The sequence below is a fragment of the Thauera sp. WH-1 genome, assembly GCF_047806685.1.
Lineage (GTDB): Bacteria > Pseudomonadota > Gammaproteobacteria > Burkholderiales > Rhodocyclaceae > Thauera.
On record NZ_JBLQGP010000002.1, the window covers coordinates 333,750 to 388,101 of the forward strand.

Consider the following 54,352-nt stretch of genomic DNA (forward strand, 5'->3'; position numbering starts at 1 on the left):
CCACAGCGCAGCCACCGCCAAGGCGAGGACCAGCCAGGTCATGATGCGAGCGCCTTGTAGATGTCGATCGTCCGCCTCTGCATTTCGTCGAGCAGGAAGCGCGTGTTCGGTTTCACCGCCGGCGCCTTGTCCTGCAGGATCTCGACGACGCGCGCGCCGGCCGCGGTGGCATCGCCCTTGTCCACCGCCCCGAACGGAAACAGCTCGGCGAGAATCTCCGCCACCCCCCCATGCGCATACCCCACCACCGGCCGCCCCATCGCCAGCGGCTCGAGCACCGTGCGCCCGAACGACTCCGGCGTGCTCGACAGACTCAGCACGCAGTCCGAAATTGCATAGATCTCGCGCACGTCGCTGCGATGCCCGGTGAACACGATGCGCTCGCCCAGGCCTTCCGCCTGCACCCGCTCGCGGATCTCCTTGGCGTAGCCGGGCCGCTTCGGGTCCTCGCCGCCGACGATCAGCCCGACCACGTCCAGCCCTTCGGCGATCAGTTTGGCGACGATGGTGATGAAGTCGTGGTGCCCCTTGAGCCTTGTGAGCCGTCCCGGCAGCGTCAGGATCTTGCGTCCGCCGAGCTGGGGGAATTCGGCGTGAAAGCGTGCCAGCCAGTCCTCCGACGGCCGGTAGTCGCGCGGGAACTCCGCCGGATCTATGCCGCGCGGGATCACGGTGATGCGCTCGTCCGTCAGGTGCGGCCAGCGCGCGGGCGGGTAGTGGCTGCGGATGTAGTCGCGCACCGTGTCGCTGACCGCGATCACGCGTTCGCCGGCACACATGATGGCGCTGTAGCGGCTTACCGAGTGCATCCCATGCACGGTGGTGACGAAGCGCGGGCGGGCGTTGGCCGGCATGCCGCGCCAGGCCAGCCAGGCGACCCACGCCGGCAGGCGCGAGCGGGCGTGCACGATGTCGAAGCGCTCGGCTGCGAACAGCCGGCGCAGCGTGCGGTACTGCAGGAAGGTGGCTGGCGACTTGCGCCCGAGGTCGAGCGCGATGTGGCGCGAGCCTTCGCGCTGCAGTTGCTCGACCAGCCGCCCGCCCTTGGACAGCACCACCGATTGATGCCCGGCCGCGACCAGCGCCCGCGCGATCTCGAGCGTGCCGCGCTCGACGCCGCCGCTGTCGAGCGCGGGGAGCAGCTGCAGGACCTTGAGGGGCTTCATCTCTGCTTCAGCCCTCGAAAAGGTCCGCATGGGTGCCGGCCCGGACGAAGATGATCTGCTTGTCGTCGGCGGTGTAGATGAGCAGGAAGTCGCCGCCTAGGTGACATTCGCGGTGATCGGCCCAGTCGCCCTTGAGCGGATGGTCGAGCCATACCGGGCCGAGCGCGGCGTCGTTGGCGATGAGCAGGAGCATGGCTTCCTTGAGCCGCTTCATGTCAAAGCGGCCGGCGCGGCCGAGCCGTTGCCAGTCCTTGTGGAACGCCTTGCTGAAGTCCGCCGCGCGTGGCAGCGGTGCCCGCTTGATCTTAGCGGGTCTTTTCGAGGTCATCGAACAGCGCGTCGGCCGATACGAAAGGTACCTGGCGCGCCTTCATCATGACGCGTGCTTCTTCCATGGCAGCGCGGGTTTCGGCATTGGGAACCTTGAGCTCGAGCGGAAAGGCCTGGTCGTTGACGACGCGCTTGAGGAAGATGCGCACCGCGTCTGACATGGACAGCCCCATCGCTGCCAGCGCCTCGGTGGCTTGGGTCTTGGTTTCGTCGTCGACGCGGATGTGCAGCATTGAACTCTGTGCCATGGCTTCCTCGTGTGCAGCGCGCGAATTATGTATCGCATATGAGATGCGATCAAGCCGCGGGGTTCCGTGGCGTCAGTATTCCGGCTTGGGCAGCCTGGCGACGAGCGCATCCCAGGCGATCGATACGCCGGGCAGCACGCCGATGGGGGTTTCGTCCTTCAGCTCGTAGATCTCCGGGCGACCGTACTGGCCGTTGTCGAGCAGATAGACGGTGAGCGTGCGGTCGCCCGGGTGCACCAGCCAGTATTCGCGCACGCCGGCGCGCTCGTAGGTGCGGCGCTTGGCGATCTGGTCGTGGGCGGCCGTGCTGGGGGACAGCACCTCGAGCAGCCAGTCGGGCGCACCACGCACGCCGCGGCGGTCGATCCTGGCCGGGTCGCACACGACCAGCACGTCGGGCTGGACGACGGTGTCGATGGCGGCGTCGGCCTCGTCCTTGCGCGGCAGGCGTACGTCGACCGGGGCGATATAGGGGCGGCAGGGCTGGCCGTCGAGCTGGTTGGCCAGTTGGCAAAACACGTCGCCGGCGACTTCCTGGTGTTCGATCAGCGGTGTCGGCGCCATCCGGAAGGCTTCGCCGTCGATCAGCTCGTAGCGGGCGTCGTCCGGCCAGGTCAGGTAGTCGGCGTAGGTGTAGTGCTTTTCCTTGCGCAATTCGACACCCATCATGGTGCTCCGGTGCGTTGATGTCCTGCCCTTATTCTAGGCGATCGCCCGGGCGGGGTGCTTGCCCGGGCCTTGCTGCGCAAGCCGCTGCTGCACCTACATCGGCCAGCGCGAAAGCACGGCCTCGGCCACCCGGTCGGCTTCGGCCAGGCGCGCTGGCGCCGCGCGCAGATGGCCTTCCCGCTGCCAGTCCGCAAACGCCGTGACGAAGCCCTCGCGCTGCAGCGCCGCCACGCCCGCGGTGATGCGCGTCTCCCCCTGTCGCGGCACCGCAAGCAGGCCGGTTGCAGCGCCGGCGGTGAGGCTCTCGTACACCATCGAGACGCTGTCCTCCGTGACCCAGGCCTGCGCGCTCCTCGCCACCTGGGCCATCGCCCAGCCCGGCGCGGTGTCGGCCACCGGGCGCACGTCGACCCCGCGCTCGCGCAGGGCGAGGAGGGCGGATTCGGCCTCGGCTGGCGTACGGCGCGAGGTGGTCAGCGTCCATCGCATGCCAGGGCTGGCGGCGAGGATGGCGTCGAGTTGCGCGAGCAGTCCGGCGGTGTCCCAGCCGTGGTGCTTCGACGGCCCGCCGATCAGGAACAGGCCTCGGTCCGCCTCGCGCGCGGCGCTGGGCCGCGCGGTGTTGAGCACGCCGCGGGTGGCGATGACGTTGGCGCGGGCGGGGGGGCGGTCGTGCTCGGGAATCACGCACAGGTCGAAGCAGGCCAGCGGCAGGCTGGGCCGCATCAGGGCGATCAGCCTGCCGCCCCGAGCGCGCCGCGCGGCGAGGCCGGCGAGGTGGGTGCGATGACCGGCGACGAGGATCAGGTCCGGGTCGGGCAGTCCGGCGCCAGGCGGAAAACGGCCGCTGATGAATTGCCACAACGCGCTGCGCCCGGTCGGCGCGTCGATCCAGTGCGCCTCGACCGCCGTACGCGCCGCCAGCGCCTGCGCCAGCCCCTGCAACTGGCTGCGGTGGCCGGGCTTGTTGTCGGTGATGAGCCAGAGGGTGAGCATGGTGGGCTTTTCCTACCTCAGCGATTGAACCACTTCAATACCACCCCCCAGCTTTCGACATCGATCCGCGTCACCTGCCCGCAGCCGAAGTCGAGCCCGATCCAGCGTTCGACCGGCATAGCCAGCAAGTGCCCCGCGATCGCGCGCAAGGGACCACCGTGGGCTACCACGACCACCGCCTCTGGAAATGGGGGACAGACCCCAATTTCCGCGGAAATCGGGGTCTGTCCCCCATTTCCCGTTGCCTCCTCAAGCCATGCCAGCACCCGTGCTGCCATCTCGCGCGGCGACTCGCCGCCCGGCGCGCGAAAGCCGAGCGGGTCGGCGGCCCAGTCGTCGATCGCGGAGCCGATGTCGGTGAAGCTGCGGCCTTCCCAGTCGCCGAAGTGGATCTCCTTCAGCCGGTCGTCCAGGCGCGGTGTGCCGAGCGCTTCGGCGAGCAGGCGCGCACGGGCGAGCGGGCTGGCGTGCAGGGCGAATGAGTCGGGCAGCAGCGGGCGCAGGCGATCGGCGGCCGCGGCAGGGCAGTCGGCGAGGCCGATATCGGTCTGGCCGTAGCAGATGCCGGGCTCAACGGCGGGGCGGGGGTGGCGGATGAGGTGCAGCTGCATGGCGGTGCGGGAGGCGGGGGAGTAGAAAGCGGGGAGTGAGGATGCCGGAGGCCTCGTCCTGCGTCAGGCCCAGTTCTCCAGCCGCAAGCCCGCGACGCGCTCGAACTCGGACGTGTTGTTGGTGACCAGGATGAGTCCTCGCGAGCGTGCGTGGGCGGCGATCATCATGTCGTAGGGGCCGATGGGGCGGCCTGCGCGGTAGAGCTCAGCGCGGATCTGGCCGAAGTGGTGGGCGGCGGCGGCATCGAAATCCAGCGACTCGACGCGGGCGACAAAGCCCTCGACGACGGCCAGGTTCGCCTCCGGCTGTGCAGAGCGTTCGGCGCCGAAGACGAGCTCGCCCAGGCTGACGCTGGAGATGGCCATCTGGCCGTCGTGCTGGCGAAAGCGTTCGCGCACCTGGGCCGGCTTGTTCTTGATGGTGTAGATGACGATGTTGGTGTCGAGCAGGTACTTGAGCATGCTCACCAGGCCTCGCGCACCTGGTCCGCAGGCTGGTCGCGGTTGCTCATGAAGTCGGCACTGACGTCGGGGCCGTCGAACCAGGCGTCCCAGCTTGCTTCGGCGGGTGTGATGATGCGGGTGTTGCCGATCGCCGTGATCGTGACCTTCTTGACCGATTCGGGCAGCTCGAGCGCCTTGGGCAGGCGCACGGCCTGGGTCTTGTTGCTGCGAAAGACGGTGGTTTGCGAGGAGCTCGTCATGGCCTCACCTTGTTCTGCGTGGATATGGGTGGAGTATATCCCTGATGCTCAGAGGCTGACAGCGACGATGCCGACGTAGCACGCCAGCTCCGTCACCTGCTGCACCGCACCCAGCAGGTCGCCGGTGTGGCCGCCCAGGCGGCGCAGGAACAGGCGGGCCAGCCACACGGTGAGCAGCGCTGCCAGGCTCAGCGCGGCGAGCGCCGGCAGCGGCGCGAGCAGCACGAACGCGGGCAGCAGGCCGCAGGCGGCGCCGATGAGGAGGTCCCCGCGGCCCAGCTGGCCGACGACGGCCGCTGCCTTGCTGCTGTCGTCGCTGCGCGCGTAGGGCAGGGCGTGCAGCACCGCGGTGGCGGCCAGGCGCGACAGCGCGTGGGCGACGAACAGGGCGGTCGCGGCGGTGGCGGGGCTGGCCGTGGCCAGATCGATCAGCGCCGCGGCCTTGGCGAGCAGCATCAGCACCAGGCCGATGGCGCCGTAGCTGCCGATGTGCGAGTCCTTCATGATCGCCAGGATCTGGGCCTTGTCCCAGCCGCCGCCGAGGCCGTCGCAGCTGTCGGCGAAGCCGTCCTCGTGGAAGGCGCCGGTGAGGCGGATCGTCACCGCCATCGACAGGATCACCGCCAGGCTCGCGGACAGGAACTGGGCGAACAGCAACAGGCTCGCCGCGCCGGCGCCGCCCACCACCCAGCCCACCAGCGGCAGCCAGCGCGCGGCGCGGGCGAGGCGCTCGGGCGCCCACGCCACCCAGCCGGGCATCGGGATGCGGGTGAAGTAGCCGAGGGCGATGAAGAAGAGTTCGAGCTGCGCGCGCATCGGGCCTCAGCCCTGGTCGCTGACGCCGGCCGATTCGAAGCTCGCCATCTCGTTGAGGAAGTTGACCGCCGCCTGCACCAGCGGGAACGCGAGCGCCGCGCCAGTGCCCTCGCCCAGGCGCAGATCCAGCTCCATCAGGGCCTGCACCTGCAGGAAGTCGAGCTGCACGCGGTGGCCGGGCTCCTGCGATCGATGTGCGAACACGCAGTAGGGGAGGATCCGCGGGTCGATGGCGTGGGCGACGAGCAGGGCCGCGGTGACGATGAAGCCGTCGACCAGCACCAGCATGCGCTTTTCTGCCGCGCCGAGCATGGCGCCGGCCATCATCGCGATCTCGAAGCCGCCGTATTCGGCCAGCACGGCCAGCGGGTCGCTGGGCCGGCCGCCGCGCGCCAGGGCCTGGGCGAGCAGACTGCGCTTGTGGAACAGGCCGGCGTCGTCCAGGCCGGTACCGCGGCCGGTGACGGTGTACAGCTCGGCATCGTGCTCGGCGCCGACCAGGCAATGCGTGATCAGCGAGGCCGAGGCGGTGTTGCCGATGCCCATCTCGCCGAAGCCGACGCAGTTGCAACCGTTGCCGGCGAGCGCTTGGGCGATGCCGCGGCCGCGCTCCAGCGCCAGGTCGCGCTGCGCCGGACTCATCGCCGGGCAATCGAGGTAGTTCTGCGTACCGGGGCCGATCTTGGCGTCGATCAGGCCCGGGCGTGCGCCAAAGTCGTGATTGACGCCCGCATCCACCACGCTCAGCCCCAGCCCCATCTGGCGGCTGAAGACGTTGATGGCCGCGCCGCCGGCGAGAAAGTTCTCCACCATCTGCCAGGTGACGTCCTGCAGGTAGGCCGATACGCCGGCACGCGCGGCGCCGTGGTCGCCGGCGAAGACCACGATGTGCGGCTGGCGGATCTCGGGTTCCAGGCGCTGCTGCACCAGGCCGATCTGGCGCGCCAGCGCCTCCAGCCGGCCGAGCGCGCCGAGCGGCTTGGTCTTGCGGTCGATCTTGTGTTGCAGTGCAGCGGCGAGCAGGCTGTCGGGCGCGGTGATGGCAAAGGGTGTCATGCGGGTGGTGGGGTCTCAGGGTGCGGCGGTCTGGGTTTGTTGCGCGGCATCCGGCAGGTCGCGATACAACTCGGCCAGCGCGAGTTCGAAGCCGAAAGCAGGCAGGGTGAGGCTGGCGCTGTCCCCGCTCGCTTCGCTGAGGATCCAGTACCCGTCCTCGCCGCGGGTGTAGCACTCGACATGAGGGCGGTCCTGCGACAGCAAGAGCACGGTCTTCAGGCCGGGAAAGCGGCGGTAGGCGGCAAACTTGTCGCCGCGGTCGTAGGCCTCGGTCGAGGGTGACAGCACCTCGGCGATCAGCGCAGGGTCTTCCTTGACCTGGCGGCGGGCACTGTCGGCCTCCGAGCAGGTGACGAAGACGTCGGGGTAGAACAGGTCGTCCGACTCGGCCAGACGCAGGCGGACGTCGGACATGAAGACCTTGCAGCGCGAACCCGCGAAGGCCGTACGGAGTGCAAACGTCGTGTTGAGGCTGATGGCGTTGTGCACATCAGACCCGCCAGCCATCATGGAGGCCTCGCCGTTGAAGAACTCCCAGCGCTCGGGCTGTTCGGCCTCCCAGGCGAGGAAGTCATTCAGCGTCATCTTGTGCCTTTCTGCAGGCAGGCCCATCGCAGTCCCCTGAAACGTCTTGTCGTTCCGCAGTTTAGCCCTGCTTCAGCACCAGCGGCAGGCCGGCGGCGACGAACACCACGCGCGAGCACAGCGCCGCCACCACTTGGTTGAGGCGGCCGGCCTCGTCGCGGAACAGGCGTCCGAGTGGCGTCTCCGGCACCAGTCCGAGGCCGACCTCGTTGGCGACCAGGATGATGTGGCCCCGAAGCGTGGGCAGGGTGGCGAGCAGCGCGTCGCGCTCGCGGCGGAACAGCGGCAGTTCCTCCGCTCCGGCTCCTGGCGGCAGATGGTCGGCGTCGACCAGCAGGTTGCTCACCCACAGGCTCAGGCAGTCGACCACCACGCAGCGCCCCGGGGCGGCCTCGCGGCGCAGCGTGTCGGCGAGCGCGACCGGCGCCTCGACGGTGCGCCAGGCCGCCGGGCGGTCGGCCTGGTGGCGGCGGATGCGGGCCGCCATCTCTTCGTCGAGCGCCTCGGCGGTGGCGATCACCGTCACCGCCAGGCCGGATTCTTCAGCCCGGCGCTCGGCCTCGCGGCTCTTGCCGGAGCGGGCGCCGCCGAGGATCAGTTCGCATGTCATTGTTCTGGCAGGTCCTTGCATCCGAGGAATCTGTATTTTATTGCAGTGCACGATACGCGGCCGTACGGTATCATCCGCCCCCACTGCCCTGGAAGGGGCAGCGCGTTATCGGTGCCCGCGGGCGTTTCTCGCCCAGGGTTAAACGGGAAACAGGTGCGCGGCCCCTCGCAAACGAGGCCGCAATGCCTGTGCTGCCCCCGCAACGGTAAGTGCGCGCAAGGTGTGTCATGCAGCCACTGGGAATGCTCTCCCGGGAAGGCGATCCACCCGTCCGGCCCCGCCGGCACAGCGCACGAGCCCGGAGACCGGCCGGAACGCGAATTGGCGGATGTGCCGCGGGGTGGCGGCGACGGGCGTGGTGGCTTCTTCCTACTCTCTTCGGTTCTACCTGGCTCGCGGTGCGTCCATGTGAAGTTGCCATGGTGTGCGGGGACGCACGGCATGGCGAAGGGAGTACGAACAATGAAGATCCGTCTTGTCGCTGCGGCGCTTTCCGTGCCCGCAGCGCTCTCGTTTTCCGCCCCGACGGCGTTCGCACAGGAGCGCACTGCCGCGCCCGTGGTCGTTTCCGCTACCCGCATCGACATGCAGGACCAAGATGCGCCCTATGCGTCCGAAGTGCATACCCGCGAGGCCATCGAGCGCTCGGGTGCGAACTCGCTCTACGACTATCTGGCGCTGCAAACCTCGCTCCAGGTAACGCCGAGTTATGGCAACCGTTATACGCCGCAAATCAGCATGCGTGGCTACGGCAGCGCGAACGGGCATCAGAACGTTGTCGTTTCGGTCGATGGCCGCAGGCTCAACAACATCGACATGGTGCCGCAACTAATTGGATCGATTGCTCTTGCAGACATCGATCGCATCGAGATCACGAAGGGTAGCGGCGCCGTGCTGTACGGCGATGGAGCTACGGCCGGGACCATTCAGATCTACACCAAGCCACGCGAAGGTGTGCGCCTGGACGCCTATGCAGGGAATTACGGTACGCGTGGTGGCGTGGCTACGGCGGGTATCGTGCGCGATCGGTTCGACTTTTCCGCGACCTTGGACCACGGCAAATTCGGTGGTTTCAGCGACAAGGATCCGTCCGGGCATCGTGACCAGTCGGAGGCCAATACCTGGCGAGTGGCTACAGGTGTGAAGCCGACTGACGGGCTGCGCCTCGACTTCGAGGCGGGCGCATCCAGAATTGACACGCGGTATCCGAGTTCGCTGTCGTTGGCTCAGTTTCGCGCTGATCCGGCAGTGAACAACGGTGGCAACTACACCCGCCAGAGGTTCGATGCTGAGCACTGGAGTCTCGGTGCAGACTATGTGCTGAGTCCCGAGTGGCGGGTCACCGCTCGCCATCAGGACGAGGAGAAGAGTTCCGCGTACGTGCCGTCTCCGGAATCCGAGTACAGGTACCTCGCTGACGAGCTTGCGCTGCAGTTTCAGCGGGGTGGCCTAGCAGTGAACACGGGTGTGCAGCGCTTCGATGGCGAGCGTGTCGATCCGGACGGGGTGACCACGAAGGAGAACTTGGGCTGGTTTCTGCATGGGCAATATGTTCTCGACCGACTCACCCTGTCGGCCGGTGTCCGTCGGGAACACGTTGAGTACGGCTACAAGCCTGTCTTGGGTGCGGCACTAGGGGAGGAGGAGCGTCTGACCTCATGGGAGGCCGGTGCGAACTATCGCGTCGACCCTGCTCTATCGGTATTTGCTAGCTATAGCGACGCCTTCCTGGCGCCGGATATCGACCGCTTTTTCAAGAGCATATACGGCCCGCCTCCCCTGTATCAGTTTGTCGGCAAGAGCTTTAACGGTTTCATCGAGCCTGCGAAGACCCGTACGCTGACCCTCGGGCTTAACCACTTCACTGAGCGCAACCGGTTGAAGGCCGCGCTCTTCTACGCCCGTCTGAAGAATGAGATCTATCTTGAGCCTACGTCCTACAACAACACCAATATCGACAAGTCGCACAAATATGGTTTCGAGGTGCAGAACAGCTTCCAGGTGACGCCGACCGCGGCCGTACTGCTGAACTACGCTTGGACGCTGGCGAGAATCGACCGTGAAGCCGATGGAGGTGGCGCCTACGATGGTAAGGATCTGCCGGGGGTGTCGCGGCACAGCCTGGTTGCGGGTCTCAACTTCCGCGTGGCCGAAAACGGCAGTCTGAACGTCTCGCATGTATGGCGGAGCAAAGCGTACGCCGATGGTGACTTCGACAACAGGAACGCGGAAAAGCAGCGCGCTTACCAATCCACCGATCTCGCGTATCGACACCAACTGACTAAGGGCGTGGAACTCTACGGCGCGGTGAGCAACCTCTTCGATCGCGAAAACGGGTTGTTCCTGGAAAGTTGGAGTGGTGATCGCGTCTACCCTATCGACTTCGAACGCACCTGGCGCGTAGGCGCGCGGCTCACTTTCTGATGGGCTGGCTGCGCGCAAGACAAAGAGGGTAGAGGCTTGCCTGATCGGCAACGACTAGTCCTGGTGCTGGCCGTCCTTCTCTCCGCGGCCGTTGGCGCCATCCTGCTCGCCGTGAGCGCAGGCAGTTTGGTGGTGCCTTTCTTGGATGTGCTGCGCGCGCTCGGCGGTAAGGGGGATGTGGACGCCGCTGCCATCATCCTCGAACTCCGCCTCCCCCGCGCCATCGCCACCTTCGCCTGCGGCGGCCTGCTCGCCACCGCCGGCGCGCTGATGCAGGTGCTGCTGCGCAACCCGCTCGCCGACCCCTACATCCTCGGCATCTCGGGTGGCGCGGCGGTCGGCGCGCTGGGGGCGATCACGCTCGGGGCGGCGGCGTTCTGGGTCGATGCCTTTGCCTTTGCCGGTGCGCTCACCGCGATGCTGGTGGTGTTCGGCCTCGCCCACGGCGACGGCAGCTGGACGCAGACGCGGCTGCTGCTCACCGGCATCATCGTCGCCGCCGGCTGTGGCGCGGCGGTGTCGATGATGCTGGCGCTGGCGCCGGACACGCGGGTGATGTCGATGCTGTTCTGGATGATGGGCGATGCCAGCGTGGCGGCGCGGCCGTGGCCGGCGGTGGGGGTGCTGGTGCTGGCGCTGCTGGCGGTGATGCCCGTCGCGCGCGACCTCAACGTGCTGGCGCGCGGCGAACTCAGCGCGCGCGCGCTGGGCGTGCGCGTGGAGCGGCTGCGCATGGGCCTATATGTGCTCGCCTCGCTGCTGACCGCGAGCGCGGTGACGCTGATCGGCTCGGTCGGCTTCGTCGGCCTGATCGTGCCCCACCTGGTGCGCCTGATCCTGGGCAACGACCAGCGCGTGCTGATCCCCGCCGCGGCGCTGGTTGGCGGCACGCTGCTGACCCTGGCCGATACCGCGGCGCGCACGGTGCTTGCACCGCAGCAGCTGCCGGTGGGCGTGCTCACCGCGCTGATCGGCGTGCCGGTCTTCCTGTTCCTGTTGTCGCGGAGGCCGCGCTGAAGGGCGCGCCGGAGTTGTGATGACCGCCGCCCGCCGCCTGCCCGTCGACGATGCCCCGCTGCTCGAGGCCGAGCGCCTCGCGCTCAAGGTGGGCGAGCGCTGGCTGTGCTGCGAGTTCAGCCTCAGCCTGGCGGCCGGCGAGTGCCTGGTCCTGCTCGGCCCCAATGGCGCCGGCAAGACCACGCTGCTGCACACGCTGGCCGGCCTGCGCGAACCCACGGTGGGCCAGGTGCGGCTCGGTGGCCTGCCCTACGCGGCCTGGCCGGCGCTGGAGACGGCGCGCTTTCGCGGCCTGCTCGCCCAGCAGCAGCCCGACCCCTTCGCCGCTGGCGTGCTCGAGACGGTGCTGGTCGGCCGCCATCCGCATCTCGGGCGCTGGGGCTGGGAAGGGGCGGCGGACGTGGCGATCGCGCGCCAGGCGCTGGAGGCCGTGGGGCTCGCCGGGTTCGAGCAGCGCGACGTGCAGACCCTGTCCGGCGGCGAGCGCCAGCGGGTGGCGATCGCGACCCTGCTGACGCAGGCGCCGCGGCTGTTCCTGCTCGACGAGCCGCTCAATCACCTCGACCTGCACCACCAGATCGCCGCCCTCGAGCTGTTCCAGCGCCTGGTGCGCGAGGACGGCGCCAGCCGCGGCAGCGTGCTGGTGCTGCACGACATCAACCTCGCCGCGCGCTACGCTGACCACATCATCCTGCTCGACGGCCGCGGCGGCGTGATTGCCGGCGACCGCGATACCGTGCTGCGCGCCGACCTGCTCGGCCAGGCCTTCGGCCACCCGCTGCGCCGCTTCGAGCATGACGGGCGGGTGGTGTTCGTGCCGGATTGATGCGGCGGCCGCGGGATCCGGGAGCCGAGATTATCGGCGATTCCGATTTCTTGCATTTATCGGGAAAATCGATATCCTGGGTATATCGGGATCAGCGATACAAGACCATGCCCAGACTTTACTCGCCGGAACAGGCCGCCGCTTTGTTCGTCGGGCGCCGCAAGGCGCTCGGCCTGTCGCAGGCCGAGGTCGCGGCGCGGCTTGGCATCAGCCAGAACCGGCTCTCCGAGCTGGAGACGCGCCCCGAGCGCCTCACCTTGGACCGCCTGCTCGCGCTCGCTGGCGTGCTCGGGCTGGAGCTGACGCTTGGCGACCGAAAAGCCGTCGAGGCGGAGCGCGAATGGTAACCGCGGGGCGCCGCGCGCAGGCACGCGCGCTCGATGTCTGGATCAATGGGCAGCGGGTCGGCCAGTGGCAGGTGACGGCGCAGGGCGAGGACCGATTCCGCTACGCGCCGAGCTGGATCGAGTCGCCCGAGGCGCGCCCTCTGTCGCTCTCCCTGCCGATGCCGCTCGATGCGGCCGCAGCGCCGCTGCGCGGTGCGCGGGTGCGCAATTACTTCGACAACCTGCTGCCCGACAGCGAGCAGATCCGCGCGCGGCTGCAGGCCCGTTTTCGCACGTCGGGAAAGGGCGCCTTCGAGCTGCTGGGGGCGATCGGGCGTGATTGCGTGGGCGCGGTCCAGTTGCTGCCCGAGGGCCAGGGGCCGGAAGACGTATTCAGGATCGACGTGGTGCCGCTTGATGAGGCCGATGTCGAGCGCCTGCTGCGCGCGGCCGTCGCGCCGGCACACGCCTTCGGCGAGACGACGACGTTGGACGATTTCCGCATCTCGATCGCTGGCGCGCAGGAGAAGACCGCGCTCACCCTTCACGAAGGGCGCTGGTGTCGACCGCTCGGGGCGACGCCGACCACGCACATCTTCAAGTTGCCGCTCGGCCTGGTGGGCAACCGGCAAGCGGACATGCGCACCTCGGTCGAGAACGAATGGCTGTGTGCCCGGCTGCTGGCCGCGTTCGGGCTGCCGGTGGCGAGCTGCCAGATCGAGCAGTTCTGTGCCCAGAAGGTGCTTGTGGTCGAGCGTTTCGACCGCCGCCTGGCCAGCACTGGCGACTATTGGCTGCGCCTGCCGCAGGAAGATTTCTGCCAGGCCACCGGAACGCCGCCCGCGCTCAAGTACGAGGCCGATGGCGGCCCGGGCTTGCTCGACCTTGCGCGCATCCTGCAGGGCTCCGAGCGCCGCGACGGCGATCTGCGCACGGTGCTGAAAGCACAGTTGCTGTTCTGGATGCTGGCCGCCACCGATGGGCATGCGAAGAATTTCTCGATCTTTCTGCTTGCAGGCGGGCGCTACCGGCTCGCGCCCTTGTATGACGTGCTGTCGGCGTGGCCGATTGCGGGGGTGGGGGGGAACCGGCTCGATCCGGCGCGTTTGCGTCTGGCCATGGCGCTGCGCGGACGCAATGCCCATTACCGCCTGCGTGACATCCAGCGCAGGCACTTCAATGCGATGGCGTACAAGTGCGGCCTCGGGAGCGACATGGAGGAGCTCATCGAGGAGGTGCTCGAGCAGACCGAAGGGGTGCTCGAAAGGCTTGGCGGCGAGCTGCCGCGGGGATTTCCCGAAGAGGTTTTCACCACGATTGCCGCGGGCATGCGTGCCAGCGCGACTCGGCTACACAACGAAACCAGAAGCACAGGATCGACATGACCCAGGACACCGACCGCGACACCCGCCACGCTGAGCGCATGGCGCGCAAGAAGGACCTCATCGACGACAGGATCGCCGCGGCGCAGGCCGAGCGCGGCGTGCTGCTGGTCAACACCGGCAATGGCAAGGGCAAGTCCAGCGCCGGCTTCGGCCTGGTGGCGCGCGCGCTGGGCCACGGCATGAAGGTGGGCGTGGTGCAGTTCATCAAGGGCCGCTCCGACACCGGCGAGGAGGCCTTCTTCCGCGCCCAGCCCGGCGTCATCTGGCATGTGATGGGCGAGGGCTTCACCTGGGAGACGCAGGATCGCGCGCGCGACGTCGCCACCGCGCAAGCCGCCTGGGCGCTGGCACGCAGCCTGCTTCAGGATCCGGGCATCGGCCTGGTGGTGCTCGACGAGCTCAACATCGCGCTCAAGTACCGCTATCTTGAAGTCGACACCGTCGTCGCCGACCTGCTGGCGCGACCGACGATGCAGCACGTGGTGGTCACCGGCCGTGGCGCGCCGTCCGCGCTGGTCGAGGCCGCCGACACCGTCACCGACATGACGCCGGTCAAGCATGCCTTCGCCGCGGGGGTGAAGGCGATGGCCGGCATGGAGTGGTAAGCATGAGCATCCCCGACCTCGCGGTGCATCGCCCTGGTCCGCTGCCGGGCAGTGTCTATCTGGTGGGCGCCGGCCCCGGCGACCCCGAGCTGTTCACCCTGCGCGGCGCGCGCCTGGTGGCGGGGGCGGATGTCGTCGTGTACGACAACCTGGTCGCGCCGGCCATCCTCGATCTCGCGCCGCCACAGGCCGAGCGCATCTACGTCGGCAAGAAGGCCGCCGACCATTCGCGGCCGCAGGACGAGATCAACCAGTTGCTGCTAGAGCTGGCGCGGCAGAACAAGCGTGTGGTGCGTCTGAAGGGCGGCGATCCCTTCATCTTCGGCCGCGGCGGCGAGGAGATGGAGGTGCTGGTCGACGCCGGCATCCACGTCGAGGTGATTCCCGGCGTGACGGCGGCAGCGGGCGTGTCCGCCTACGCCGGGATCCCGCTCACCCACCGCGAGCATGCGCAGTCGGTGGTGTTCGCTACCGGCTTCCTGAAGGCGGGCAAGGTCGACCTCGATTGGCCGATGCTGGCGCGCCCGCAGCAGACGGTGGTGATCTACATGGGCATCTCGCGCCTGGCCGACATCTGCGCCCAGTTCATCGCCCACGGCCTGGCGCCGACCACCCCCGCCGGCGTCATCGAGCGCGGCACCACCCACGCCCAGCGCGTGGTGGTGGCCGACCTGGCCACCCTGCCGCAGCGCGTGCTGGAAGAGGGCGTGCGTCCGCCTTCGCTGACCGTCATCGGCAGCGTGGTCGGGCTGTACCCGAAGCTGGCCTGGTTCGAGCCGCAGGACCAGCCGCAGGCCTCGCCGCTGCCGCATGCCGGCTGTGCCGTGGTGCATGGCGCGGGCGACCGGCGCTAGGCGTCAGGCTCACTGGCGCAGCACCTGCGCGGCGGTGTGCGCGATCGCCTGCGCCAGCCGCGCCATCACCGGCGACTGCACCAGCCAGTGGTGCCAGTACAGCACCACGTCCTCGCGCTCGGGCGCGAGATCGACGAGCTCGCCGCGGGCCAGGTGTTCGCGCGCCTGGATCTCCGGGATGAAGCCGTAACCCAGGCCGGCGACGGCGAAGGCCATGAAGCCCTCGGACGAGGGTACGACGTGGCGCGGATACTGGCCGGCATCCAGCCCGAAGTGGCGCCGCAGAAAGACGTCGTGCATGTCGTCGTGGCGACCGAAGACGATGGCCGGCGCGCGGGCGAGCGCGCTGCGCGTGAGCCCGTGCGGGAACCAGCGCGCGCGAAAGGCGGGCGCGCCCGCGCACAGGTAGGGCATCACGCCGAGGCGCTCGACCGCGCAGCCACGGATCGGATCGGGTCGGGTGGAGACGCAACCCAGCACCTCGCCGTCGGCCAGCAGGGCGTGGGTGTGGTCCTGGTCGTCGACCACGCAGTCGAGCACCAGGCCCTCCTCGCGCACGACTTCGGCCACTGCAGCCAGGAGCCAGGTGGCGAGGGTGTCGGCATTGACGCCGATCGCCAGGCGCAGCGGGCCGTCCTGCCTGCCCGGCGACAGCGCGCGCCGCGCCTCGGCCTCCATCAGGCGCAGCTGGCTCAGGTAGGGCAGCAGGCGGCGGCCGGCGGGGGTCGGGCGCACAGGTTTGCTGCGCACCAGCAGCACCTGGCCGAGTTCGGCCTCGAGCAGCTTCACGCGCTGCGACACGGCCGACTGGGTCAGCGCCAGACGGCGCGCGGCGCGCTCGAAGCTGCCCTCCTGCAGCACGGCCTCGAAGGCGAGCAGGCGGTGATCGATCATTAGTAATTTTGAAGAGAATTGAATTAAATCGATTCTACTTAATGAAAGGCGCCCAGGCGCCTACAGTCCGCGCCTCACGGTCAAATCAAACAACAACGGGGCGGGACATGGGCAACGGTATGGGCAACGTCTTCTTCAACGGTTTCGCGCTGACGCTCGGCCTGATCATGGCCATCGGCGCGCAGAACGCGCACGTGCTGCGCCAGGGCCTGCGGGGCGAGCATGTGCTGCTCACGGTGAGCGTGTCGGCGCTGTGCGACATGGCGCTGATCCTGGTCGGCATCGCCGGGCTGGGCGCCTTGTTCGCCGCCAACCCCGACCTGATGGCGGTGGCGCGCTATGGCGGCGCGGCCTTCCTGCTGTGGTACGGCGCCCGCTCGCTGCGCGCGGCCCTGCGCGGCGGTATCCGCGCGGAGCTTGGCGCGCGCACGCAGCTGTCGCGCGGCCAGGCCCTGCTCGCCGCCGCCGGCTTCAGCCTGCTCAATCCGCACGCCTACCTCGACACCGTCGTGCTGCTCGGCTCGATCGGCAGCCAGCAGGCCGAGGACCTGCGCCCGCTGTTCGCCGCCGGCGCGATCACCGCCTCGGTCGTGTGGTTCGTGCTGCTCGGCTACGGCGCCCGCCTGCTCGTGCCGCTGTTCTCGCGGCCGGCGGCCTGGCGCGTGCTCGATGCGCTGGTGGCGCTGATGCTGTGGGGGATCGCCGCCTCGCTGCTGCTGGCGTGAACGGCTTCGCGGCGCAGTGAGCGGGCGGGTCGGGCGGCGCTTTTAAGGCGCGTGTTTCACGCCCGGCCAGCGCGGGAGCGCTCGGTATAATGCCGCCATTCGCGCAGCGCGCGCCCATCTCGCCCAGGATCCCCGCCGTGTCCGACCGTCTCGCCGTCGCCCTGCAGTACGCCCTGCCCAAGCGCCTCCTCACCCAGCTTGCCGGCAAGCTGGCCGGTCTCGAAGGGGGCAGGGCTACGACAGCGGTGATTCGCTGGTTCGTGAAGCGTTACGGGGTCAACATGGCCGAGGCCGCCAACCCCGATCCGGCAGGCTACGCAAGCTTCAACGAATTCTTCACCCGCCCGCTGCGCGCCGGCGCGCGGCCGCTGGCCGAGGCCGACTTCCTGTGTCCGGTGGATGGCGCGATCAGCCAGTTCGGGCCGATCGAGGCCGACCAGATCTTCCAGGCCAAGGGCCACTTCTATTCGACGGCGGCGCTCGTGGGGGGCGACCTTACGCTTGCGGCGCGTTTCGAGGACGGCGATTTCGCCACGCTCTACCTCAGCCCGCGCGACTACCACCGCATCCACATGCCTTGCGCCGGCCGCCTGACACAGATGATCTACGTGCCGGGCGCGCTGTTCTCGGTGAACCCGGTGACCGCGCGCGGCGTGCCGGGCCTGTTCGCGCGCAACGAGCGCGTCGTGTGCGTGTTCGAAGGCGACTTCGGCCCCTTCGTGATGGTGCTGGTGGGGGCCACCATCGTCGGCAGCATGGCGACGGTGTGGCACGGCGTGGTCAATCCGCCGCGCCGGCCCGACATCGAAAAGCGCAGCTATGGCGAGGGCGAGGTCTTCCTCGACAAGGGCGAGGAGATGGGGCGTTTCCTGCTCGGCTCCACGGTGGTGATGCTGTTCCCGAAGGGCGCGCTGCGCTTCGACGGCGACTGGGCGGCGGCGCGACCGGTGCGCATGGGCGAGGCCATGGCCGCGCGCAGGACGGCGGACGCCTGAGGCACGCGCGGTGCCGTCAATGCACCGCGGCTGTGCGCACGGATCGGCAGATGCACGCTGGCGATGCATGCCTTGTCGGGAATGTTGCGACGCAATATCCTCACAAGGTCATTTTTCTGTCAAAAAGATGTGCTAGAACAACTATTTGCGGCTCGTGTGCGGACTCATTCGCCGGGCTGCAAAGCTGGCACGGTTGAAGCTTGGTAAACCGTGCCTTTCCACAAGAGCATCAGGAGACAGATCATGCCCAGCCGCCCGATCCATCAGATCCTTTCCGATCGTCCTTTCGTCTGCGCCTCCGTATACACCCCGGTGCGCGAAGTCACCCGCATGATGCAGGACCTGCACTGCAGCGCCGCCCTTATCACCGAGCATGGCGTGCTCACCGGCATCTTCACCGAGCGCGATGCCACCTTCCGTGTCCTTGCGGCCGGCCTCGACCCCGAAACCACGCCGGTCGGCGAGGTCATGACCCACAACCCGCAGACCTTGTCCGAGGACAAGCCCTTTGGCCACGCGCTGCACCTGATGTTCGAGAACGGGGTGCGCCACGTGCCGATCATCGACGGCGACCGGCGTCCGCTCGGGGTGGTGACGGCGCGCGATGCGCTGGCGCTCGATGCCCTCGATTTCGGTGCCGAACTGCTGCGTCGCGAGGAAATCACCGTGATCCTGTAACTGGCTCGGACCGGCACTGCGCTGGCACCGCCGGGCTCAGCGCCGGCTGCGCTCACAGCAGGTTCATCTTCCTCGCGGCCGCGCGCAGCTCGGCGCGGAAGTCGGGGTGGGCGATGCCGATCAGCGCCTCGGCGCGCTGCTTGGCGGTCCTGCCGCGCAGTTCGGCCACGCCGTGTTCGGTGACCACGTAGCTGATGTCGTTCTTGCTGGTGGTCACGTGCGTGCCCGGCGACAGCACCGGCGCGATGCGCGACACGCTGTCGTTCTTCGCCGTCGACGGCAGCACGATGAAGGCCTTGCCGCCTTTCGAGCGGTTGGCCGCACGCACGAAGTCGACCTGGCCGCCGGTGCCCGAGTAGGGCAGGTGGCCCAGGCTTTCCGAGCCGCATTGGCCGAGCAGGTCGATCTGCAGCGTGGCGTTGATCGCGCACAGCCTGTCGTTGCGCGCCGCAATATAGGGGTCGTTGGTGAAATCGACCGGGTGCATCTCCACTGCAGGGTTGCGGTGCAGGTGACGGTACAGGCGCTGCGAGCCGAGGGCGAAGGTGGCGACCGTCTTGCCGGGCATGAAGGTCTTCTTGCGGTTGGTGACCGCGCCCGACTCGATCCGCGACAGGATGCCGTCGCCGATCATCTCGGTGTGGATGCCGAGATCGCGCTTGTGCTGCAGCTGCATCACGACGGCGTCGGGAATGCCGCCGTAGCCGATCTGCAGGGTGGCGCCGTCGTCGATGAGGTCGGCGACGTACTTGCCGATCGCCTCCTGCACCGGGCCGATCTGCGGCAGGCCGACCTCGAACAAGGGCTCGTCGCTTTCCACCAGGCCGCTGACCTGCGAGATGTGCACGTGGCAGTCGCCATTGGCGAAGGGCACGTTCGGGTTCACCTCGAGCAGCACCACGCGCGCGCGGCGGATCGCCGCCATGGTGTAGTCGGGCGCCAGTGACAGGCTGAAGTAGCCGTGCTCGTCCATCGGCGAGGCCATCGACACCACGACGTCGGCCGGCGACAGACCGCGCTCGATCAGCATCGGCAGTTCGGAGAAGTAGGCCGGGATGAAATCCACCCAGCCGGCCTGGCCGCCGGCGCGGGTGGCGCCACCGAAGAAATAGGCATCGTGGCGGATGTTGGCGCGCGTCTCGGGGTCGAGATAGGCGAACTTGCGCAACGGCAGGATCTGGCTCACCGAGACCTTGCGCAGGCTGTGGCGGCGCTCGGACAGCGCATGCAGCAGGACGGGCGGCTCGCCGACCCCGGTGGGAACGACGACGGCGTCGCCGTCACGGATCAGTTCGGCCGCGTCGCCGGGCGTCATGCGTTTCTGTTCGTAAAGCGCCTGCGCACTCATGCTTCCTCCTGGATCGGATCGTGATGCTCGTGAGGGCCGATTATACGCGTTTCCATACTGCGACGTATGGAAACGGCGGCGCGAAAAAAAACCGCCGCTCCGATGGGCCGGGCGGCGGTGTCTGGCTTGCCGGGGCGCTGAGCGTTCAGCGGTTGCCGTTGCCGGGCTTGGCGGCAAACAGGGCGGCGCGCTGCGCAGGGCGGGCGCCTGGCCGGCGGTCCTGGCCCTGGGGGGCGCGATTGCCATCGACCTCGGGCCGCCGGCCGCCGGTGCCGCGGTTGACGTCGATGCGGTTGCCGTCGACATCGGCACGTCGGGGCGCGGCACGATTGCCGTCGACGACGCGAGCGTCGCCATTGCGCGGTGCGCGGTTGCCATCGACCTCGCCGCGCGCACGCGGCGCTTGCGGCCGCCCGACAGGCTTGGCCGGGGCCGCAGCGCGGCCGGCCGGGGCGCGGTTGCCGCTGCGCGGCGCATCGGCTGCGCCTGCACTGCGCGCCTGACCCTGGCCCGGGCGGCCACCGCCACGGCGCGGTAGCGGATCGCGCCGGTGGTCGGCGTCGTGCGCGGCGGCGGCGCCCACGCTGGGCACGAAGTCCTCGGCCGTGGCGCGCTCGATGCGGCGCTTGATCAGGCGCTCGATCGCGGTCAGCAGCTTGATCTCCTCACGGTCGACCAGCGAGATGGCATTGCCGGCGGCGCCGGCGCGGCCAGTGCGGCCGATGCGGTGGACGTAGTCTTCCGGTACGTTGGGCAGCTCGAAGTTGACCACCTGCGGCAACTGGTCGATGTCCAGACCGCGCGCGGCGATGTCGGTTGCTACCAGCACCGGCAGCGAGCCGTCCTTGAACTCGGCCAGCGCGCGCGTGCGCGCCGCCTGGCTCTTGTTGCCGTGGATGGCGGCGGCCGGGATCTCATGTTTGCTGAGGTACTCGGCGAGCTTGTTGGCGCCGTGCTTGGTGCGGGTGAACACGAGCGCCTGGAACCACTGCTTTTCCTTCATCAGATGGGCGAGCAGTTCGCGCTTGTGCTTCTGGTCGACCTCGTAGACCGCCTGGTCGACACGCTCGGCGGTGGTGTTGCGCGCGGCGACCTCGACGGTGCCCGGATTGTGCAGCAGGCCGCTGGCAAGCTCGCGGATCTCGTCCGAGAAGGTGGCCGAGAAGAGCAGGTTCTGGCGCTTCTTCGGCAGCAGGGCGAGGATCTTGCGGATGTCGCGGATGAAGCCCATGTCGAGCATGCGGTCGGCTTCGTCCAGCACCAGGATCTCGACCCCCGACAGGTCGAGCGTGCGCTGGCCGACGTGATCCAGCAGGCGGCCAGGGGTGGCGACCAGGATATCGACGCGCTTCTTCAGCGCCGCGATCTGCGGGTTGATATTGACGCCACCGAACATCACCAGCGAGCTGAGCGGCAGATGCTTGCCGTAGGTCTTGACCGATTCCTCCACCTGGGCGGCGAGTTCGCGCGTCGGCGTGAGGATGAGGCAGCGCGGGCGGCCGGGCGGGTGCGGATGCGCATGGGTGGCCGCCAGCATGTGCAGCAGCGGCAGCGTGAAGCCGGCGGTCTTGCCGGTGCCGGTCTGGGCGGCGGCCAGCAGGTCGCCGCCGTTGAGCACCTGCGGAATGGCCTGGGCCTGGATCGGCGTGGGGGTGGTGTAGCCGGCTTCGCCAATGGCGCGCAGCAAGGGTTCGGCCAGCCCGAGGCTGGCGAAAGTCACTTCGGAATTCATTTGATGGTCCAGCGCACGTCCACCACACCCATTGGTGCGATACCTATCCAGACGGCGGGAAGGGATCCGGGCCGCAACACAGCACGCGCTGCGGTCGCGCGGATCGTTTCAGGAGACACTGCGACGGATCGGTACATTCGCAGCGCGTGCGCACTATAAGCGCTTGGCGCAGGAATGGCGAGGCATTTCGGGTCACGGCGGCATCCGCCACCGCGTGTGCTCCCGGCCTGAGCCCCCTTCATGCTGCAGTGCGCGCAAAACTTCGTTACACTGCTGCCGCGTTTCAATCAAGGGGCCAGGATACGCATGCACGACTTCGAACCCCGTCTCAGTGTCATCCGCCTGCGTGCGCGGCTCGCGCGCAGGCTTAGCGGGTGCGCGGCCGCCGGCCTGCTCGCCCTGCTGGCGCTGGCGCTGTTGCTGGTCTCTGCCGTCGCCGTCTGCGCATGGTCGGCCTGGGAGGCGATCGGTGGCGGGCGGCCGCTGGCCACGCTGATGTGGGTGGGCGCCGGGCTGGGCTGTGCCGCCATCGCCCTTGCCGCCTTGCATGCGCTGTTGCGTCCCGCTCCGCAGGCGCGGGGTATTCGCCTGCCGCGGCCCGCGGCGGAGGAATTCTTTCATCTCCTCGATGAGCTTGCCGAGCGCGCCGGCGTGCCGGCGATCGACCATGTGCACATCACCGACGAGGTCAATGCCGCGGTCGTGCAGCGGCCGCGCTTCGGCCTGTTCGGGCCGCTGCGCACCGAGCTACTGGTCGGCCTGCCGCTGGTGCACAGCCTGTCGGCGCTGCAGTTCGCCGCCGTGCTGGCTCATGAGTTCGGCCACATCGCCGCGCAACGGCGGGGCTGGGGCGGCTGGGGGGGCTATGCGCGGGCGTGGTGGGCGCGTGTGCTCGACACCCTGCTGGGCGATGCCGCGGAGGGGGATTCGCTGCTTGGTCGCCACGCGGCGCGCTTCTTTCACGACATGCTGCGCCTGGCCCGGGTCGAGGAGCTCGAGGCCGATGCACGTGCAGCCATGCTGGTCGGGCCGCTGCTGCTCGGCGAGACCCTGATCGAGCTCAGCCGCAAGGCACATTTTCTGCAGCACGACTACTGGCCGCGGGTGCAGGCGCTGCGCTCGGCCGACGACGCCTCGCGGGTGAGACCATTCCGCGAGATGGGGCATGGCGTGGCTGCCGGCTATGCGCAGGCGATGATCGCCCGTTCGCGCGAGCTTGCCGACGCCCGCGGCCGCGGCGACGCCTTCCACCCTTCGCTGCAGCGCCGCCTGTGCGCGCTGCGGGTGACGGTCGACCCGCAGCCGCAGGCCGGCGCGTCGGCCGCCGAGCATTTCTTCCGCGCCCTGCTGCCGAGCCTGGCGTGGATCTTCGACCGTGCCTGGTGGGAAGTGAGCCGCATCGAGCGCCACCCGATGCTGGTCCCCGACGAGGGCGAGGCCGCGGGCGTCTGAGCGGCGACGGGCGTCCGGGTGCCGCCTCGCAGCGCGGGGCGGCCCTCTCAAGAAAACGTTCTGCAATCTGTTGTTTTCTTTGCGAAGGTCTTCCGCCGCTCGCGGGGGCTTGGGATGCTCAGAAGGCTTCCTTCTCCGCTTCGAGATAGGCCAGGCTGACGTACTTGCCGATGTTGGTCTCGAAGCCGGCGGTGTCGGTCGCCTTGCCGGCTACGCGCGGATCGGCCAGCACCCGGGTCCGCGCGCTGGCCATGTCCGCACCGTCCTCCACCGCGCGCACGCAGTTCTCGTAGATGCCTTCGAACAGTTCGCGGTTCCAGGCCAGCACCTCGCCGCTCGGGCGGCCGTGACCGGGCACCCAGATGCGCGAGGGCGCGTTCTTTTCGAGTTCGTCGTAGAAGTGGAAGGTGCCGACGTAGGAGCCGTCGTCCATGTTGGCGATGCGGCGGTCCATGGCGACGTCGCCGACGTGGGTGAGCGCGTCCTCCACGACCTCGATGCAGATGTCGCCCGGGGTGTGGGCGAGGCCGTAGTGATGGATGCGCAGGCTCACGTCGCCGAAGTCGAACTCGTCGCCGTGGGCGACCTCGTGGTTGGGCGCCACGATGCGCGTGCCCGCCGTGGCCTGGTTGGTCCAGCGCTCCATCAGGCTGTGCCACAAGTTGCCCTGCACGCCGAGGATCTCGCGCCGGGTCACCGCATGGGCGTAGATCGGCAGGTCCTTGCCGTAAGCGTCCTCGAAGGCATGGTTGGCCAGCCAGTGGTCGCCGTGGTAGTGGGTGTTGAAGATCGCCACCACCGGCTTGTCGATGACGCTGCGGATCATGCGCAGCGCCATCTCGCCAATCTGCACCGAGCCGCCCGGATCCAGCATCACCACGCCCCGCTGGGTTATCACGAAGGTAATGTTGCTCATCATGCCCTTGTTCTCGGGGGTCGGAAAACCGTCTTTGGAGTAGATCATCCACACGTGCGGCGACAACTGCTGCGGCGCGATGTCGGGGACCGCAGGGCCGCGGATGAAGTCGTCCATGTCGGCGGCGAAGGCGGACAGCTGCGGCCAGTGGCTGGCCAGCCCGGCGGCCGTTGCGAGGCCGAGGCCGGCCCTCAGGAATTGACGGCGAGACGGGCGGTGGGCGGGCAGGGTCATGGCGGTCTCCGGCGGTGGTCGCGGTGAATGACCAGAATATTATAGAAAGCTGATTGATTGCGCGCCGGCACGTGCTGCGGCGCCGCTCAGCGCGTGCCGGCGGGCGCCGGGTGCGCTGCGCCGGACGCCGTGCGGCGGCTGCGCGCCGTCTCCAGATGCGCACACAACGCCTCGGCGCCGTCGAGCAGGCGCGGCGTGTGGCGCTGGATCAGATCGGGCGGGACGAAGAACAGGTTGTCCGCCGCCGTCGCCGCCAGCGCCGGCCAGCGTTTCCACTGATCCAGCCACTCCGGCCGCGCCTCGTCCATGCCGCTGGCGACGATGGCCTCCGGATTGGCCGCGAGCACGCTCTCGACGGCGATCGTCGGTGCCAGTTGCGCCAGACTGCCGAATACGTTCTGCCCTCCGCACAGGCGGATCACGTCGGCGATCACATGCTCGTCATTGACCGTCATCAGCGGCCGGTCCCAGATCTGGTAGAAGGTGCGCACCGTGGGCCGTTCGCTGTAGTCGGCCTTGAGGCCGGCATGGCGCCGACGGAAGGCGTCGGCGTTCGCCTGGGCCACGGCCGTGCTGCCGGCGAGCGTGCCGAGGGCTTCGATGCTGCGGGCGACATCGTCCAGGCTGCGCGGCTCATTGATCCACACGGCGATGCCGAGCGCGCGCAGGCGCTCGAGGTGCTGTTCGCGGTTGCCGCTCTTCCATCCCACGATGAGATCGGGGCGCAGGGCGAGCACGGCCTCGAGGTCCACCTGGTTGTAGCTGCCCACCTGGGGCAGTTGCCTCGCCTCGGGCGGGAAGTCGCTGTAGGCGACGACACCGACCACGCGCTCCCCGGCGCCGGCCGCGAACAGCAGCTCGGTGACGTGGGGGGCGAGGCTGACGATGCGGGTGGCGGCCTTGTCGAGCCGCAGCGTCTGGCCAGTGTCATCGGTGAGCGTGATCTGCGCCTGCACAGGCAGGCTGGTGCCGGCGAGCAGCGCCAGGCTGAGCATGAGGGGCGACAGTCGGGTCCGAGGCGGGAGAAGCGAGAAGGTCATCAGGACTGTTCCGCGGTGAGGGCTGGGAATAGGGGGTGGGGGTTGGGGGGGAAAGGGGCTGGAGCGGTGTCGCGGTGCCGGTCAGCGGCGCACAGGCAGGGCGGGCGACGGGCCGATCTCGGCCAGCGCCGCGTGCAAGGCGTGCTGGAAGCGTTGCCAGTCGGCCTCTTCGCGCGGCAGGCCGAAGCGCAGCGCCGCCGGTGCGTCGAACAGACGGGTGAGGATGCCGCGGCGGGCGAGGGCGGCATGCAGGGCAGCGGCCTGGGTGCTCGGCCACCACTTGAACAGGGCTGGGCCGTGTACCGGCGCCAGGCCGGCCGCGCCGAGCACACGGGCGAGGCGCGCGCCGCCGGCTTGCAGCTTTCGGCAGGCGTGCGCCTGCCAGGCGCGGTCGAGCAAGGCGGCGCGGCTGACATGGCGCGCCGGGCCGCTCACCGTCCACGGGCCGAGCTTCGCCGCCAGGCGCTCGCGTACCGCGGCCGGCGCCAGCACGAAGCCGACGCGCGCGCCGGCCAGGCCGAAGAACTTGCCGAGCGAGCGCAGCACCACCAGGCCGTCGGCGCCGGCCAAGGGCGCCAGGCTGGCCGCGGGCGTGGGGTCGATGAAGGCCTCGTCGATCACCAGCCAGCCGCCGCGCGCGGCCAGTTGCTGGTGCCATGCGAGCAGGCGGGCGCGCTCGAACTGCACGCCGGTGGGGTTGTTGGGCTGCACCAGGACGACGATGTCGCTGCGTGCCACCGCGCGGTCGGCGTCCTCGGCGGCAAACAAGGCGGGCCCATGGGCGCGCCAGGCCTGGGCATGCTCGGCGTAGCTGGGCGCCAGCAGGCTTACCCGCGGGGCGGGCCGGTGTGTGCTGACAAGCTCGGCGAGCACACCGGGCAGGGCCTGGATGGCGGCCTGGGAGCCGGCCACCGGCAGCAGTGAGGCGCTGCCGTAATAGCTGGCGGCGGCCGCTTCGAGGCCGTCGTCGTCCTCGGGCAGGCGTTGCCAGGCGGCGAGGGGGATCGGTGGCACGGGATAGGCCTCGGGGTTGATGCCGGTCGACAGGTCCAGCCAGTCCCCGAGCGCAATGCCGTAGTGGGCGGCGGCGCGGCGCAGACGACCGCCGTGCTCAAGCATGGCCGGTGGCGCCGGTGAGGAGCGGCAGCGCGACGGCGACGAGGGCGACGAGGGCGGCGAGCGCCAGCCACAGCAGCACGCCATGGCGGACGAGGCCGAGCGCGGCGCGAATCGACGCCGCGTCCGCCGCCCGGCCCTCGCCCAGCGGCGGGCGTTGTTCGAGGCGGCCGTGATAGATCGCCGGCCCGCCCAGCGCCACGCCCAGTGCGCCGGCGCCGGCGGCCATCACCGGGCCGGCATTGGGGCTGTCCCAGGCCGCGGCCTGGCTGCGCCAGCAGGCGAGCGCGCGCCGGGTGCGGCCGAGCAGCGCGTAGGTGAGCGCGGTGAGCCGGGCCGGCAGCAGGTTGAGCAGGTCGTCGATGCGCGCCGCCGCCCAGCCGAAGCGCAGGTAGCGCGGCGTGCGATAGCCCCAGCTCGCGTCGAGGGTATTGGCGAGGCGAAACAGCAGCGCGCCGGCGCCACCGCCGACGATGAACCAGAACAGCGCGCCGAACACCGCGTCGTTGCCATTCTCGAGCACCGACTCGGTGCCGGCCGCCGCCACGCCGGTGGCATCGAGGGCGGCGGTGTCGCGGCTCACGATCCAGCCCACGCGGCTGCGGGCCTGCGCCAGGTCGCCGGCTTCCAGCGGGGCCGCGATCGCCTCGGCGTGCTCGGCGAGGCTGCGCCCGCCCAGCGCGAAGTAAAGCAGCGCGATGTCGACCGGCCAGTGCGCCCAGGGGTGCACGGTGCGCAGCCACAGCGCAAGGCCCACCCAGGGCAGCACGGCGAGCGCCCAGGCGAGCGCGCCGGCGGCGCGCTGCGCACCGACGTGGCGCCGCACCACCGCCTCGATGGCCGCCGCCCAGTGCCCGAAGCCGACCAGAGGATGGAAACGGCGCGCCTCGCCGAGCAGGCGGTCGGCGAGCACGCTGGCGGCGAGTTTGGTGACGAGGATGGCGGCAGCGCTGATCGGCATAGAGGCGAATGGATCTCGAAGAGGGCGTCGTCGACGGGAGGCCAGGGTGGGGGCGGCGCAGGTCTTCGATGCGCCATCGGCAGCAGTGTGCGGGGGAGCGGAGCCAGCCGGCGGCCGGAATCGGCGATAATCTCGCCCCTCGAAAAAGGAAGGCGATTTTACGCGATGTCTCCTCCGCTGACCCTGATGGTGCAGGGCACGACCTCGGATGCCGGCAAGAGCACGCTGGTGGCAGGCCTGGCGCGCGTGCTGCGCCGGCGCGGCCTGCGTGTGGCGCCGTTCAAGCCGCAGAACATGGCGCTCAATTCGGCGGTGACCGCCGACGGCGGCGAGATCGGTCGCGCCCAGGCCTTGCAGGCCCTTGCCGCGGGCGTCGCCCCGCATAGCGACTTCAACCCGGTGCTGCTCAAGCCCTCGAGCGACATCGGCGCCCAGGTCATCATCCACGGCCGCGTCGCGGCGAACCTGTCCGCGCGTGACTACCATGCCTACAAGCCGCGCGCGATGGCGGCGGTGATGCAGAGCTGGGACCGGCTGTGCGCCGGCTTCGATGCGGTGCTGGTCGAAGGCGCGGGCAGCCCGGCCGAGATCAACCTGCGCGACCGCGACATCGCCAACATGGGCTTTGCCGAGGCCGCCGACGTGCCGGTGGTGCTGGTCGCCGACATCGACCGCGGCGGCGTGTTCGCCCATCTGGTCGGCACGCTCGATCTGCTGTCGGCGAGCGAGCAGGCCCGTGTCCGCGGCTTCGTCATCAACCGTTTCCGCGGCGACATCGGTCTGCTGCAGTCCGGCCTCGACTGGCTGGAGGCGCGCACCGGCAAGAAGGTGTTCGGGGTGATGCCCTACCTGCACGGGCTCTTCCTCGATGCCGAGGACGCGCTCGCCGACGGCGCCGCCGACGTGCCGGCGGGCACCGGCGCGCTCAAGGTGATCGCGCCGGTGTATCCGCGCATCTCCAACCACACGGATCTCGATGCGCTGCGCCTGCACCCACAGGTCGATTTCCGCTGGGTGGGGCCGGGCCAGGCCATCCCGCCGGCCGATCTGATCGTGCTGCCCGGCTCGAAGAGCGTGCAGGCCGACCTCGACTGGCTGCGCGCGCAGGGCTGGGAGGCGGCCATTCGCCGCCACCTGCGCTACGGCGGCCGCGTCGTCGGCATCTGTGGCGGCTTTCAGATGCTGGGCCGGGTGGTGGACGATCCGCTCGGGCTGGAAGGGGCGCCGGGCAGCGTCGCCGGCCTGGGCCTGCTCGACATGGAGACGGTGCTCGAGCGCGACAAGCAACTCGGCACCGTGCGCGGCTGTCTGAGTGCCGAAGTCGATGCCGGGCAGGCCGGGCTCGTGGGCTACGAGATCCACATGGGCGTCTCGCGCGGGCCGGCGCTGCAGCGTCCGGCGCTGTACCTGCAGGATGCAGCGGCGCCGCGTGCCGACGGCGCGCTGTCGGCCGATGGCCAGATCCTGGGCAGCTACGTGCATGGGCTGTTCGATGCGCCCGCGGCGCTCGCCGCGCTGCTGGCCTGGGCCGGGCTGGAGCGGGCGCAGACGGTCGATCTGGCGGCGCGGCGCGAGGCCGACCTCGACCGCCTGGCCGATGCGGTCGAGGCGCATGTCGATCTCGCCGCCCTGTTCGACGCCCCGATGAATGAAATGGCGCCGCCTGCGGCGCAAGTGTTGGAGCGATGATGACGAAGCAAACCCCGGCCAGTCACGGTGCCGAAGCCTCGCCGCTCGGCCGTCCGGTCGCGTACCGGGACACTTACGCGCCCGAGCTGCTGTTCCCCATCGAGCGCCAGCTCAAGCGCGACGAGCTGGGTCTGCGCGCCGACGTGCTGCCTTTCGTCGGCGAGGATCTGTGGAATGCCTACGAGCTGTCGTGGCTGGATGCGCGCGGCAAGCCGGTGGTGGCGCTGGGCGAGTTCCGCGTACCGGCCGACACGCCGCGCCTGATCGAGTCGAAATCGCTCAAGCTCTACCTCAATGCCTTCAACCAGCAGCGTTGCGCCAGCATCGACGAGGTGCGTGCGCTCATCGCCCGCGACCTGTCGGCGGCGGCGGGGGGGGCGGTGGCGGTGCGAATCGTGCCGCTGTCGGCGCGCCCGCAGCGCTGCTCGAGCACGCCGCAGGGCGTGTGCGTGGATCAGCTCGAGCTCGACATCACGCACTACCAGCCCGACGCCGCGTTGCTGTCGGCCGGCGGCGAGACCGTCAGCGAGACGCTGTATTCGCACCTGCTGAAGTCGAACTGCCTGGTGACCGGCCAGCCCGACTGGGGCACGCTGGTGGTGCGCTACCGCGGCCCGGCGATCGCGCGCGAGGGCTTGTTGCGCTACGTGGTGTCCTTTCGCGAGCACAACGAGTTCCATGAACAGTGCGTCGAGCGCGTGTTCTGCGACATCACGGCGCGTTGCCGCCCGCTCGAGCTCGCCGTGTGGGCGCGCTACACGCGGCGCGGCGGGCTCGACATCAATCCCTTCCGCGCCAGCCATGCCGGGCTGCGCCCCGACGAAGGCATGGAGGTGCGTCAGTGAGCAGTGGAAGTTGATGTCGGACATGGCAAAAAATGCGCAACAGGGTATTGCCTATGAGGTGTATCAATAGGCAAGCCCGGTGGGCTGGTTTAACATCGGCGTGCTGATCACCACCACCACAAGAGGTAAGGAAGATGAAGGTTCTCGTTGCTGCTGCCGTTGCTGCAGGTCTCCTCTCCGCCGCCCCGGCCTTCGCCACGGCCGAACTCGCCAAGGCCAAGAACTGCATGGCCTGTCACGCGGTGGACAAGAAGCTCGTCGGCCCCGCTTACAAGGAGGTCGCGGCCAAGTACGCTGGCCAGGGTGACGCGGCCGACGTGCTGGCGGCCAAGATCCAGAAGGGCGGCGTGGGTAACTGGGGCCAGATCCCCATGCCCCCCAACCCGCAGGTGAACGACGCCGACGCCAAGGCGCTGGCCGAGTGGGTGCTGTCGCAGAAGTGATGCCCCGGGTCGCGGATCGCCGTTGCGATCCGCCCCGCTGAAACGACAAGGCCGGCGATCGCCGGCCTTGTCGTTTCAGGACGTCCATCGTCTTTCTAGTGTGGGGCGAACAGCAGCTCCGGGCGGCGTAGCCAGGCTTCGGCGTCGATGGCCGGTGCCGGGCGGGCGAACAGATAGCCCTGCATGACGTCGCAGCCGAGCGTGCGCAGGGCCGAGGCCTGCTCCAGGTTTTCCACGCCCTCGGCGACCAGTTCGAGCTCGAAGCCGCGGGCGATGCCGGTGATCGCCGAGATGATCGGGTTGGTCATCGGCCCCTCGAGATCCCGCACGAAGCTGCGGTCGATCTTCAGCGTGCTGACCGGGAATTTCTGCAGATAGGCGAGCGCCGAGTAGCCGGTGCCGAAGTCGTCGATGGCGACGCTGAGCCCGGCGGCACGCAGGCCGCGCACCTTGCTCGCCACGCTCGCCGTGTCGTTCATCATGATGCTCTCGGTGATCTCGATCTCGAGGTGGTGGGGATCCACCCCGTGGCGACCGAGGCAGCCGGTGATGGCATCGACGATGTCGCTACGATGGAAGTCGTGCGCCGACAGGTTGATCGACAGGCGGGTCGCCGGCACGCCCTCGCGCTGCCAGGTGGCCAGCTGCAGGCAGGCCTGCTCCATCACCCAGGCGCTGATCTCGCCGATCAGGCCCACTTCCTCGGCGACCTGGATGAAGGTGGCCGGGGGCACCGCGCCGAGCGCCGGATGGTTCCAGCGCAGCAAGGCCTCGAGGCCGACGATGCTGCGGTGGACCATGCTCACCTGGGGCTGGTAGTGCAGTTCGAGCTCCTCGCGCGCGATGGCGCTGCGCAGGTCGTTCTCGAGTGCGATGCGGTCGCGGTGGCGCGAATTGAGGTCGGGGTCGAAGAAGCGGAATGCGTTCTTGCCCGAGCGCTTGACCTGGTACATGGCGATGTCGGCATTGCGCGTCAGGTCTTCGGCCGTGCCACCGTCGCGCGGGAAGAGCGAGATGCCGATGCTGACCGTGGCGCGGAAGTCGCCCTGGCTGAGCGCCACCGGCGTGCTCAGGGTGTCGAGGATCTTGCGCGCGATGACCTCGGCGTCTTCCGGCTGGTTGATGTCGGGCAGCAGCACCGTGAACTCGTCGCCGCCGAGGCGGGCCAGGGTGTCGCCGCGGCGCAGCGTGGCCGACAGCCGGCTGGCAATCGCACGCAGCAGCACGTCACCCTCGGCGTGGCCGAAGGTGTCGTTCACCAGCTTGAAACGGTCGACGTCGATGAACATCACCGCCAGTGCGCCGGTGCGGCGCTGCGCCTGGGCGATGGCCAGCTCCAGCCGGTCCTTGAACAGCACCCGGTTGGGCAGGTGGGTGAGCTGGTCGTGATAGGCCTGGAAGGAAATGATCTCCTCGGCGCGCTTGCGCTCGGAGATGTCGCGCGCGACGCCGTACAGGCCGACGACGCGGCGGTCGTTTTCCTGTGTCAGCATCGGGATGCCGGTCAGCGACACGGTGATGCTGTCGCCTTCGCTGGCCGGGTGGTACTTGCGCAGCCGCAGCTCGACATTGAAGCTCTCGCCCGGCAGCGAGCTGGGCTGACTGAGCAGGCCATGGATGCGATCGAGATCCTCGGGCATCACCAGGGTGGTGAAGGGGCGGCGCATCAGCGCGCCGCGTTCGTAGCCGAGCAAGGCCTTGGCGCGCGGGTTGAGATAGCTGAAGCGGCCCTCGCCGTCGAGGGTGAAGATCAGGTCGGGGGAGCTCTCGACGAGGTAGCGGTGCAGGCGCTCGGAAGCCTTCAGCCGCTGGCTCATCAGCTTGTTGGCCTTTTCCAGCGTGCTCTTGTGCAGGGCGCCGTCGACCGCGCGCTGCAGTTGTGCGACGTGGTAGGGCTTTCGCACGTAGTCGTCGGCGCCGCGGCGCAGGGCGCCGATCGCAGCATCGATGGCGTCTTCGCCGCTGATGATGATCACCGCCTCGTCACGCTGGTTGTCGGCCAGCCAGTCGAGCAGGGCGAGCCCGTTGGCGTCGGGGAGGCGATAGTCGAGCAGGATCAGCGCGTAGTGCTGTCCGCTCAGCCTGTCGATGGCTTCGCCGATGCTGCCGCACTCATCGAATACCCGCCCCGGGCGCGCGAGCACATGAGGAAAGGTGCGGCGCAGGGCCGGATCGTCATCGACGATCAGGATGCGGAAATCGGCGGTGTCAGCGTCAGCAGCACCTTCGACCTGAGGCCGTAACGGTTGCTCAGCCGGAGTGACCATGGCTCCCAGGATAGTGTAAGCAGATGTGTTCAGTGCCCGCATGATGCAACACTCAGGCCGTTTGTTCCAGCGGCACGAAGATCTGGAAGCTCGTCCCGGTGCCAGCCTGGCTGCGGCACAGCAGGGTGGCACCCCACTGGCCGAGGATCTCGCGCACCACCGTCAGGCCCACGCCCTGGTGGCTGCCGCCCTTGTCGCTCGGCTGTGGTGAGAGCGGGTCGTCCGCGCGCGCCGGCGGCAGGCCGGGGCCGTTGTCGACGAAGCGGATCTCGAGGCAGTTGCGCCCGTCCACATTCACCTGCGGGAAGACCGAGATCACCAGGCGCTGGCCGGGTTGCAGCGCCTCGGACGCGTTGCGCAGCAGATTCAGCAGCACCTGCTTGAGCGCCGAGGCCGGCATCGCCGCCGGCGGCACGTCGCGCGCGGCGCGCAACTCGAGCTGCAGGTCGCGACTGCCGAACAGGGGCTCGCCGTACAGCGTGCGCATGTCCAGCAGCAGCTCGGGTACGCGGCAGTAGCTGGGCTCGGTGCGCTCGGTGGGCAGCTCGGCGGCGTGGCGCAGCAGATTGTCGATGCGGTCGAGCTCGGCGTTGAGCAGGCTCATCTCGTCCTGCAGCGGCATGTCCTCCGGACGCTGCAGCACCAGCATGCCGAGGCGGCTCTTGAGCACGGTGAGCGGATTGGTGGCCTCGTGCGCGATCCTGCGCACGTGATCGCGGAAGCGTTGCTGCAGGACCGCCTCGCGTGCGGCGAGCTCACCGCGCTGGCGGGCGAAGCTGCGCAACGCGCGCGCGGCGGCGCCGAGCAGCGCCGCATAGCGCCAGCGCAGCTCGCCGTCCAGCGCCTGGGCCGAGTGGGCCGCCACCAGCGCCACCACGGCGTCCTGCCCGCTCGCCAGTGGCAGGCAGTAGAAGCCATGCTGGCCCAGCCAGCGCGCCACCTGCCAGTCGGCCAGGCTGCGCTCCGGTCCGCTGTCGCCGGCGAAGAAGGACGTCGGATGCTCGCTGCGTGCGCACAGTGCGATACAGCTCGCTTCGTCGTCGACGCGCAGGCGCAGTTCGGTGATCAGTGCGCCGATGCTGCCGGCGCCGTCCTCCAGCAGCGGACGCAGCAGGCCGGCGCTGTCGGCACCGAGCAGCACGGGCGGCGTGTGCAGCCCGAACAGGGGGCAGGCCAGGCGCAGGCGCTCCTTGACCGTCGGGCCGTCGAGGTCGACGAAGGCGGCGGTGAGCAGGCCCAGCATGCCGGCACTGCGGTAGGGGTCGTCGGCCAGGCGTGCGGACGCGGGCGCCAGGCCGGCGGCGAGGGCGGCGGGCGGCGGATAACTGGCGTGACCGGAGACGATGTAGCCGACGTCGGTACGCAGGCTCAGCAGGGTGTCGTATTGCAGGCCACAGAGCCGGGACACGCGCGTGAGCTCGACCTGCCAGCTGTCGCGTGCGAGCAGCTCGGCCGCTTCGATCAGGCGCAGCAGCGGGTGGGCGCCGGCGAGCTGTTCGTCGAGCAGGCCTTCGAGCTCGAGCGCGTCGGCCAGGCTGGCAGGCAGGCCGCAGTCGTGGATCAGGCTGGTGAACGCGGGCCGGCGGCCGTCCTTGCAGGCGGCTGCTCCGACGAGCCCGCGCCACAGTCCGCCCAGATAGGCTTCGTCGGGGCGGGGGTAGGCGGACTCGATGGCCAGGTGGAGGGCGCATTCGGCACGCAACAGGGCGACGTCGGCGGCGTGGGCGCCGTCCTGCGGGCCCCGATGGCCCAGACCGAGCAGCCAGGCGCGCAGCAGGTCGGTGCCGATGCGCTCCAGGCGGCGGCGCAGGGCGGCGTTCAGGCCTGCGTCGAGTTCGCCCTCGGCGAGCGGTTGCGCCACCAGCAGTGCCAGACTGAGCGCCGGATCGCGCGCGGCAACGAGCGCGACCTCCGGCCAGTTGGGCGACTGGGCCGCGAGCAGGCGCAGGATGGTGGAGGCCCCATCCGGCACGGGTTGGAGCTCGAAGGCGCTGAAGGTGGCAGGAAGCATACGGCGCTCAAGGCAGGGCAGCGGGCCCGGAATCCGGATTCTAGCCCCGCACGGGATTGCCGGACGTGACGCAGTCGGCGGGCCGCAGCAGCTTTCCGGGCGGGCGCCCGGCCTCCTCAGGCCTGCAGGCTGTCGGCGAAGCTCAGGCCGACGAGCTGCGCGCGGTTGATGCGTTCGTAAGGCAGATGCAGGGCCTGCGCCGCCTTGGCCAGCGCGCTGCCGTCGAAGCTCTCGCAGGCCTGGGCGAGCTGCAGGAAAGGGGCGAATTCGCCCTGGCCGTAGAGCAGCGCTTCGCTGACGTTGGCGGGCAGGTTCATCTCGTCGAGCAGGCTTTGCATCGAAGTGCCGAGCAGCACGTGCAGCAAGGAGAAGGCGCCGGTAATGAACAGGTTGTCGCGCTCGCCGGCATCGAAGTAGCCCGCCCCGACTTCTTCCATGAAGCGGCCGCGCGCGATCGCGGTCTGCATCATCGCCGGCGCGCTGGGGTCGCGGCTGGCGGTGACCAGCAGCAGCGACAGCCATTTGTTGAGCGCGTCATAACCCAGGATGCTGACCGCGTGGCGGAAGGACTGGATCTCGCACATCAGCCCGAAACCGGCCGAGTTGATGTAGCGCAGCAGCTTGTAGGACAGCGCCACGTCCTGCTTGAGCACCGCCTCGATGTCGCGGATCTCGCCGTTGTTGCGTACCAGATTGAGGAGTCGCACGATCTGCGCGTGGCCGGGGCTGAGCGCCTTCGCCGGCGCATTGCCGTGCAGGAAGAACCAGCCTGAGGCGCCGTCGAAGCCCGCACTCACCGCCTGGCGGAAGGCGTTGATGTCGCTCAGGCCCCAGGCCAGGCTGAGTCCGGGCGCGCCGCCCGGTGTCGGGTGGCGGCGTCCGTCCATCAGCACGAAACGCCAGTCGACGCCGGCGGGCAGGGCGGTGCCGGGGGCGTACCAGGTCAGGCACATGCCGACGCCGGCGTCCTGCAGGCGCGCCATCAGGGCCTGCGTCTGCGGGTGGGCGAGCGTCTGAGCCGGGATCTCGATGGCGGCATTGTCCGGCACGGCCCAGTTCATCAGCTCGGGCGTGGGGACAAGACGGCCGACGCTGACGAAGACCGGGTGGTGGCTGGGCCAGACCTCGGCCTGGGCCGACAGCGCCTCGACCACCGAGGCGATGTTGGGGCCGTGGGCGATGATGCGGTTGGCGGTGATCGCGCGGTTCTTGTTGACGACCGGCTCGCGGGTCAGCAGGGTGGTCTGGCTCATCGAGCGCTCCGGGGTGGCGGTCAGTTCGTCGGCTGGGCGAAGGTGAAGGCGTCGGCGAAGAAGGCGTCCGCGGCCAGGCCGCGGCGGCTGCAGAAGCTGCTGCGCGCGGCGTCGATCATCGCGGGCGCGCCGCAGGCGTAGATCTCGTGGCCGGAGAGGTCGTCAAAGTCGTCCAGCACCGCCTGGTGCACCAGGCCGCGGCGACCGCTCCACGCACTGTCGGGCTTCTCGTCGGACAGCACCGGGATGTAGCGGAAGCCGGGCAGGCTCGCCTCCCAGCTGCGGGCGAGCGCGTCGAGGTACAGCCCGGGGCGCTCGCGCGCGCCCCAGTACAGGGTGATCGAGCGCTGCAGGCCCGTGTGAAGGACGTGTTCGATGAGGCCCTTGATCGGCGCGAAGCCGGTGCCGCCAGCGACCATGACGATCGGGCGCGACGAGTCCTCGCGCAACCAGAAGCTGCCGAGCGGACCCTCGAAGCGCAGGATCTCCTTCTCCTTCATGGTCTCGAACACATGGCCGGTGAAGCGTCCGCCGTCGATGCGGCGCACGTGGAGCTCGAGGTGGCCGGCGTCGTGCGGCGCATTGGCGATCGAGAAGCTGCGCCGCGCGCCATCGGCGAGCAGGATGTCGATGTACTGGCCGGCGCGGAACTGGAAGTTCTCGCTTGCTGGCAGCTTGAGGTCGATCAGCATCACGTCCTCGGCCAGGCGCTGCAGCTTCTGCACACGGCTCGGCAGCTTCTTCACCGGGATGTCGTCGGCACGGCTGACGTTGCGCGCCTGCACGACCAGGTCGGTGAGCGGCTTGGCACAGCAGAACAGCGCGTAGCCTTCGGCCCGCTCGGCCGCGGTGAGCGCGCCATCGGCGTGGCGGCCGTAGTCGACCCGGCCTTCCAGGACCTTGCCCTTGCACGCGCCGCAGGCGCCGTCGCGACAGCTGTGGGGCAACAACAGCCCGGCGCCGAGCGCGGCCTCGAGGAGGGTCTGGTCATCGGCGACGTCGAACTGGTGGTCGCCGGGCTGCAGTGAAATCCGGTGGCTCATGGTGCGTGAGATAATCATTCGATGAAAAGAATCCTGATCGTCGGCAGCGGTGACGTTGCCCAGCGCGCGCTGCCCTGGCTGACCCGCCGCTTTCGCGTCCTTGCCCTCGTGCGCAGTGCAGAAGGCGGTGCGGTGCTGCGCGCGGCCGGCGCGATCCCGCTGCTGGCCGACCTCGACGACGCGCGCAGCCTCAAGCGGCTGGCCGGCATCGCCGATGGCGTGCTGCATTTTGCCCCGCCGCCGCCCGCCGGCGACGGCGATCCGCGCATGAAGCGGCTGCTGGCCGCGCTCGAAGCGCGCCGAAGTCTACCACAGGGGGTCGTATACATAAGTACGACAGGGGTTTACGGCGACTGTGGCGGCGCCTGGGTGGACGAGACGCGGCCCTGCCGGGCGCAGACCGCACGCGCGCGCCGGCGCATCGATGCCGAGCGCCAGCTGCGTGCCTTCGGTCGCCGCCGTCAGGTTCGCGTGGCCATCCTGCGCGCGCCCGGCATCTACGCCGCCGACCGCCTCCCGCTCGAGCGCCTGCGGCGCGGCGATCCCGTGCTGGCGGCCGACGAGGACGTGCACACCAACCACATCCACGCCGAGGATCTCGCCCGCCTCGCCTGCCTGGCCCTGTTCCGCGCCCCGGCCGGGCGCGTGTACAACGCCAGCGACGACTCGGACCTGAAGATGGGCGACTATTTCGACGCCGTCGCCGATGCCTTCGGCCTCGCCCGCCCGCCGCGCCTGGGGCGGGCCCAGATTGGCGAGCGGTTGTCGCCCCTGACGCTGTCCTTCATGAGCGAATCGCGCCGACTCGACAACCGACGGCTGAAGCGGGAACTGCGCCTGCCGCTGCGCTATCCGACGATCGCCGCCGGGCTCGCCGCTGCACGCGGCGCAGCGCCGGCCGGCGTATGAGGGCCGCGTTCGACGCGCCCTGATCGCCGGCGCGGGCCGGCTTCCTCTCTCACGCATCCTGGACATCCATCGTCGACATGCTGACCCTGAAAGCCCTGCACATCATCTTCGTCGTGAGCTGGTTCGCCGGCCTGTTCTACCTGCCGCGCCTGTTCGTCAATCACGCCATGGTCGAGGACGCGGCCACCCGCGAGCGGCTCGCGCTGATGGAGGCGAAGCTGTACCGCTTCATGACGCCGCTCGCCCTCCTCGCCATCGGCCTGGGGTTGTGGCTGTGGTTCGGCTACGGCTTTGCCGGCGGCTGGCTGCACGTGAAGACGCTGCTGGTGATCGGGCTGGTCGCCTATCACCTGTATTGCGGTCGGCTGATGCGCGACTTCGCCGCGGGGCGCAACACGAAGTCGCACGTGTGGTACCGGGTGTTCAACGAGATCCCGGTGCTGGTGCTGTTCGTCGTGGTGTTCCTCGTCGTCCTCAAGCCGTTCTGACCGGGGGCTGAGGCGGGGAGGCCGGATGTGAGACAAAGGCGCAAGCCGAGGGAGACGAAATGCTGCACGAGACGGCAGTGACGCTGGACAAGCCGGTCGATCTGGCCGAGTACAACTGGCAGGCGCATTCGGTGCTGGTGGTCGATGACGAGGAAGGCATGCGCCACTTCCTCGAGCGCACGCTCGCCCGCCGCTGCGGCATGGTGCAGGCTGTGGCCGATGCCGAGCATGCGGCGGCGCTGATGGCGCGGCTGCACTTCGACCTGCTGATCCTGGACATCGCGCTGCCGGGCAAGTCGGGCATCGAGTGGCTGCACGAGCTGCGCGAGCATGGCTACACCGGCGACGTGATCCTGGTCACCGCCTTCGCCGACATGGAGACCGCGATCGATGCGCTGCGCGGCGGCGCCTCCGACTTCATCCTCAAGCCTTTCCGTGTCGACCAGATTCTCAACTCGATCAAGCGCTGCTTCGAGCGTGCGCGGCTGGCGCGCGAGAACTTCGTGCTCAAGCGCGAGCTGGCCGGGCTGGCGGCCGACCCGATCGGCCTGGTCGGCCATTCGCCGGCGATCGAGCAGTTGCGCGGCCTCATCCGCCGCGTCGGGCAGATGCCCAGCACGGTGCTGCTGCTGGGCGAGTCGGGCACCGGCAAGGAGGTCGTCGCGCGTGCGCTGCACCACACCAGCCCGCGCGCGCAGCGGCCCTTCGTGCCGGTCAACTGCGCGGCGATCGCCTCCGAGCTGATCGAAAGCGAGCTCTTCGGCCACATCAAGGGTGCCTTCACCGGCGCCAGCGAGAGCCGCAACGGCCTGTTTTATTACGCCCACGGCGGCACGCTGTTCCTCGACGAGATCAGCGAGTTGCCGCTGGCGATGCAGACGCGGCTGCTGCGCGTGCTGGAAGAGCGCAAGGTGCGCCCGGTGGGCTCCGAGCGCGAGCTGCAGGTGGATGTGCGCATCATCGCCGCTTCCAACCGGGATCTCGCTGCCGAGGTCCTGGCGGGACGCTTCCGCCAGGACCTCTACTACCGCCTCGCCGTGGTCGATATCGCGATGCCGCCGCTGCGCCGGCGTGCCGAGGACATCCCCGACCTGATGCGCCACTTCATGCAGCAACTGGCGGTCGAGCTCGGGGTCGCGCCGCTGCCGCTGTCGCACGAGGTCGTGAGCCGGCTGCAGGCCTATCCCTGGCCGGGCAATGTGCGCGAGCTGCGCAACTTCGTCGAACGCTCGATGATCCTCGGCAGCTTCGCGACCGAGGCCTTCGCCGTCACGACCGCGAGTGCGCCGCCGCCCGCCGGCGAGCTCGAGCTCACCCTCGCCGAGCTCGAGCGCCGCCATATCGAGCGTGTCACCGAAGCCTGCGCGGGCAACAAGAGCGAGGCGGCCCGCCGCCTCGGCGTGTCGCGCAAGACGCTGGAGCGCAAGTTCGCCGAGTGGGCCGAGAGTGTCCGGCAGCAAGAGGACGAGGGGCGGCGTGCGCGGCTGCAGGGCCTGGAGCGGCGCGCATGAGCGGCTTTTCTGGGCTGGCCTCGCGTCCGACATGAGGCGGCTTGTCGAGCGCCTGCGCGCGTCGGTGCGCGCCAAGCTGCTGGCCCTGGTGCTGGCGCCGCTGATGCTCGGTTTTCCGATCATCATGGGGCTGCTGGGCTGGTGGGGAGAGAGCCACTACCAGCGTTTGATGTCGTCGCGCGTGGGCAGCGACCTGGCGACGGCGCACGGCTATCTGGAGCGGGTGATCGACGGCGTGGGCAGCGGCGTGCGCGGCCTGGCGGGTTCGCAGGCGCTCGCGCTGGCGCGCGCGACCGCGCCTGCAGCGGCCGCGGCGACCGAAAGTGAGGCCGTGGCCGCGTTGCTGGCGGCGCGCCAGGCGCAACTCGGCCTCGATTTCCTGAACCTGCTCGATGTCGAAGGGCGCGTGCTGCAGTCGTCCACCGGCGTGGCCGCAGGCAGCGCACGCGGCGACTGGCCCATGGTCGATCGCGCGCTGCGCGCCGGCGGTGGCAGTGCGATCGAGCGCTTCGGGCCGGCCCACTTGCAGGCGCTGTCGCCGGCGTTGGCCGAACGCGCGCGCCTGCCCCTGGTCGCGACCGAGCGCGCACTGCCCGACCCCCGCCGCGAGGAGGTGCGCGGCCTGGTCATCCACGCCGCGGCGCCGGTGTTCGATGCGCGCGGCAATGTGGTCGGCGTGCTCGAGGGCGGTATGCTGCTCAACGGCAATCTCGACTTCGTCGACACCATCAACGCCATCGTCTATCGCGACGGCGCGTTGCCCGAGGGCAGTGTCGGCACCGCCACGCTCTTTCTCGACGACGCCCGCATCGCCACCAATGTGCGCCTGTTCGAAGGCGCGCGGGCGCTCGGTACGCGGGCCTCGGCCGAGGTGCGCGCGCATGTGCTCGGCGCCGGGCGGACCTGGCTGGAGACCGCCTTCGTCGTCAACGACTGGTACGTGTCGGGCTACGAGCCGGTGCTCGATAGCCGTGGCGAACGCGTCGGCATGCTCTATGTCGGCTTCCTCGAGGCGCCGTTTCGTGCCGCCAAGCGCAACGCCTTCGTCGTCGTCGGCGCCGTGTCGCTGTTGATCAGCATCGCTGGCGCCCTGTTGACCCTGCACTGGGCGCGCGGCATCTTCCGCCCCATCGAGCGCATGCATGCCACCATCGAAGCCCTCGAGGGCGGCGACGCCCAGGCCCGGGTCGGGCGGGTCGGCAGCCGTGACGAACTCGGCCGCCTGGCCGCGGAGTTCGACCACCTGCTCGACGCCCAGGCGGCGCAGCGCGCCGAGCTGCAGGCGCTCAACGCCTCGCTCGACCGCAAGGTGGCCGAGCGCACGGCCGACCTCGCGGCGGCCAACGAGGCGCTGCATGCCGCCCAGCACCGTCTGGTGATGAGCGAGAAGCTGGCCGCCATCGGCGAACTCACCGCCGGCGTGGCGCACGAGATCAGCAACCCGACCGCGGTGATCCAGGGCAACCTCGACCTGCTGCGCGACGAGCTCGGTGCCGCGGCGCAGCCGGTCGCCAACGAGATCCGGCTGATCCACGAGCAGGTCAACCGCATCCGCCTGATCGTGACCAAGCTGCTGCAGTTCGCGCGCCCGGGCGAGTTCGCCGGCTACGTCGAGACGGTGGATGTGAACGCCGCGCTGGCCGACTGCCTGGTGCTGACTCGCCAGCACCTGTCACGGCGCGACGTGCATCTGGTGCAGCAGCTGGGCGCGCGCGGCCGGGTGCTGATCAACCCGCAGGAGCTGCAGCAGGTGCTGATCAACCTTATCGTCAATGCGGTGCAGGCGATGCCCGAGGGCGGTACGCTGACGCTGGAGACCCGGGATCGCGACCCGCGCGCCGAGGCGGCGGGCGTCGACATCGTCGTGCGCGACAGCGGCCGCGGCATCGCCACCGAGGACATGGCGCGCATCTTCGATCCCTTCTTCACCACCAAGAAGCGCCAGGGTACCGGGCTGGGGCTGTCGATCAGCCACACCCTGGTCGAGCGCTACGGCGGGCGCATCAGGGTCGACAGCGCGCCCGGGCAGGGCAGCGCGTTCACGGTCAGCCTGCGCGCCGAGCCCGAGTATCGTCATGAAGCATCGGCGGCGGCCGCAGGCGGCCGCGCGGGTGACTCCCTTAGCCCACTGGAAAGCGCAGCAAGATGAAACTGATCGGGTTCGCCGGCTGGTCCGGCAGCGGCAAGACCACCCTCGTCGAGCAGGTGATCGGCGTGCTGAGCGCGCGCGGGCTGGTGGTGTCGCTGGTCAAGCATGCGCACCACAGCTTCGACATCGATCACGCCGGCAAGGACTCGTGGCGCCATCGGCAGGCTGGCTGCCGCGAGGTGATGGTCAGCTCGGGCCAGCGCTGGTCGCTGACGCATGAGCTGCGCGGTGCCCCCGAGGCCACGCTGGACGAGCTGCTCGCCCACCTCAGCCCGTGCGACCTGGTGCTGGTCGAGGGTTTCAAGCGCGCGCCGATTCCCAAGATCGAGGTGCATCGCGCAGTGCTAGGTGCGCCGCTGCTGCATCCGGACGACCCGTACATCGTCGCCATTGCCACCGACGCCACGCTCGCCACGTCGCTGCCACGGCTCGACCTCAACGGCCCGGCGCAGGTGGCGGACTTCATCGTCGCTCATCTCCATCTGTAGGCGAGGCGCGCCTTCCGGGCACTTTGTTGCATTCGTGCGACCGTTGGCAAAGACAAGGCCTCAGGTCTGCTGGTATTCTCGATATTTTTTATAAATCTCGCGAAGAGAGCGATCGATGAACACGCCCATGGATGCAAAGCCACACCGGATCGTCATCGTTGGCGGCGGCGCCGGCGGCCTTGAGCTGGCCACCCGTCTCGGCCGCAAGTTCGGTCGTCGTGGCAAGGCCGAAGTCACGCTCATCGACAGCAAGCGCACCCACATCTGGAAGCCCAAGCTGCACGAAATCGCCGCCGGCAGCATGGACATCGGCGATCACGAGGTGGCCTACCTGGCGCAGGCGCACTGGCATGGCTTTCGCTTCCGCATCGGGCAGATGACCGGGCTCGACCGCCGCGCGCGCGAGGTGCACGTCGCGCCCTTCGTCGATGAGGACGGCAAGGAAGTCACCCCGGCGCGGACCTTCCCCTACGACACGCTGGTGATCGCGGTCGGCAGCCAGAGCAACGACTTCGGCACCCCCGGGGTGCGCGAACACGCGCTCAAGCTCGAGACGGTGGCCGACGCGCGGCGCTTTCACATGCGCATGGTCAACGCCTGCGTGCGCGCTCATGCCCAGCGCGCGCCGCTGCGTCCGGATCAACTTCATGTGGCGATCATCGGCGCCGGTGCAACCGGCGTCGAGCTCGCGGCCGAACTGCACCACACCACGCGCGAGGTGGTGGCCTACGGGCTGGACCGTGTCGACGCCGACAAGGACATCCGGCTCGCCCTCATCGAGGCCGCGCCGCGCGTGCTGCCGGCGCTACCCGAGCGTCTGTCGCAGGCCACCGAGCGCCTGCTGCGCAAGCTGGGGGTGGAAGTGCACACCGGGGCCAAGGTCGCCGAGGTGCTCGCCGATGGCGTGCGCCTGGCCGACGGCCGCATCCTGCCTGCCGAACTGGTGGTATGGGCGGCGGGCGTGAAGGGGGCGGATTTCCTGTCCCGCCTCGATGGCCTGGAGACCAACCGCATCAACCAGCTCGTGGTGCGGCAGACGCTGCAGACCACGGCTGACGACGACATCTTCGCGATGGGCGACTGCGCCGCCTGCCCGTGGCCGGAAAAGAACGGCTTCGTGCCGCCGCGGGCGCAGGCGGCGCACCAGCAGGCCTCGCACCTGTACAAACAGCTGCAGCGCCGCATCGCGGGCAAGGCGGTGCAGGACTACCGCTACCGAGATCTGGGCTCGCTGGTGTCGCTCGGCGAGTTCAGCACGGTCGGCAACATGATGGGCGGCCTCACCAAGGGTGACCTGTTCATCGAGGGCTGGTTCGCGCGGATGATGTATACCTCGCTGTACAAGATGCACGAACTCGCGCTGCACGGCTGGGTGAAGGTCACCCTCGACACCCTGGCGCGCATGATCACGCGCCGCACCGAGCCCCACGTCAAGCTGCACTGAGGACGGACCGCGTTCGACCGGGGGCGGCGACGAGGCCGTCCGTTCGGCGCGCGCAAGCAGGGGCGCGCGCCGACGGCTTTCCGGCGAGGGGCGATCAGTCGAGGCCGAGCACGCGTCCGAGCGGCGACAGATCGTAGCCGCCCAGGCGCCGCGCCAGTGTCTGCGAGCGCGTATCGCCATGAGCGGCGAGCAGGTCCTGGAACAGGCGCCGGAACAGGATCTCGCGCGGCAGGGCGAGGTCGAAAGCCTCCCAGCCCAGGGGCAGGAAGCCGAGGCCGAATTCCGCCGCCGCCGCGCGCGTGCCGGGCGCGCAGTCGGCGTCCTCGCGCGCGACCAAGGCGGCCGCCTCGCGTTCGCTGTACGCTTCGGCGACGACACTGCAGTCGGTGGCGGCAAAGCCGCGGCTGGCCAGCGCGGATTCGAGGAAATGACGCGAGCCTGCGCCCGCCTGGCGCATCGCCCAGCGGTAGTCGAAGGCGGCCAGTGTCTCGAGGCCGTCCACTTCCAGGCCACGACGCAGGATGACGCCCTGCTCGCGCAGGGCCAGGCGCACCAGCGCCCACTGCCGGCTGGCGCCGAAGCGGTGCAGCAGCAAGGCGTGCTGCTGCGCGCTGTGCTCGACGCCACCCCAGTGCAGGGCGCAGGCGTTGGCGCGGCGGCGGGCGAGCAACTCGAGGCCGGTGAGGGTGCCGGTGGGGCTGTAGGCCACCAGGCCTTCGGCGCCCAGCTCGTGCCCGAGCGCGGCAGTGGTGGCCGCCAGCAACGGGTCGTCGCTGCCGGTAATCAGCAGGCGGTCGGTGAGGGCGCCGCCATGGGCCTGCTCAAGCAGCCAGTCCTCGAGCAGGGCGCGCGGAAACAGCCACTTGCCGCCGACGCGCGCGGCGGGAATGTCGCGGCGGTTGGCGAGCTCGTAGAGCTTTTTCTCATTGAGCTGCAGGAAGGCCGCCGCCTCGCGCGCCGTCAGGCAGGCGGCGGGCGCGGTGTCCGCCGCCTGCCCGCAGGGCGCCGCCGGTGCGCCGGTGCCGCGGGCTTCAGCCATGGCGTGCGGGCAGATCCTTGGCGGCGTCGGCCAGTTCGTCGCGGGTGTTGATGTTGCGGAAGGCCGCCTCCTCGTCGTCGAAGCTGACCTCCACCACCTTCAGGTTGCCGTACCAGCGGTCGATCTTGCGCCCGCCGCCGGCGAGGAAGGCGCCGAGGTGGTCGGCGAGCTCGCGCCGGCACAGGCAGAACACCGGGTGCGGCTGGTCGAAGGTTTTGGCGACCGCGAGCTGGGCGTCGGCGGCGTGCAGGGCCGCGGCGAGGCGCGCGACGAGGTCGGCGGGCAGGAAGGGCGAGTCGCAGGGGGCGGTGGCGACCAGCGGGTGCCGGGCGCGCGTCAGTGCGGCATGCAGCCCGGCGAGCGGGCCGGCGAAGCCGCCGATGTCGTCGCCGAACACCGGGTAGCCGAAGCCCTGCCAGGCTGCCAGGTTCTGGTTGGCGTTGATGATCAGCTCATCGACCTGGGGGGCGAGGCGCTCGAGCGCATGCGCGGCCATCGGCCGACCCGCGAGCTCGACCAGGCCTTTGTCGACGCCGCCCATGCGGCTGCCCTGGCCGCCGGCGAGTAGCACACCGGTGATGCCTTGCTCGGCACGGCTAAAGGGGGCGGCGGGGATGTCGTGCATGCGTATCGGCTCGGATCGGTGGCGGGTCGGTTGGGGGGCGATTGGGGGGGCGATTGGGGGGGCGGCCGGGGCGCTGGCTCGGTTCAGTCGCGCTCGAAGCGCTCGGCGCCGGAAAACAGCAGGTAGTGCTTGCCCTGCGCGCGCCCGACCATGGTGAGGCCGATTCGCGCCGCGATCTGCCAGCCCATGTGGGTGAGGCCGGAGCGCGACACCAGGAAGGGGATGCCCATCTGCGCGGTCTTGATCACCATCTCCGAGGTCAGGCGGCCGGTGGTGTAGAAGATCTTGTCGGCGCCCTCCAGCCCATCGAGCCACATCTGTCCGGCGATGGCATCCACCGCATTGTGGCGGCCGACATCCTCGACGAACATCAGGATCTCGCAGCCGGCGGGCGTGGCCTGCGCCAGCGCGCAGCCGTGCACCGCGCCGGCCTGCTTGTAGATCGATTCGTGCTGGCGCACCGCGTCCATCAGCGCGTACAGCGTCGATTGCTTGAGCGAGCGCTCATGCGGCAGGCGGATCTCGTCGATCTCGTCCATCAGCCCACCGAACACCGTGCCCTGGCCGCAGCCGGTGGTGACGGTGCGGCTGCCGAGCTTATGGTCGGCATCGCGCAGGCCGCCGCGGGTGGTGACGGACACCGCATCGACGTCCCAGTCCACCTGCACGGCGGCGATCTCGTCCAGGCTCCGGACCAGACGCTGGTTGCGCAACCAGCCGATGGTCAGCGCCTCGGGCGCGGCGCCGAGCGTCATCAGGGTGACGATCTCGCGCTTGTCGACGTAGAGGGTGAGCGGGTGCTCGCCGGCGATCGAGGTCGGTACGGTGTCGCCGTGCTCGTTGAGCGCGGGAATCTCGACCGTGAGCGGACGGCTGGCCTGGCTCAGCAGGGGGCGGCGGGACGGCGGGGCGTTCATGGCGGGCTCGATGTTCGGATGCATGAGGGCGCTCGGAGCGGGGATTGTAGCGGCAAGCCGGCCGTCGGGTGGGCGGCGGCACGCCATGGATGCGCGACGCAGTGGCCACGCGCTCACGACGCACTCGCCGCGCCGGCGTGCGGCGGCGCGGTTTTCGCCTTCGCCGCCGCGGGATGGGCGACGTATGCTGTAGACCGCATTCGCTTCACGACAATTCAGGTGGAAGGCAATGAACGAGTTTCCGATCGCGGTGATCATGGAGCGTCGCCGCTTGAACAACCCCTGGGTGGACGAGGCCTGGGAGGCCGTCGGCGTGGTGCCCGCCTTCGATGCCGTCGACCCGGCGCCGGTCGAGATCGTCAGCGAGCCGGACCGCCGCCAGTGGCGGGTGGGGGGCTTTGCGATCGCGCTGTTCCGTGACGAGGCCGACAACTACTTCCTCAACATGAGCTCGCCAATCCCCAAGGTGTTCGTGATGTGGCGCAAGGAAGGCGAGCTGGCGCTGCCGGCGGCGGTGTCGGCGAGCTACGGTGAGGCGGCGCGTTGGCTGGATTCGGGCGAACAGGTCGACGGGGTGCCGATGTCACGCGAGATCGCCGACTGGGTGGGCGATTTCGTCAATACCCACTACAAGCCCGCGCCACGCAAGAAGGTGCGACGCAACGATCCGCTCGCCCAGGACCGGAGGCGGCAATGAGTGGCGGCTTTCTCGCACGCTGGTCGCGGCGCAAGCTGGCAGCCGGCCTTGCCGCCGCGACGGCGCCAAACCCGGTGGCGGCCGGGGCCGTGTCGACGGCCGCCGCGGACGCGGCCGGCACGCTGCCCGCGGGCGAGGTCGGCGCGCATCCCGCATCGCCCGCGGCGAAGGTCGTCACCGAAGCCGCCTTGCCGCCGGTGGAGACGCTGAGCCTGGCGTCGGACTTCAGCGCCTTCCTGAAGGAGGAGGTGAGCGAGACCTTGCGTCGCCGGGCGCTGCAGAAGCTTTTTGCCGATCCGCACTTCAACCGCATGGATGGTCTCGACGTCTACATCGACGACTACAACCTCGCCGACCCGATCCCGCCGGCGCTGATGGAGAAGCTCAAGCACGCGCGCGAGTGGCTCGCCGACGCCGGCGCGAATACGGATCAGGCCAGCCTTACGGATCAGGGCAGTGCCAGGGAGCAGGGCAGCGCCAGGGAGCAGGCGGCCGATGCCGGTACGCAGGACGCCGCCGAGCTGCGCGAGGCCGCTGCGCCGGCGCCGGCGCGCGACGCCGCGGAATTGGCAGCGGCGGACCCGCTGGCCGGCGGGCAGTCTGCCGATACGCCCCCGGCGCGCTCGCCCGCCGGCCGGGCGGGGTGAGCCGGATAGCGGTATAAAACGGGACGCTCTGGACAATTTGTCTCGATATGCCCCTTGAGGGGGCGGTTACTCGGTTCTTTTGGTCGGATCGGCGGCGTCTGGCTCTCCATGTTCTGGTCCGATGAATGCTTTTTAACAGCAACTCCATTGGATGCATCGATGCCCGACTCGCAAAAGCAGATCCGCCTGTGCGATTGCAATCGCAGTTTCACGCTGGACCCCGAACAGCTTGCCGCTGCCGGCGCCACCGTCGCTTGTCATCACGCCCTGTGTGCGGGCGAGTTGCCGCTGATCGGTGACGACCTCGCCGCCGGGCGCGAAGTCTTCGTGTCCTGCACGCAGGAGACGGCGCTGTTCGCCGAGCTTGCCGACGCCACCGGGACGCCCGCTGGCGGCCGTCCGGCGGCCGAGCGCATTCACTTCTTCAACCTGCGCGAGAACGCCGGCTGGTCGGCCGACGCTGCATCGGCCACGGCGAGCGCGCCCACGGGGGTCACGCCCAAGCTCGCCGCGCTGATCGCGGCCGCGACCACGCTGCCGGAGCCCGACCCGGTGCCCGCCGTGCAGATGAAGGCAGGCCGCAGCCTGCTGATCATCGGCGAGGCGGGCGTCGCGCTGGGCTGGGCCGAGCGCCTCGCGGGCAGCTTCGACCCGGCGGTGCTGATCACCCGGCGCAGCGCGGAGGTGGAGCTGCCTGCGCGCAACGCCTACCCGGTGTGGTCCGGCCGGCCGCTGCGGCTCGGCGGCCATCTGGGCGCCTTCGAGCTGGCCTGGGAGCAGCACAATCCGATCGACCTCGAGCTGTGCGTGCGCTGCAACGCCTGCGTCAGGGCCTGTCCCGAGGGGGCGATCGGCGTCGATCTGCAGGTCGATCTCGAGGCCTGTCGCAGCCACCGCGCCTGCGTCACTGCGTGTGGCGAAATCGGCGCGATCGATTTCGCGCGCAAGGAGACCACCCGCAGCGAGCGCTTCGACCTCGTGCTGGATTTGTCGGCCGAACCGCTGATGAAGCGTGTCGAGCTGCCCGACGGCTATGCCGCGCCCAGGCGTGACCCCTTCGAGCAGGCGCTGGCGGTGCAGGCGCTCGGCGAGTTCGTTGGCGAATTCGAAAAGCCGCGCTATGTCGCCTTCGACGCAGGCCTGTGCGCGCACAGCCGCGCGCAGAAGGCGGGCTGCAGCAACTGCATCGAGGTCTGCGCGACCGAGGCGATCCGCTCCAGCGGCGACGTGATCGCAGTCGATCCTTACCTGTGCAAGGGCTGCGGCACCTGCAGCACGGTGTGTCCGTCCGGCGCGCTCGGCTTCCAGTATCCGCGCGTGACCGACCTCGGCCAGCGCGTGAAGACCCTGCTTGCCCGCTACGCCGAGGCCGGCGGCAGGGACGCCTGCGTGCTGTTCCACTCTGCCGAGGCCGGCACGGCGGCGATCGGCCGCCTCGCCCGCCGCGGCCGCGGGCTGCCAGCACGGGTGATCCCGGTCGAGATGTGGAGCGCGGACGCGGTCGGGCTCGACCTGATGCTCGGCAGCCTGGCGCTGGGCGCCTGCCAGGTGGCGGTGCTGGCCGCCGGCAGCCATGATGCGGCGCCGCTGAAGGCCCAGGCTCGCCATGGCCAGACCATTCTTTCCGCGCTTGGCTATGCCGGCGAGCACCTGCGCATCATCGAGGCCGATGCCGACGACTGGCCAGCGCTGGAGACGACGCTGTGGTCGTGGGCGCCCGCCACCGGGGGCGCGGCGCCGGCGCGCTTCCGTCTGTTGCCGAACAAACGCGAGACGCTCGACTTCGCCCTGCGCCATCTTCTCGAGCAGGCACCGGCGGCCGCGACGGCGGCCGGCCTGCCGGTGGCGATCGCGCTCGGGGCCGGCGCGCCCTTCGGCCAGGTCAGGGCATCCGACGTCTGCACGCTGTGCATGGCCTGTACCGGCGCCTGTCCCGCGGGGGCCTTGCGCGCCGCGACCGACAGCTACCGGCTCGACTTCATCGAGCGCAACTGTCTGCAGTGCGGCCTGTGCGTCGCCTCCTGTCCGGAGTCCGCGCTGACCCTCGAACCCCGCCTGCTGCTGGGCGACGAGGCGCGTCGCGCCCGCGCGCTGCGCGAGGCCGACCTGTTCCACTGCACGGCCTGCGGCAAGGCGATGGGTGCCGCGCCGCTGATCGAATCGATGATCGCCCGTCTGTCCGGCCATGCCATGTTCGCCACCGAGGCCGCGCGCGCGCGGCTGCGGATGTGCGCCGACTGCCGCGTGATCGACATGATGAAGGCCGAGTCGAGTTCGGATTCGGCCGTGAAAGCCTGGGACCTGTCCGCATGACTGCCGCCATCCCCATTCAGTCCCAACCCAGCTGGACCGACGAGGACCGCGCCCGTGCCGAGCACTACGCGTTGCTCGCGCGCCTGCTGCATGCCGCGCCCGATGCCGCCCTGCTCGATGCGCTCGCCCGCGCTGGGCAGACCCTCGGTGCGGACGCCGGTGCCGGCGCCTTGCCGCAAGCCTGGGCCGCCCTCGGGGCGGCCGCGGCCGCGATGCCGCGGCAGGTGGTGGGCGACGAGTTCGCTGCGCTCTTCGTCAGCATCGGTAAGCCGGCGGTGATGTGCAACGGCTCCTGGTACCTGACCGGTTTCCTGCAGGAGGAGCCGCTCGCCGAGTTGCGCGCCGACCTTGTCGAGCTCGGCCTCGGCCGTCGTGCCGGGGTCACCGAAACCGAGGATCACATCGCTGCCCTCGCCGAAGTCATGCGCCACCTGGTGCTGACCGCGCCGGACGAGGCCGGGCTGCAACGCCAGCGCGCCTTCTTCGGCCGCCATATCGCGCCTTGGTACGCAGACCTGGCGCGGGCACTGGTGCAGGCGCCGGGGGCGGATTTCTATGCGAGGGTCGGCGCGCTGCTGCTGGCCTTCATGGACATCGAGCGCGAGGCGTTCGACATGCTCGAGGCGTCCGCCTGAGGGGCGACGCCGATGCTTTGTTGCGGGGGAGATCGATGATGAAAGACGAGACGACGAAATTGTCCCGGCGGAACTTCCTGCGGTCCGTGGGGGCCGGTGGTGCGGTGAGCGCCGCGGCCGTGGCTGCCGCTGCCAGCCAGGCGGTGGCGCAGACTGCGCCGGCGGTCGAGGCCGCGCGCCGCGAGTCCGCGGAGCAGGGTGTGAGTGCGCACATGCGCAGCTACTACCGTACGGCACGGGTCTGAGGAGGAAACCACGATGTTGACGAAGAAATCCTCCGCCGCTGCGGGCGGCGTGCGCCGTCTGCGCGGCGCGGCCGCGCGAGCGCTGGGCCAGACCATGGATCGCCGCGCCTTCCTCAAGCGCTCCGGCCTGGGCGTCGGTGCCGGCGCGATCGCTACCCAACTGCCCTACAACCTGATCGGTGCCGCCGATGCCGCCGCACCCGGCGTGTCTCGTGGCGAGGGCGCAGCCGAGGTGCGTCGCACCGTGTGCACCCACTGCTCGGTGGGCTGTGCCGCCGACGCCATCGTGCGCAATGGGGTGTGGGTGCACCAGGAGCCGGTGTTCGACTCGCCGATCAACCTCGGCGCGCACTGTGCCAAGGGCGCCGCCCTGCGCGAGCACGGTCACGGCGAGCACCGCCTGAAGTACCCGATGAAGCTGGTTGACGGCAAGTACCAGAAGATCTCGTGGGAGCAGGCCATCCAGGAGGTCGGCGACCGCCTGCTCAAGATCCGCGCGGACTCCGGCCCGGACGCGGTGTACTGGATCGGCTCCTCCAAGCACAACAACGAGCAGGCCTATCTGCTGCGCAAGTTCGTCTCCTTCTGGGGCACCAACAACTGCGACCACCAGGCGCGCATCTGCCACTCCACCACGGTGGCGGGGGTGGCGAACACCTGGGGTTACGGCGCGATGACCAACTCCTACAACGACATGCAGTTCTCGAAGGCGGCGATGTACATCGGCTCGAACGCCGCCGAGGCGCATCCGGTGTCGATGCTGCACATGCTTCACGCCAAGGAGAACGGCTGCAAGATGATCGTCGTCGACCCGCGCTTCACGCGCACGGCGGCGAAGGCGCACCAGTACGTGCGCATCCGCTCGGGCACCGACATTCCCTTCATCTGGGGCCTGCTGTATCACATCTTCCAGAACGGCTGGGAAGACCAGAAGTACATCGCCGATCGCGTCTTCGGCCTGGAGAAGGTCAAGGAAGAGATCATGACCTGGACGCCCGAGCGCGTGCAGGAGGTGACCGGCATCCCCGAGGAGCAGGTGTTCACCGTCGCCGAGACCCTGGCCAAGAACCGGCCCTCGACCGTGGTGTGGTGCATGGGCCAGACCCAGCATACGGTGGGAAACGCCAACGTGCGCGCGATGTGCATCCTGCAACTGGTGCTGGGCAATGTCGGCGTGTCGGGCGGCGGTACCAACATCTTCCGCGGTCACGACAACGTGCAGGGCGCGACCGACGTCGGCCCCAACCCGGACTCGCTGCCCGGCTACTACGGCCTCGCCGCCGGATCGTGGAAGCACTGGTGCGCGGTGTGGGGCGTGGACTACGAGTGGGTCAAGAGCCGCTACGCCTCGGAAGAGCTGATGACCAAGTCGGGCATCACGGTGTCGCGCTGGATCGACGGCGTCACCGAGAACAAGGAGCTGATCGATCAGCCGAGCAACCTGCGCGCGGTGGTGTACTGGGGCCATGCGCCCAACTCGCAGACGCGTGGCGCCGAGATGGTCGAGGCGATGAAGCAGCTCGACACCCTGGTGGTGATCGACCCCTATCCCTCGGCCACCGCGTCGATGGCGGCGATGGTGAGGAAGGACGGCGTGTATCTGCTGCCCGCCTGTACCCAGTTCGAGACCGTCGGCTCGTGCACCGCCTCGAACCGCTCGCTGCAGTGGCGCGAGAAGGTCATCGAGCCGCTGTTCGAGTCCAAGCCCGACCACACCATCATGTACGCCTTCGCGAAGAAGTTCGGCTGGGCGGACGAGCTGGTGAAGAACATCAAGCTCGACAAGGACGCCCAGGGCTGGGACGAGCCGAACATCGAGGACATCCTGCGCGAGATCAACCGCGGCACCTGGACCATCGGCTACAGCGGCCAGTCGCCCGAGCGCCTGAAGCTGCACATGAAGCACATGCACACCTTCGACGTGAAGACGCTGAAGGCCGCTGGCGGCCCCTGCGACGGCGAGTACTTCGGCCTGCCCTGGCCGTGCTACGGCAACCCCGAGATGAAGCACCCGGGCACGCCCAACCTGTACGACACCTCCAAGCACGTCATGGACGGCGGCGGCAACTTCCGCGCCAACTTCGGCGTCGAGCGCGACGGTGTGTCGCTGCTGGCGGCCGAGGGTTCGGCCTCGAAGGGCGCCGACCTGCAGATGGGCTACCCCGAGTTCGACGACGTGCTGCTCAAGAAGCTGGGCTGGTGGGACGAGCTCACCGATGCCGAGAAACAGGCGGCCGAGGGCAAGAACTGGAAGACCGACCTGTCGGGCGGGATCATCCGCGTGGCGATGAAGAATCACGGCTGCCACCCCTTCGGCAACGCCCGGGCGCGTGCGCTGGTGTGGAACTTCCCCGACCCGGTGCCGCTGCACCGCGAGCCGATCTACTCGCCGCGTCCGGATCTGATCGAGAAGTACCCGACCCACGACGACAAGATGAAGTTCTGGCGCCTGCCGACGCTGTACAAGTCGATGCAGGACAAGGTCAAGAACATCTCCAGCGAATACCCGCTGATCATGACCTCAGGTCGCCTGGTCGAGTACGAGGGCGGCGGCGAGGAGACCCGCTCCAACCCCTGGCTGGCCGAACTGCAGCAGGAGATGTTCGCCGAGGTGAACCCCAAGGACGCCAACGACGCCGGTTTCCGCAATGGCGAATACATCTGGGTCGAGTCGCCGACCAAGGCCCGCCTCAAGGTGCGTGCCCAGGTCACCCAGCGGGTGGCGCCGGGCACCGTGTTCCTGCCCTTCCACTTCTCCGGCTGGTGGCAGGGCGAGGACATGCTCAAGTTCTACCCCGAGGGCGCGGCACCGATCGTGCGTGGCGAGGCGGTCAACACCGCCACCACCTATGGCTACGACCCGGTGACGATGATGCAGGAATCCAAGACCACCCTGTGCCGCGTGAGCAAGGCTTAAGGGCGAGGAGACAATACGATGGGACGCATGAAATTCCTGTGTGACGCCGAGCGCTGCATCGAATGCAACGGCTGCGTCACCGCGTGCAAGAACGAGCACGAGGTGCCCTGGGGGGTGAACCGCCGCCGGGTGGTGACGATGAACGACGGCGTGCCGGGCGAGCGCTCGATCTCGGTCGCCTGCATGCACTGCTCGGACGCGCCCTGCATGGCGGTATGCCCGACCGACTGCTTCTACAAGACCGAAGACGGCGTGGTGCTCCACGACAAGGACAAGTGCATCGGCTGCGGCTACTGCTTCTTCGCCTGTCCGTTCGGCGCGCCGCAGTTCCCCAATGGCCAGGCCGCGTTCGGCGCGCGCGGCAAGATGGACAAGTGCACCTTCTGCGCCGGCGGTCCCGAGGAAACCGGCTCGCAGGCCGAGTACGACAAGTACGGCTCCAACCGCCTGGCCGAGGG

At 69.4% G+C, this 54,352-nt stretch carries 54 protein-coding genes and 1 riboswitch (2 of these 55 only partly in view); of the genes, 27 read left to right on the forward strand and 27 right to left on the reverse strand.

Annotated elements, in window-relative coordinates:
* The 13 genes from ACMV5O_RS03865 to cobU form a co-directional block, all read right to left on the reverse strand.
* Positions 1-42: the start of a polysaccharide deacetylase family protein gene (locus ACMV5O_RS03865; RefSeq protein ID WP_416162243.1), read on the reverse strand. The gene continues 780 nt to the left of window position 1, outside the view; 42 of the gene's 822 nt are visible here — the first part of the coding sequence; it begins with the start codon at positions 40-42; its stop codon lies beyond the left edge, outside the window.
* The gene (locus tag ACMV5O_RS03870; RefSeq protein WP_416162244.1) at positions 39-1,166 is read right to left on the reverse strand and encodes a glycosyltransferase family 4 protein; all 1,128 of its coding nucleotides are present in this window, start codon (positions 1,164-1,166) and stop codon (positions 39-41) included. The genes ACMV5O_RS03865 and ACMV5O_RS03870 overlap by 4 nt, the downstream gene beginning before the upstream one ends.
* A gap of 7 nt (positions 1,167-1,173) precedes the next feature.
* Positions 1,174-1,494, reverse strand: a complete 321-nt coding sequence (locus tag ACMV5O_RS03875; protein ID WP_416162245.1) for a type II toxin-antitoxin system YafQ family toxin — start codon at positions 1,492-1,494, stop codon at positions 1,174-1,176.
* A complete protein-coding gene (locus ACMV5O_RS03880; protein WP_416162246.1) occupies positions 1,472-1,744 on the reverse strand; it encodes a type II toxin-antitoxin system RelB/DinJ family antitoxin in 273 nt (90 codons plus the stop codon). The genes ACMV5O_RS03875 and ACMV5O_RS03880 overlap by 23 nt, the downstream gene beginning before the upstream one ends.
* A 72-nt stretch (positions 1,745-1,816) precedes the next feature.
* Positions 1,817-2,410 (reverse strand): Uma2 family endonuclease, encoded by a 594-nt coding sequence (locus ACMV5O_RS03885; RefSeq protein WP_416162247.1) that lies wholly within the window; start codon positions 2,408-2,410, stop codon positions 1,817-1,819.
* A gap of 96 nt (positions 2,411-2,506) precedes the next feature.
* A complete protein-coding gene (locus ACMV5O_RS03890; RefSeq protein ID WP_416162248.1) occupies positions 2,507-3,409 on the reverse strand; it encodes a mitochondrial fission ELM1 family protein in 903 nt (300 codons plus the stop codon).
* 17 nt (positions 3,410-3,426) lie between these two features.
* On the reverse strand, positions 3,427-4,020 hold the full coding sequence (gene cobC, locus ACMV5O_RS03895; RefSeq protein WP_416162249.1) for an alpha-ribazole phosphatase family protein: 594 nt from the start codon (positions 4,018-4,020) through the stop codon (positions 3,427-3,429).
* A 63-nt stretch (positions 4,021-4,083) separates the two neighbouring features.
* On the reverse strand, positions 4,084-4,482 hold the full coding sequence (gene vapC, locus ACMV5O_RS03900) for a type II toxin-antitoxin system tRNA(fMet)-specific endonuclease VapC (RefSeq protein ID WP_324538992.1): 399 nt from the start codon (positions 4,480-4,482) through the stop codon (positions 4,084-4,086).
* A 2-nt stretch (positions 4,483-4,484) separates the two neighbouring features.
* Entirely contained in the window at positions 4,485-4,724 is a 240-nt protein-coding gene (gene vapB / locus ACMV5O_RS03905) for a type II toxin-antitoxin system VapB family antitoxin (protein ID WP_324538977.1), read from the reverse strand.
* 48 nt (positions 4,725-4,772) lie between these two features.
* Entirely contained in the window at positions 4,773-5,540 is a 768-nt protein-coding gene (locus ACMV5O_RS03910) for an adenosylcobinamide-GDP ribazoletransferase (protein WP_416162250.1), read from the reverse strand.
* Between the two features lie 6 nt (positions 5,541-5,546).
* Positions 5,547-6,596, reverse strand: coding sequence for a nicotinate-nucleotide--dimethylbenzimidazole phosphoribosyltransferase (cobT, locus tag ACMV5O_RS03915; RefSeq protein ID WP_416162251.1), 1,050 nt, complete (start codon positions 6,594-6,596; stop codon positions 5,547-5,549).
* 15 nt (positions 6,597-6,611) lie between these two features.
* Positions 6,612-7,181: a Uma2 family endonuclease gene (locus ACMV5O_RS03920; protein WP_416162252.1), complete on the reverse strand. Its 570-nt coding sequence runs from the start codon at positions 7,179-7,181 to the stop codon at positions 6,612-6,614.
* A gap of 61 nt (positions 7,182-7,242) precedes the next feature.
* The gene (gene cobU / locus ACMV5O_RS03925; protein ID WP_416162253.1) at positions 7,243-7,791 is read right to left on the reverse strand and encodes a bifunctional adenosylcobinamide kinase/adenosylcobinamide-phosphate guanylyltransferase; all 549 of its coding nucleotides are present in this window, start codon (positions 7,789-7,791) and stop codon (positions 7,243-7,245) included.
* Positions 7,792-7,883: 92 nt separating this feature from the next.
* Positions 7,884-8,120: riboswitch (cobalamin riboswitch) on the forward strand.
* Between the two features lie 133 nt (positions 8,121-8,253).
* Between cobU and ACMV5O_RS03930 the strand changes: the two genes are divergently transcribed.
* From ACMV5O_RS03930 to cobA, 7 genes are all read left to right on the forward strand, one after another.
* Positions 8,254-10,215, forward strand: coding sequence for a TonB-dependent receptor (locus ACMV5O_RS03930; protein WP_416162254.1), 1,962 nt, complete (start codon positions 8,254-8,256; stop codon positions 10,213-10,215).
* 63 nt (positions 10,216-10,278) lie between these two features.
* The gene (locus ACMV5O_RS03935) at positions 10,279-11,232 is read left to right on the forward strand and encodes a FecCD family ABC transporter permease (protein ID WP_416162255.1); all 954 of its coding nucleotides are present in this window, start codon (positions 10,279-10,281) and stop codon (positions 11,230-11,232) included.
* Between the two features lie 19 nt (positions 11,233-11,251).
* Positions 11,252-12,058 (forward strand): ABC transporter ATP-binding protein, encoded by an 807-nt coding sequence (locus ACMV5O_RS03940; RefSeq protein WP_416162256.1) that lies wholly within the window; start codon positions 11,252-11,254, stop codon positions 12,056-12,058.
* Between the two features lie 107 nt (positions 12,059-12,165).
* Positions 12,166-12,405, forward strand: a complete 240-nt coding sequence (locus ACMV5O_RS03945) for a helix-turn-helix domain-containing protein (protein WP_416162257.1) — start codon at positions 12,166-12,168, stop codon at positions 12,403-12,405.
* Positions 12,399-13,769: a type II toxin-antitoxin system HipA family toxin gene (locus ACMV5O_RS03950; RefSeq protein WP_416162258.1), complete on the forward strand. Its 1,371-nt coding sequence runs from the start codon at positions 12,399-12,401 to the stop codon at positions 13,767-13,769. Before ACMV5O_RS03945 ends, ACMV5O_RS03950 begins: the two co-directional genes overlap by 7 nt.
* Positions 13,766-14,374, forward strand: a complete 609-nt coding sequence (gene cobO, locus ACMV5O_RS03955; protein WP_416162259.1) for a cob(I)yrinic acid a,c-diamide adenosyltransferase — start codon at positions 13,766-13,768, stop codon at positions 14,372-14,374. Before ACMV5O_RS03950 ends, cobO begins: the two co-directional genes overlap by 4 nt.
* 2 nt (positions 14,375-14,376) lie before the next feature.
* A complete protein-coding gene (gene cobA, locus ACMV5O_RS03960) occupies positions 14,377-15,228 on the forward strand; it encodes a uroporphyrinogen-III C-methyltransferase (RefSeq protein ID WP_416162260.1) in 852 nt (283 codons plus the stop codon).
* Positions 15,229-15,237: 9 nt separating this feature from the next.
* Here the strand turns inward: cobA and ACMV5O_RS03965 are convergent, their stop codons facing one another.
* Positions 15,238-16,122 carry a LysR family transcriptional regulator ArgP gene (locus ACMV5O_RS03965; RefSeq protein WP_416162261.1) on the reverse strand — a complete coding sequence of 295 codons (885 nt, stop codon included), beginning with the start codon at positions 16,120-16,122 and terminating at the stop codon, positions 15,238-15,240.
* A gap of 119 nt (positions 16,123-16,241) precedes the next feature.
* On the opposite strand from ACMV5O_RS03965, the gene ACMV5O_RS03970 reads away from it, so the two are divergent.
* The 3 genes from ACMV5O_RS03970 (at position 16,242) to ACMV5O_RS03980 (ending at position 18,520) form a co-directional block, all read left to right on the forward strand.
* On the forward strand, positions 16,242-16,847 hold the full coding sequence (locus ACMV5O_RS03970; protein ID WP_416162336.1) for a LysE/ArgO family amino acid transporter: 606 nt from the start codon (positions 16,242-16,244) through the stop codon (positions 16,845-16,847).
* Positions 16,848-16,984: 137 nt separating this feature from the next.
* On the forward strand, positions 16,985-17,842 hold the full coding sequence (gene asd / locus ACMV5O_RS03975) for an archaetidylserine decarboxylase (RefSeq protein ID WP_416162262.1): 858 nt from the start codon (positions 16,985-16,987) through the stop codon (positions 17,840-17,842).
* Positions 17,843-18,085: 243 nt separating this feature from the next.
* The gene (locus ACMV5O_RS03980; RefSeq protein ID WP_416162263.1) at positions 18,086-18,520 is read left to right on the forward strand and encodes a CBS domain-containing protein; all 435 of its coding nucleotides are present in this window, start codon (positions 18,086-18,088) and stop codon (positions 18,518-18,520) included.
* A gap of 52 nt (positions 18,521-18,572) precedes the next feature.
* On the opposite strand, the gene ACMV5O_RS03985 is transcribed toward ACMV5O_RS03980, so the two are convergent.
* Both ACMV5O_RS03985 and ACMV5O_RS03990 read right to left on the reverse strand, forming a co-directional pair.
* Entirely contained in the window at positions 18,573-19,868 is a 1,296-nt protein-coding gene (locus tag ACMV5O_RS03985) for an acetyl-CoA hydrolase/transferase family protein (RefSeq protein WP_416162264.1), read from the reverse strand.
* A gap of 145 nt (positions 19,869-20,013) precedes the next feature.
* Positions 20,014-21,600, reverse strand: coding sequence for a DEAD/DEAH box helicase (locus ACMV5O_RS03990; protein WP_416162265.1), 1,587 nt, complete (start codon positions 21,598-21,600; stop codon positions 20,014-20,016).
* A 306-nt stretch (positions 21,601-21,906) separates the two neighbouring features.
* Between ACMV5O_RS03990 and ACMV5O_RS03995 the strand changes: the two genes are divergently transcribed.
* Positions 21,907-23,052: a M48 family metallopeptidase gene (locus ACMV5O_RS03995; protein ID WP_416162266.1), complete on the forward strand. Its 1,146-nt coding sequence runs from the start codon at positions 21,907-21,909 to the stop codon at positions 23,050-23,052.
* Between the two features lie 118 nt (positions 23,053-23,170).
* Here ACMV5O_RS03995 and ACMV5O_RS04000 read toward each other — a convergent pair whose 3' ends face one another.
* From ACMV5O_RS04000 to cbiB, 4 genes are all read right to left on the reverse strand, one after another.
* Entirely contained in the window at positions 23,171-24,202 is a 1,032-nt protein-coding gene (locus ACMV5O_RS04000) for an MBL fold metallo-hydrolase (RefSeq protein WP_416162267.1), read from the reverse strand.
* A gap of 86 nt (positions 24,203-24,288) precedes the next feature.
* The gene (locus tag ACMV5O_RS04005; protein ID WP_416162268.1) at positions 24,289-25,197 is read right to left on the reverse strand and encodes a cobalamin-binding protein; all 909 of its coding nucleotides are present in this window, start codon (positions 25,195-25,197) and stop codon (positions 24,289-24,291) included.
* A 126-nt stretch (positions 25,198-25,323) separates the two neighbouring features.
* Positions 25,324-26,361: a threonine-phosphate decarboxylase CobD gene (gene cobD, locus ACMV5O_RS04010; RefSeq protein WP_416162269.1), complete on the reverse strand. Its 1,038-nt coding sequence runs from the start codon at positions 26,359-26,361 to the stop codon at positions 25,324-25,326.
* Positions 26,354-27,319 (reverse strand): adenosylcobinamide-phosphate synthase CbiB, encoded by a 966-nt coding sequence (cbiB, locus tag ACMV5O_RS04015; protein ID WP_416162270.1) that lies wholly within the window; start codon positions 27,317-27,319, stop codon positions 26,354-26,356. The genes cobD and cbiB overlap by 8 nt, the downstream gene beginning before the upstream one ends.
* A 165-nt stretch (positions 27,320-27,484) precedes the next feature.
* Here cbiB and ACMV5O_RS04020 point away from each other — a divergent pair, with 165 nt between their 5' ends.
* The 3 genes from ACMV5O_RS04020 to ACMV5O_RS04030 all read left to right on the forward strand — a co-directional run bounded on the left by ACMV5O_RS04020 (position 27,485) and on the right by ACMV5O_RS04030 (position 30,296).
* Complete coding sequence (locus tag ACMV5O_RS04020) at positions 27,485-29,008, forward strand: cobyric acid synthase (protein WP_416162271.1); 1,524 nt, start codon at positions 27,485-27,487, stop codon at positions 29,006-29,008.
* Positions 29,008-29,853: an NADPH-dependent 7-cyano-7-deazaguanine reductase QueF gene (gene queF, locus ACMV5O_RS04025; RefSeq protein WP_416162272.1), complete on the forward strand. Its 846-nt coding sequence runs from the start codon at positions 29,008-29,010 to the stop codon at positions 29,851-29,853. The genes ACMV5O_RS04020 and queF overlap by 1 nt, the downstream gene beginning before the upstream one ends.
* A 134-nt stretch (positions 29,854-29,987) precedes the next feature.
* On the forward strand, positions 29,988-30,296 hold the full coding sequence (locus tag ACMV5O_RS04030) for a c-type cytochrome (RefSeq protein WP_324538931.1): 309 nt from the start codon (positions 29,988-29,990) through the stop codon (positions 30,294-30,296).
* Positions 30,297-30,391: 95 nt separating this feature from the next.
* On the opposite strand, the gene ACMV5O_RS04035 is transcribed toward ACMV5O_RS04030, so the two are convergent.
* From ACMV5O_RS04035 to ACMV5O_RS04050, 4 genes are all read right to left on the reverse strand, one after another.
* Positions 30,392-32,563 (reverse strand): EAL domain-containing protein, encoded by a 2,172-nt coding sequence (locus ACMV5O_RS04035; protein WP_416162273.1) that lies wholly within the window; start codon positions 32,561-32,563, stop codon positions 30,392-30,394.
* Positions 32,564-32,615: 52 nt separating this feature from the next.
* Positions 32,616-34,574, reverse strand: coding sequence for an ATP-binding protein (locus ACMV5O_RS04040; RefSeq protein ID WP_416162274.1), 1,959 nt, complete (start codon positions 34,572-34,574; stop codon positions 32,616-32,618).
* Between the two features lie 116 nt (positions 34,575-34,690).
* On the reverse strand, positions 34,691-35,827 hold the full coding sequence (locus tag ACMV5O_RS04045) for an EAL and HDOD domain-containing protein (protein ID WP_416162275.1): 1,137 nt from the start codon (positions 35,825-35,827) through the stop codon (positions 34,691-34,693).
* A 20-nt stretch (positions 35,828-35,847) separates the two neighbouring features.
* Positions 35,848-36,870, reverse strand: coding sequence for a CDP-6-deoxy-delta-3,4-glucoseen reductase (locus ACMV5O_RS04050; RefSeq protein WP_416162337.1), 1,023 nt, complete (start codon positions 36,868-36,870; stop codon positions 35,848-35,850).
* Positions 36,871-36,891: 21 nt separating this feature from the next.
* Here ACMV5O_RS04050 and ACMV5O_RS04055 point away from each other — a divergent pair, with 21 nt between their 5' ends.
* The 6 genes from ACMV5O_RS04055 to ACMV5O_RS04080 all read left to right on the forward strand — a co-directional run bounded on the left by ACMV5O_RS04055 (position 36,892) and on the right by ACMV5O_RS04080 (position 43,859).
* A complete protein-coding gene (locus ACMV5O_RS04055; RefSeq protein WP_416162276.1) occupies positions 36,892-37,779 on the forward strand; it encodes an NAD-dependent epimerase/dehydratase family protein in 888 nt (295 codons plus the stop codon).
* 77 nt (positions 37,780-37,856) lie between these two features.
* On the forward strand, positions 37,857-38,267 hold the full coding sequence (locus ACMV5O_RS04060; RefSeq protein WP_416162277.1) for a CopD family protein: 411 nt from the start codon (positions 37,857-37,859) through the stop codon (positions 38,265-38,267).
* 59 nt (positions 38,268-38,326) lie between these two features.
* Positions 38,327-39,778 (forward strand): sigma-54-dependent transcriptional regulator, encoded by a 1,452-nt coding sequence (locus tag ACMV5O_RS04065; RefSeq protein ID WP_416162278.1) that lies wholly within the window; start codon positions 38,327-38,329, stop codon positions 39,776-39,778.
* Positions 39,779-39,809: 31 nt separating this feature from the next.
* Complete coding sequence (locus tag ACMV5O_RS04070) at positions 39,810-41,927, forward strand: cache domain-containing protein (RefSeq protein ID WP_416162279.1); 2,118 nt, start codon at positions 39,810-39,812, stop codon at positions 41,925-41,927.
* Entirely contained in the window at positions 41,924-42,415 is a 492-nt protein-coding gene (gene mobB / locus ACMV5O_RS04075) for a molybdopterin-guanine dinucleotide biosynthesis protein B (protein ID WP_416162280.1), read from the forward strand. Before ACMV5O_RS04070 ends, mobB begins: the two co-directional genes overlap by 4 nt.
* 115 nt (positions 42,416-42,530) lie before the next feature.
* On the forward strand, positions 42,531-43,859 hold the full coding sequence (locus tag ACMV5O_RS04080; protein WP_416162281.1) for an NAD(P)/FAD-dependent oxidoreductase: 1,329 nt from the start codon (positions 42,531-42,533) through the stop codon (positions 43,857-43,859).
* A gap of 94 nt (positions 43,860-43,953) precedes the next feature.
* Here ACMV5O_RS04080 and ACMV5O_RS04085 read toward each other — a convergent pair whose 3' ends face one another.
* The 3 genes from ACMV5O_RS04085 to ACMV5O_RS04095 form a co-directional block, all read right to left on the reverse strand.
* Positions 43,954-44,898 (reverse strand): substrate-binding domain-containing protein, encoded by a 945-nt coding sequence (locus ACMV5O_RS04085; protein WP_416162282.1) that lies wholly within the window; start codon positions 44,896-44,898, stop codon positions 43,954-43,956.
* On the reverse strand, positions 44,891-45,523 hold the full coding sequence (gene mobA, locus ACMV5O_RS04090) for a molybdenum cofactor guanylyltransferase MobA (protein ID WP_416162283.1): 633 nt from the start codon (positions 45,521-45,523) through the stop codon (positions 44,891-44,893). The genes ACMV5O_RS04085 and mobA overlap by 8 nt, the downstream gene beginning before the upstream one ends.
* Before the next feature lie 83 nt (positions 45,524-45,606).
* A complete protein-coding gene (locus tag ACMV5O_RS04095; RefSeq protein ID WP_416162338.1) occupies positions 45,607-46,440 on the reverse strand; it encodes a formate dehydrogenase accessory sulfurtransferase FdhD in 834 nt (277 codons plus the stop codon).
* 229 nt (positions 46,441-46,669) lie between these two features.
* Here ACMV5O_RS04095 and ACMV5O_RS04100 point away from each other — a divergent pair, with 229 nt between their 5' ends.
* From ACMV5O_RS04100 to fdh3B, 7 genes are all read left to right on the forward strand, one after another.
* The gene (locus ACMV5O_RS04100) at positions 46,670-47,137 is read left to right on the forward strand and encodes a DUF3305 domain-containing protein (protein ID WP_416162284.1); all 468 of its coding nucleotides are present in this window, start codon (positions 46,670-46,672) and stop codon (positions 47,135-47,137) included.
* Positions 47,134-47,784, forward strand: coding sequence for a DUF3306 domain-containing protein (locus ACMV5O_RS04105; protein ID WP_416162285.1), 651 nt, complete (start codon positions 47,134-47,136; stop codon positions 47,782-47,784). Before ACMV5O_RS04100 ends, ACMV5O_RS04105 begins: the two co-directional genes overlap by 4 nt.
* Positions 47,785-47,943: 159 nt before the next feature.
* Positions 47,944-50,097 (forward strand): 4Fe-4S binding protein, encoded by a 2,154-nt coding sequence (locus ACMV5O_RS04110; protein WP_416162286.1) that lies wholly within the window; start codon positions 47,944-47,946, stop codon positions 50,095-50,097.
* A complete protein-coding gene (locus tag ACMV5O_RS04115) occupies positions 50,094-50,732 on the forward strand; it encodes a TorD/DmsD family molecular chaperone (protein ID WP_416162287.1) in 639 nt (212 codons plus the stop codon). Before ACMV5O_RS04110 ends, ACMV5O_RS04115 begins: the two co-directional genes overlap by 4 nt.
* Positions 50,733-50,836: 104 nt before the next feature.
* Complete coding sequence (locus ACMV5O_RS04120) at positions 50,837-50,977, forward strand: hypothetical protein (protein ID WP_416162288.1); 141 nt, start codon at positions 50,837-50,839, stop codon at positions 50,975-50,977.
* A gap of 13 nt (positions 50,978-50,990) precedes the next feature.
* Positions 50,991-53,894 carry a formate dehydrogenase subunit alpha gene (locus ACMV5O_RS04125; RefSeq protein ID WP_416162289.1) on the forward strand — a complete coding sequence of 968 codons (2,904 nt, stop codon included), beginning with the start codon at positions 50,991-50,993 and terminating at the stop codon, positions 53,892-53,894.
* A gap of 18 nt (positions 53,895-53,912) precedes the next feature.
* Positions 53,913-54,352, forward strand: the 5' portion of a protein-coding gene (fdh3B, locus tag ACMV5O_RS04130) for a formate dehydrogenase FDH3 subunit beta (protein WP_416162290.1). The gene runs 187 nt beyond the window's last position; the window shows 440 of its 627 coding nt (coding positions 1-440); the start codon lies at positions 53,913-53,915; its stop codon lies off the right edge, out of view.

What these genes read in the sequence shown, in the direction of transcription:
- cobU (WP_416162253.1), bottom strand. Translation starts at nt 7,791, where the DNA reads ATGACATGCGAACTGATCCTCGGCGGCGCCCGCTCCGGCAAGAGCCGC.
- ACMV5O_RS04000 (WP_416162267.1), bottom strand. Translation starts at nt 24,202, where the DNA reads ATGACCCTGCCCGCCCACCGCCCGTCTCGCCGTCAATTCCTGAGGGCC.
- ACMV5O_RS03945 (WP_416162257.1), top strand. Translation starts at nt 12,166, where the DNA reads ATGCCCAGACTTTACTCGCCGGAACAGGCCGCCGCTTTGTTCGTCGGG.
- ACMV5O_RS04115 (WP_416162287.1), top strand. Translation starts at nt 50,094, where the DNA reads ATGACTGCCGCCATCCCCATTCAGTCCCAACCCAGCTGGACCGACGAG.
- ACMV5O_RS03985 (WP_416162264.1), bottom strand. Translation starts at nt 19,868, where the DNA reads ATGAGTGCGCAGGCGCTTTACGAACAGAAACGCATGACGCCCGGCGAC.
- ACMV5O_RS03980 (WP_416162263.1), top strand. Translation starts at nt 18,086, where the DNA reads ATGCCCAGCCGCCCGATCCATCAGATCCTTTCCGATCGTCCTTTCGTC.
- ACMV5O_RS04070 (WP_416162279.1), top strand. Translation starts at nt 39,810, where the DNA reads ATGAGGCGGCTTGTCGAGCGCCTGCGCGCGTCGGTGCGCGCCAAGCTG.
- queF (WP_416162272.1), top strand. Translation starts at nt 29,008, where the DNA reads ATGACGAAGCAAACCCCGGCCAGTCACGGTGCCGAAGCCTCGCCGCTC.
- ACMV5O_RS04085 (WP_416162282.1), bottom strand. Translation starts at nt 44,898, where the DNA reads ATGGCTGAAGCCCGCGGCACCGGCGCACCGGCGGCGCCCTGCGGGCAG.
- ACMV5O_RS03875 (WP_416162245.1), bottom strand. Translation starts at nt 1,494, where the DNA reads ATGACCTCGAAAAGACCCGCTAAGATCAAGCGGGCACCGCTGCCACGC.
- ACMV5O_RS03970 (WP_416162336.1), top strand. Translation starts at nt 16,242, where the DNA reads ATGGGCAACGTCTTCTTCAACGGTTTCGCGCTGACGCTCGGCCTGATC.
- ACMV5O_RS03870 (WP_416162244.1), bottom strand. Translation starts at nt 1,166, where the DNA reads ATGAAGCCCCTCAAGGTCCTGCAGCTGCTCCCCGCGCTCGACAGCGGC.
- cobT (WP_416162251.1), bottom strand. Translation starts at nt 6,596, where the DNA reads ATGACACCCTTTGCCATCACCGCGCCCGACAGCCTGCTCGCCGCTGCA.
- ACMV5O_RS04055 (WP_416162276.1), top strand. Translation starts at nt 36,892, where the DNA reads ATGAAAAGAATCCTGATCGTCGGCAGCGGTGACGTTGCCCAGCGCGCG.
- ACMV5O_RS03990 (WP_416162265.1), bottom strand. Translation starts at nt 21,600, where the DNA reads ATGAATTCCGAAGTGACTTTCGCCAGCCTCGGGCTGGCCGAACCCTTG.
- cbiB (WP_416162270.1), bottom strand. Translation starts at nt 27,319, where the DNA reads ATGCCGATCAGCGCTGCCGCCATCCTCGTCACCAAACTCGCCGCCAGC.
- ACMV5O_RS04105 (WP_416162285.1), top strand. Translation starts at nt 47,134, where the DNA reads ATGAGTGGCGGCTTTCTCGCACGCTGGTCGCGGCGCAAGCTGGCAGCC.
- ACMV5O_RS04080 (WP_416162281.1), top strand. Translation starts at nt 42,531, where the DNA reads ATGAACACGCCCATGGATGCAAAGCCACACCGGATCGTCATCGTTGGC.
- cobO (WP_416162259.1), top strand. Translation starts at nt 13,766, where the DNA reads ATGACCCAGGACACCGACCGCGACACCCGCCACGCTGAGCGCATGGCG.
- vapC (WP_324538992.1), bottom strand. Translation starts at nt 4,482, where the DNA reads ATGCTCAAGTACCTGCTCGACACCAACATCGTCATCTACACCATCAAG.
- cobA (WP_416162260.1), top strand. Translation starts at nt 14,377, where the DNA reads ATGAGCATCCCCGACCTCGCGGTGCATCGCCCTGGTCCGCTGCCGGGC.
- ACMV5O_RS04060 (WP_416162277.1), top strand. Translation starts at nt 37,857, where the DNA reads ATGCTGACCCTGAAAGCCCTGCACATCATCTTCGTCGTGAGCTGGTTC.
- ACMV5O_RS04095 (WP_416162338.1), bottom strand. Translation starts at nt 46,440, where the DNA reads ATGAACGCCCCGCCGTCCCGCCGCCCCCTGCTGAGCCAGGCCAGCCGT.
- ACMV5O_RS03890 (WP_416162248.1), bottom strand. Translation starts at nt 3,409, where the DNA reads ATGCTCACCCTCTGGCTCATCACCGACAACAAGCCCGGCCACCGCAGC.
- ACMV5O_RS04065 (WP_416162278.1), top strand. Translation starts at nt 38,327, where the DNA reads ATGCTGCACGAGACGGCAGTGACGCTGGACAAGCCGGTCGATCTGGCC.
- ACMV5O_RS03880 (WP_416162246.1), bottom strand. Translation starts at nt 1,744, where the DNA reads ATGGCACAGAGTTCAATGCTGCACATCCGCGTCGACGACGAAACCAAG.
- ACMV5O_RS04005 (WP_416162268.1), bottom strand. Translation starts at nt 25,197, where the DNA reads ATGCTCAGCCTGGCGCTGCTCGCCGGCACCAGCCTGCCTGTGCAGGCG.
- cobC (WP_416162249.1), bottom strand. Translation starts at nt 4,020, where the DNA reads ATGCAGCTGCACCTCATCCGCCACCCCCGCCCCGCCGTTGAGCCCGGC.
- ACMV5O_RS04045 (WP_416162275.1), bottom strand. Translation starts at nt 35,827, where the DNA reads ATGAGCCAGACCACCCTGCTGACCCGCGAGCCGGTCGTCAACAAGAAC.
- ACMV5O_RS03965 (WP_416162261.1), bottom strand. Translation starts at nt 16,122, where the DNA reads ATGATCGATCACCGCCTGCTCGCCTTCGAGGCCGTGCTGCAGGAGGGC.
- ACMV5O_RS04035 (WP_416162273.1), bottom strand. Translation starts at nt 32,563, where the DNA reads ATGGTCACTCCGGCTGAGCAACCGTTACGGCCTCAGGTCGAAGGTGCT.
- ACMV5O_RS04030 (WP_324538931.1), top strand. Translation starts at nt 29,988, where the DNA reads ATGAAGGTTCTCGTTGCTGCTGCCGTTGCTGCAGGTCTCCTCTCCGCC.
- ACMV5O_RS03910 (WP_416162250.1), bottom strand. Translation starts at nt 5,540, where the DNA reads ATGCGCGCGCAGCTCGAACTCTTCTTCATCGCCCTCGGCTACTTCACC.
- ACMV5O_RS04125 (WP_416162289.1), top strand. Translation starts at nt 50,991, where the DNA reads ATGTTGACGAAGAAATCCTCCGCCGCTGCGGGCGGCGTGCGCCGTCTG.
- ACMV5O_RS04050 (WP_416162337.1), bottom strand. Translation starts at nt 36,870, where the DNA reads ATGAGCCACCGGATTTCACTGCAGCCCGGCGACCACCAGTTCGACGTC.
- ACMV5O_RS04040 (WP_416162274.1), bottom strand. Translation starts at nt 34,574, where the DNA reads ATGCTTCCTGCCACCTTCAGCGCCTTCGAGCTCCAACCCGTGCCGGAT.
- vapB (WP_324538977.1), bottom strand. Translation starts at nt 4,724, where the DNA reads ATGACGAGCTCCTCGCAAACCACCGTCTTTCGCAGCAACAAGACCCAG.
- ACMV5O_RS03930 (WP_416162254.1), top strand. Translation starts at nt 8,254, where the DNA reads ATGAAGATCCGTCTTGTCGCTGCGGCGCTTTCCGTGCCCGCAGCGCTC.
- ACMV5O_RS03950 (WP_416162258.1), top strand. Translation starts at nt 12,399, where the DNA reads ATGGTAACCGCGGGGCGCCGCGCGCAGGCACGCGCGCTCGATGTCTGG.
- cobD (WP_416162269.1), bottom strand. Translation starts at nt 26,361, where the DNA reads ATGCTTGAGCACGGCGGTCGTCTGCGCCGCGCCGCCGCCCACTACGGC.
- ACMV5O_RS04110 (WP_416162286.1), top strand. Translation starts at nt 47,944, where the DNA reads ATGCCCGACTCGCAAAAGCAGATCCGCCTGTGCGATTGCAATCGCAGT.
- ACMV5O_RS04020 (WP_416162271.1), top strand. Translation starts at nt 27,485, where the DNA reads ATGTCTCCTCCGCTGACCCTGATGGTGCAGGGCACGACCTCGGATGCC.
- mobB (WP_416162280.1), top strand. Translation starts at nt 41,924, where the DNA reads ATGAAACTGATCGGGTTCGCCGGCTGGTCCGGCAGCGGCAAGACCACC.
- ACMV5O_RS04100 (WP_416162284.1), top strand. Translation starts at nt 46,670, where the DNA reads ATGAACGAGTTTCCGATCGCGGTGATCATGGAGCGTCGCCGCTTGAAC.
- ACMV5O_RS03885 (WP_416162247.1), bottom strand. Translation starts at nt 2,410, where the DNA reads ATGGGTGTCGAATTGCGCAAGGAAAAGCACTACACCTACGCCGACTAC.
- ACMV5O_RS03995 (WP_416162266.1), top strand. Translation starts at nt 21,907, where the DNA reads ATGCACGACTTCGAACCCCGTCTCAGTGTCATCCGCCTGCGTGCGCGG.
- ACMV5O_RS03940 (WP_416162256.1), top strand. Translation starts at nt 11,252, where the DNA reads ATGACCGCCGCCCGCCGCCTGCCCGTCGACGATGCCCCGCTGCTCGAG.
- ACMV5O_RS03920 (WP_416162252.1), bottom strand. Translation starts at nt 7,181, where the DNA reads ATGACGCTGAATGACTTCCTCGCCTGGGAGGCCGAACAGCCCGAGCGC.
- mobA (WP_416162283.1), bottom strand. Translation starts at nt 45,523, where the DNA reads ATGCACGACATCCCCGCCGCCCCCTTTAGCCGTGCCGAGCAAGGCATC.